Origin of the sequence: Bradyrhizobium barranii subsp. apii, from assembly GCF_011516635.5 — a bacterium.
GTDB classification, from domain to species: domain Bacteria; phylum Pseudomonadota; class Alphaproteobacteria; order Rhizobiales; family Xanthobacteraceae; genus Bradyrhizobium; species Bradyrhizobium barranii.
Map to the genome: position 1 here is coordinate 4,127,580 of NZ_CP096255.1, position 57,671 is coordinate 4,185,250.

46 protein-coding genes and 4 pseudogenes (2 of these 50 cut by a window edge) are annotated in these 57,671 nt (G+C 65.0%); 29 read left to right on the forward strand and 21 right to left on the reverse strand.

The window, feature by feature from the left end; genetic code table 11:
• From HAP41_RS19470 to HAP41_RS19505, 8 genes are all read left to right on the forward strand, one after another.
• Positions 1 to 270, forward strand: partial view of an NAD-dependent succinate-semialdehyde dehydrogenase gene (locus tag HAP41_RS19470; RefSeq protein WP_038934240.1) — the 3' portion only. 1,164 nt of this gene lie to the left of the window's left edge; only the last 270 of its 1,434 coding nucleotides appear in the window; its start codon lies beyond the left edge, outside the window; it ends in the stop codon at positions 268 to 270.
• A gap of 153 nt (positions 271 to 423) precedes the next feature.
• Positions 424 to 1,971, forward strand: a complete 1,548-nt coding sequence (gene pdxR / locus HAP41_RS19475) for a MocR-like pyridoxine biosynthesis transcription factor PdxR (RefSeq protein ID WP_166097841.1) — start codon at positions 424 to 426, stop codon at positions 1,969 to 1,971.
• A 425-nt stretch (positions 1,972 to 2,396) separates the two neighbouring features.
• Positions 2,397 to 4,406, forward strand: a complete 2,010-nt coding sequence (locus tag HAP41_RS19480; protein WP_166097834.1) for a hydantoinase/oxoprolinase family protein — start codon at positions 2,397 to 2,399, stop codon at positions 4,404 to 4,406.
• Complete coding sequence (locus HAP41_RS19485) at positions 4,403 to 5,983, forward strand: hydantoinase B/oxoprolinase family protein (protein ID WP_166097831.1); 1,581 nt, start codon at positions 4,403 to 4,405, stop codon at positions 5,981 to 5,983. Before HAP41_RS19480 ends, HAP41_RS19485 begins: the two co-directional genes overlap by 4 nt.
• Before the next feature lie 10 nt (positions 5,984 to 5,993).
• Complete coding sequence (locus HAP41_RS19490) at positions 5,994 to 7,289, forward strand: class-III pyridoxal-phosphate-dependent aminotransferase (RefSeq protein WP_166097826.1); 1,296 nt, start codon at positions 5,994 to 5,996, stop codon at positions 7,287 to 7,289.
• The gene (locus tag HAP41_RS19495; RefSeq protein ID WP_166097823.1) at positions 7,286 to 8,968 is read left to right on the forward strand and encodes a long-chain-fatty-acid--CoA ligase; all 1,683 of its coding nucleotides are present in this window, start codon (positions 7,286 to 7,288) and stop codon (positions 8,966 to 8,968) included. The genes HAP41_RS19490 and HAP41_RS19495 overlap by 4 nt, the downstream gene beginning before the upstream one ends.
• 106 nt (positions 8,969 to 9,074) lie before the next feature.
• On the forward strand, positions 9,075 to 10,007 hold the full coding sequence (locus tag HAP41_RS19500; protein WP_166097820.1) for an N-carbamoyl-D-amino-acid hydrolase: 933 nt from the start codon (positions 9,075 to 9,077) through the stop codon (positions 10,005 to 10,007).
• 5 nt (positions 10,008 to 10,012) lie between these two features.
• Positions 10,013 to 10,681 carry a flavin reductase family protein gene (locus HAP41_RS19505; RefSeq protein ID WP_175618104.1) on the forward strand — a complete coding sequence of 223 codons (669 nt, stop codon included), beginning with the start codon at positions 10,013 to 10,015 and terminating at the stop codon, positions 10,679 to 10,681.
• Here HAP41_RS19505 and HAP41_RS19510 read toward each other — a convergent pair.
• A complete protein-coding gene (locus HAP41_RS19510) occupies positions 10,678 to 11,340 on the reverse strand; it encodes an aspartate/glutamate racemase family protein (RefSeq protein ID WP_166097812.1) in 663 nt (220 codons plus the stop codon). The genes HAP41_RS19505 and HAP41_RS19510 overlap by 4 nt on opposite strands.
• Positions 11,341 to 11,396: 56 nt before the next feature.
• Between HAP41_RS19510 and hydA the strand changes: the two genes are divergently transcribed.
• From hydA to HAP41_RS19575, 13 genes and pseudogenes are all read left to right on the forward strand, one after another.
• Positions 11,397 to 12,866, forward strand: a complete 1,470-nt coding sequence (hydA, locus tag HAP41_RS19515; RefSeq protein WP_166097808.1) for a dihydropyrimidinase — start codon at positions 11,397 to 11,399, stop codon at positions 12,864 to 12,866.
• A 16-nt stretch (positions 12,867 to 12,882) separates the two neighbouring features.
• Positions 12,883 to 13,857 (forward strand): NAD-dependent epimerase/dehydratase family protein, encoded by a 975-nt coding sequence (locus HAP41_RS19520; protein ID WP_166097805.1) that lies wholly within the window; start codon positions 12,883 to 12,885, stop codon positions 13,855 to 13,857.
• A 1-nt stretch (position 13,858) separates the two neighbouring features.
• Positions 13,859 to 14,608: an SDR family oxidoreductase gene (locus tag HAP41_RS19525; RefSeq protein ID WP_166097797.1), complete on the forward strand. Its 750-nt coding sequence runs from the start codon at positions 13,859 to 13,861 to the stop codon at positions 14,606 to 14,608.
• Positions 14,605 to 16,040 (forward strand): annotated as a pseudogene (locus HAP41_RS19530) (NAD(P)-binding domain-containing protein). The gene HAP41_RS19525 and the pseudogene HAP41_RS19530 overlap by 4 nt, the downstream one beginning before the upstream one ends.
• A gap of 107 nt (positions 16,041 to 16,147) precedes the next feature.
• Complete coding sequence (locus tag HAP41_RS19535) at positions 16,148 to 17,767, forward strand: ABC transporter substrate-binding protein (RefSeq protein ID WP_166097794.1); 1,620 nt, start codon at positions 16,148 to 16,150, stop codon at positions 17,765 to 17,767.
• A gap of 28 nt (positions 17,768 to 17,795) precedes the next feature.
• Positions 17,796 to 18,830, forward strand: coding sequence for an ABC transporter permease (locus tag HAP41_RS19540; protein WP_166097784.1), 1,035 nt, complete (start codon positions 17,796 to 17,798; stop codon positions 18,828 to 18,830).
• On the forward strand, positions 18,827 to 19,675 hold the full coding sequence (locus HAP41_RS19545; protein ID WP_166097782.1) for an ABC transporter permease: 849 nt from the start codon (positions 18,827 to 18,829) through the stop codon (positions 19,673 to 19,675). The genes HAP41_RS19540 and HAP41_RS19545 overlap by 4 nt, the downstream gene beginning before the upstream one ends.
• Entirely contained in the window at positions 19,672 to 21,342 is a 1,671-nt protein-coding gene (nikE, locus tag HAP41_RS19550; protein ID WP_166097779.1) for a nickel ABC transporter ATP-binding protein NikE, read from the forward strand. The genes HAP41_RS19545 and nikE overlap by 4 nt, the downstream gene beginning before the upstream one ends.
• A 141-nt stretch (positions 21,343 to 21,483) precedes the next feature.
• Complete coding sequence (locus HAP41_RS19555; RefSeq protein WP_166097775.1) at positions 21,484 to 23,085, forward strand: ABC transporter substrate-binding protein; 1,602 nt, start codon at positions 21,484 to 21,486, stop codon at positions 23,083 to 23,085.
• Positions 23,086 to 23,102: 17 nt separating this feature from the next.
• Complete coding sequence (locus tag HAP41_RS19560) at positions 23,103 to 24,044, forward strand: ABC transporter permease (RefSeq protein WP_063984403.1); 942 nt, start codon at positions 23,103 to 23,105, stop codon at positions 24,042 to 24,044.
• Entirely contained in the window at positions 24,041 to 24,964 is a 924-nt protein-coding gene (locus HAP41_RS19565) for an ABC transporter permease (RefSeq protein WP_135215851.1), read from the forward strand. The genes HAP41_RS19560 and HAP41_RS19565 overlap by 4 nt, the downstream gene beginning before the upstream one ends.
• A gap of 19 nt (positions 24,965 to 24,983) precedes the next feature.
• A complete protein-coding gene (locus HAP41_RS19570; protein WP_063984401.1) occupies positions 24,984 to 25,973 on the forward strand; it encodes an ABC transporter ATP-binding protein in 990 nt (329 codons plus the stop codon).
• Positions 25,970 to 26,947, forward strand: coding sequence for an ABC transporter ATP-binding protein (locus tag HAP41_RS19575; protein WP_071915428.1), 978 nt, complete (start codon positions 25,970 to 25,972; stop codon positions 26,945 to 26,947). The genes HAP41_RS19570 and HAP41_RS19575 overlap by 4 nt, the downstream gene beginning before the upstream one ends.
• A 5-nt stretch (positions 26,948 to 26,952) precedes the next feature.
• Here HAP41_RS19575 and HAP41_RS19580 read toward each other — a convergent pair whose 3' ends face one another.
• The 11 genes and pseudogenes from HAP41_RS19580 to HAP41_RS50370 form a co-directional block, all read right to left on the reverse strand.
• Positions 26,953 to 27,240, reverse strand: coding sequence for a YciI family protein (locus HAP41_RS19580; protein WP_166097772.1), 288 nt, complete (start codon positions 27,238 to 27,240; stop codon positions 26,953 to 26,955).
• A gap of 88 nt (positions 27,241 to 27,328) precedes the next feature.
• The gene (locus HAP41_RS19585; protein ID WP_166097765.1) at positions 27,329 to 28,303 is read right to left on the reverse strand and encodes a sugar ABC transporter substrate-binding protein; all 975 of its coding nucleotides are present in this window, start codon (positions 28,301 to 28,303) and stop codon (positions 27,329 to 27,331) included.
• 42 nt (positions 28,304 to 28,345) lie between these two features.
• A complete protein-coding gene (locus HAP41_RS19590) occupies positions 28,346 to 29,323 on the reverse strand; it encodes an ABC transporter permease (protein ID WP_014496503.1) in 978 nt (325 codons plus the stop codon).
• Positions 29,320 to 30,270, reverse strand: a complete 951-nt coding sequence (locus tag HAP41_RS19595; RefSeq protein WP_166097760.1) for an ABC transporter permease — start codon at positions 30,268 to 30,270, stop codon at positions 29,320 to 29,322. Before HAP41_RS19595 ends, HAP41_RS19590 begins: the two co-directional genes overlap by 4 nt.
• Entirely contained in the window at positions 30,263 to 31,789 is a 1,527-nt protein-coding gene (locus tag HAP41_RS19600; protein WP_166097757.1) for a sugar ABC transporter ATP-binding protein, read from the reverse strand. Before HAP41_RS19600 ends, HAP41_RS19595 begins: the two co-directional genes overlap by 8 nt.
• Positions 31,786 to 33,180, reverse strand: a complete 1,395-nt coding sequence (locus tag HAP41_RS19605) for an FAD-linked oxidase C-terminal domain-containing protein (RefSeq protein ID WP_166097753.1) — start codon at positions 33,178 to 33,180, stop codon at positions 31,786 to 31,788. The genes HAP41_RS19600 and HAP41_RS19605 overlap by 4 nt, the downstream gene beginning before the upstream one ends.
• A 52-nt stretch (positions 33,181 to 33,232) precedes the next feature.
• Positions 33,233 to 34,117, reverse strand: coding sequence for an intradiol ring-cleavage dioxygenase (locus HAP41_RS19610; RefSeq protein WP_166097750.1), 885 nt, complete (start codon positions 34,115 to 34,117; stop codon positions 33,233 to 33,235).
• A gap of 14 nt (positions 34,118 to 34,131) precedes the next feature.
• Entirely contained in the window at positions 34,132 to 35,034 is a 903-nt protein-coding gene (locus HAP41_RS19615) for an NAD(P)-dependent oxidoreductase (protein WP_166097744.1), read from the reverse strand.
• Between the two features lie 21 nt (positions 35,035 to 35,055).
• Positions 35,056 to 36,429 (reverse strand): amidohydrolase family protein, encoded by a 1,374-nt coding sequence (locus tag HAP41_RS19620; RefSeq protein ID WP_166097741.1) that lies wholly within the window; start codon positions 36,427 to 36,429, stop codon positions 35,056 to 35,058.
• Positions 36,430 to 36,433: 4 nt separating this feature from the next.
• Complete coding sequence (locus HAP41_RS19625; RefSeq protein WP_166097735.1) at positions 36,434 to 37,513, reverse strand: maleylacetate reductase; 1,080 nt, start codon at positions 37,511 to 37,513, stop codon at positions 36,434 to 36,436.
• A pseudogene (locus HAP41_RS50370) lies at positions 37,510 to 37,825 on the reverse strand (Dabb family protein). The gene HAP41_RS19625 and the pseudogene HAP41_RS50370 overlap by 4 nt, the downstream one beginning before the upstream one ends.
• Before the next feature lie 108 nt (positions 37,826 to 37,933).
• On the opposite strand from HAP41_RS50370, the gene HAP41_RS19635 reads away from it, so the two are divergent.
• The 5 genes and pseudogenes from HAP41_RS19635 to HAP41_RS19655 all read left to right on the forward strand — a co-directional run bounded on the left by HAP41_RS19635 (position 37,934) and on the right by HAP41_RS19655 (position 44,047).
• A complete protein-coding gene (locus tag HAP41_RS19635; RefSeq protein WP_166097728.1) occupies positions 37,934 to 38,857 on the forward strand; it encodes a LysR family transcriptional regulator in 924 nt (307 codons plus the stop codon).
• Positions 38,858 to 38,870: 13 nt separating this feature from the next.
• Positions 38,871 to 40,314, forward strand: a pseudogene (gene xylB / locus HAP41_RS19640) (xylulokinase).
• Positions 40,315 to 40,444: 130 nt separating this feature from the next.
• Positions 40,445 to 41,967, forward strand: a pseudogene (locus HAP41_RS19645) (sugar ABC transporter ATP-binding protein).
• Positions 41,960 to 42,997: an ABC transporter permease subunit gene (locus HAP41_RS19650; protein WP_166097707.1), complete on the forward strand. Its 1,038-nt coding sequence runs from the start codon at positions 41,960 to 41,962 to the stop codon at positions 42,995 to 42,997. Before HAP41_RS19645 ends, HAP41_RS19650 begins: the two are co-directional and overlap by 8 nt.
• Before the next feature lie 102 nt (positions 42,998 to 43,099).
• Positions 43,100 to 44,047, forward strand: coding sequence for an ABC transporter substrate-binding protein (locus tag HAP41_RS19655; protein WP_166097704.1), 948 nt, complete (start codon positions 43,100 to 43,102; stop codon positions 44,045 to 44,047).
• Between the two features lie 79 nt (positions 44,048 to 44,126).
• Here the strand turns inward: HAP41_RS19655 and HAP41_RS19660 are convergent, their stop codons facing one another.
• The 3 genes from HAP41_RS19660 to HAP41_RS19670 form a co-directional block, all read right to left on the reverse strand.
• Entirely contained in the window at positions 44,127 to 45,662 is a 1,536-nt protein-coding gene (locus HAP41_RS19660) for a glucosamine inositolphosphorylceramide transferase family protein (RefSeq protein WP_166097694.1), read from the reverse strand.
• A gap of 29 nt (positions 45,663 to 45,691) precedes the next feature.
• Entirely contained in the window at positions 45,692 to 46,867 is a 1,176-nt protein-coding gene (locus HAP41_RS19665) for a glycosyltransferase family 4 protein (RefSeq protein WP_166097691.1), read from the reverse strand.
• A gap of 229 nt (positions 46,868 to 47,096) precedes the next feature.
• On the reverse strand, positions 47,097 to 48,443 hold the full coding sequence (locus HAP41_RS19670; protein ID WP_166097682.1) for a lipopolysaccharide biosynthesis protein: 1,347 nt from the start codon (positions 48,441 to 48,443) through the stop codon (positions 47,097 to 47,099).
• Between the two features lie 472 nt (positions 48,444 to 48,915).
• Here HAP41_RS19670 and HAP41_RS19675 point away from each other — a divergent pair, with 472 nt between their 5' ends.
• Positions 48,916 to 50,139 (forward strand): FAD-dependent oxidoreductase, encoded by a 1,224-nt coding sequence (locus HAP41_RS19675; protein WP_166097678.1) that lies wholly within the window; start codon positions 48,916 to 48,918, stop codon positions 50,137 to 50,139.
• A gap of 28 nt (positions 50,140 to 50,167) precedes the next feature.
• Here the strand turns inward: HAP41_RS19675 and HAP41_RS19680 are convergent, their stop codons facing one another.
• Together HAP41_RS19680 and HAP41_RS50055 are read right to left on the reverse strand one after the other, a co-directional pair.
• Positions 50,168 to 51,304, reverse strand: coding sequence for a GNAT family N-acetyltransferase (locus tag HAP41_RS19680; protein ID WP_166097673.1), 1,137 nt, complete (start codon positions 51,302 to 51,304; stop codon positions 50,168 to 50,170).
• Between the two features lie 215 nt (positions 51,305 to 51,519).
• Positions 51,520 to 51,645 carry a hypothetical protein gene (locus HAP41_RS50055; RefSeq protein WP_256478597.1) on the reverse strand — a complete coding sequence of 42 codons (126 nt, stop codon included), beginning with the start codon at positions 51,643 to 51,645 and terminating at the stop codon, positions 51,520 to 51,522.
• 82 nt (positions 51,646 to 51,727) lie between these two features.
• Here HAP41_RS50055 and HAP41_RS19685 point away from each other — a divergent pair, with 82 nt between their 5' ends.
• Both HAP41_RS19685 and HAP41_RS19690 read left to right on the forward strand, forming a co-directional pair.
• On the forward strand, positions 51,728 to 52,813 hold the full coding sequence (locus HAP41_RS19685) for an O-antigen ligase family protein (protein ID WP_248577214.1): 1,086 nt from the start codon (positions 51,728 to 51,730) through the stop codon (positions 52,811 to 52,813).
• Positions 52,814 to 52,834: 21 nt separating this feature from the next.
• Entirely contained in the window at positions 52,835 to 53,860 is a 1,026-nt protein-coding gene (locus HAP41_RS19690; RefSeq protein WP_166097665.1) for a glycoside hydrolase family 5 protein, read from the forward strand.
• 53 nt (positions 53,861 to 53,913) lie between these two features.
• Here the strand turns inward: HAP41_RS19690 and HAP41_RS19695 are convergent, their stop codons facing one another.
• The 4 genes in view from HAP41_RS19695 to HAP41_RS19710 are tightly spaced (at most 19 nt apart) and all read right to left on the reverse strand, a layout consistent with a single transcriptional unit that may run on beyond the window.
• A complete protein-coding gene (locus HAP41_RS19695; RefSeq protein ID WP_224580800.1) occupies positions 53,914 to 55,278 on the reverse strand; it encodes a four-carbon acid sugar kinase family protein in 1,365 nt (454 codons plus the stop codon).
• The gene (locus tag HAP41_RS19700) at positions 55,275 to 56,483 is read right to left on the reverse strand and encodes a ribulose-bisphosphate carboxylase large subunit family protein (protein WP_166097657.1); all 1,209 of its coding nucleotides are present in this window, start codon (positions 56,481 to 56,483) and stop codon (positions 55,275 to 55,277) included. The genes HAP41_RS19695 and HAP41_RS19700 overlap by 4 nt, the downstream gene beginning before the upstream one ends.
• A 15-nt stretch (positions 56,484 to 56,498) precedes the next feature.
• Entirely contained in the window at positions 56,499 to 57,038 is a 540-nt protein-coding gene (locus HAP41_RS19705; protein ID WP_014496479.1) for a VOC family protein, read from the reverse strand.
• A gap of 19 nt (positions 57,039 to 57,057) precedes the next feature.
• Positions 57,058 to 57,671 carry the 3' end of a TRAP transporter large permease gene (locus HAP41_RS19710; protein WP_206706228.1) on the reverse strand. It continues 1,297 nt past the right edge of the window, so only the last 614 of its 1,911 coding nucleotides appear in the window; the start codon falls outside the window, past its right edge; the stop codon is at positions 57,058 to 57,060.

Below are 57,671 nucleotides of genomic sequence, written 5' to 3' on the forward strand. Positions count from 1 at the left end.
ACCTCCTTCCGCAGCTATGACGAGGTGGTGGCCGAGGCGAACCGTCTGCCTTACGGCCTTGCGGCCTATGCCTACACGACCTCGACCAAGACGATGCAGGCGATCGGCTCCGACATCGAGAGCGGTATGGTGTCGATCAACCACCACGGCCTCGCGCTGCCGGAAGTGCCGTTCGGCGGCATCAAGGATTCCGGTTACGGCTCCGAAGGCGGCCTCGAGGCGATCGAGGGTTATCTGAATACGAAGTTCGTGACCCAGGCGAGCGCTTAAGGAAGAGTCGCGTTGTCATTCCGGGGCGCGCGAAGCGCGAACCCGGAATCCATCGCGCAACACGTGATGCAGACAAATGGATTCCGGGCTCGCGCCAAGTGGCGCGCCCCGGAATGACGGTGGATAGGACCTGCGTTGCCTGACGGGCGAGACATGGACAACAGCCGTCACCCAAGCAAGCGCGTGTCCCTTGCCGGGATGCATATCGACCGGACGTCGGCCGTGCCGCTGCATCTGCAGATCGCGGCGCACATCCGCGACGGCATTTTGCGCGGCGTCTTTTCGGCTGGAACGCAATTTCTGGGATCCCGGGAGATCGCGCGCGAATTGGGCTGCTCGCGCACGGTGGTGTTGACCGCCTGGGATCTGCTCTACGCCGAGGGCTATCTTGAATCGACGCCGCGCGGCAGTGTCATGGTGGCGTCAGTGGCGACCCCACATGCCGCGCCTTCGTCCGCGACGTCGCCTGCGGCCAAGCCCGCCCACATGTCGGAGCGCTGGCGCTCGCTGCTTGCCTTCGACTACGAGACCAACTGGCCGTCGGAATTCAGCCCGGGCGCGCCTGACATCTCGACCTTCCCATTCAAGGAATGGTCGCGCCTGCTGCGCCAGTCCTGGCAAAATCCAAGGGAGCAGGAGTGTCTCGATCTTCCCCCGGAAGGCCACCCGCGCTTGCGGAGCGAGATCGCGAACTTCCTCGGCTCGGTGCGCGGGCTCGTCTGCTCGCCGGAGGAAGTTGTGGTCACCTCCGGCACATCGGGGGCGCTAGTTTTCTGCAGCCGGATGATCCTCGATCCCGGCGACGAGGTCTGGGTCGAGGAGCCCGGCTTCGTCGAGGCGCGCTGGGCGCTCACGGCTGCGGGCGCGAAGCTCGTTCCAATTCCGGTCGATGACAAGGGCCTCGTCGTCTCCGAAGGAATCCGGCGCGCACCGGGCGCAAAACTGATCGTGGTGACGCCGTCGCATCAATATCCGCTCGGCGTCAGCATGGGGCTGGAGCGGCGGCTCGAGCTGCTCGATTGGGCCAACAAGAACGACGTCTGGGTGATCGAGGACGATTACAATTCGGAGTTCAGGCACCAGGACAGCATGATCGCCTCGCTGCGCTCGCTCGATCGCGAGGGGCGGGTGATCTATTTCGGCACCTTCTCGAAGATCATGATGCCGAATTTGCGGCTCGGCTACATCGTCGCCAACAGGCATTTCATCGAGGGCTTTTCCAAGGGCCGCGCGCGCATCGATGTGCACACCTCCGGCATCGGTCAGCTCGCGCTGGCCGAGTTCATGCGGGAAGGGCACCTGCTGCGGCATCTGCGCGGGATGCGGCGGATCTACGCCGCGCGCCGGAAGGCGCTGATCGATGCGATCGCAGCGCTGATGCCTGACGATCTCACCGTATCCTCCGCCGTCACCGGATTGCACCTGGTGGCTCTGTTCACTGACGCGATGCAGGCACGGATGAGCGACCGCCAGGCGGCCGCGGTCCTGAAGCAGGCGGGCATCCACGTCCAGCCGCTCTCGCAAAACTTTCTGGAGCAGCCGACGCGGCAGGGCCTGGTGTTCGGCTACGGACGGCTGCGGGTCGAGGATGCCGCGCCGCTGCTTGCGAGAATCGCGGCTTGCATCGGCAGCGGTCGCCGCAACGCACCATCCGACCCGGCAATATCCTCCCTTACTGTTCGTACAATAAAGAGAAGCTGAGCCGACCGTCGTGCATAGCTCGTAGGCATGCGGCTATCCCGCATCGCCGTTCAATCGCCTGCAAATTAGACAGCCGCTTTTGAGCACTCCGATTGCAGTGCAGCGGGCGTCACGATTTGCGCGGAGAAATCCGTGGTGCGATGCACGTTTGTCGCGTGGAACGGTTCGCGTTCGTGTGCTCTCTGCGCGTGCAGTGCTGCACCAAAACGTGCAGCCGGTGTTGCACCGCGTGATGTCGGTCCTGCGCTGGTCTAGTGGTTTGCGACAACTCTGGCCCTATCCCGAGCCCATCGCTCTGTCGCACGCTCGCAGGCAGTGGCATGACAGGGGATGATGATGAGCGCTCTCGGTTTGGCATTGGACGTTGCGATGGACGGCAAGCACCCGGCGTCCGGTTCGGACGTCATCCGTAACCGACCCCGCACATGAGTTCCTCCGAAAATCACTGGGAAGTCGGCACCGATATTGGCGGCACCTTCACCGACATCATCGCCATCAGGCGCGACTCCGCGGAGGCGCGGATCGCAAAAGTGCCGTCGCGCCCCGACGCGCCGGTTCAGGCGATGCTGGAGGCGATCGAGGCGGTGGGCCTGCGCAAGAGCGAGGTCAAGCGCTTCGTGCACGGCACCACGCGCGTCACCAATGCCATCGTCGAGAACCGGCTGCCGAAGGTCGCGCTGGTCGCGACCGAAGGGTTCGCCGATGTGCTGGAGATCGCGCGCTATCGCCGCCGCGATCTCTATCGTCTCGACATTCCGCCGAAATCGCCGCCGCTGGTGCCGCCCGAACGATGTTTTGGGCTCGCCGAGCGCCTCGATCACGAGGGCCGGGTGTTGAAGGCGCTGGATGAAACCGAGATCGAGCGCCTGGTGGCCTGGCTGAAGCAGACCGGCGTGCAGAGCGTCGCCGTGGCGCTGCTTCACGCCTATGCCAATCCCGTCCACGAAAAAATGCTGGGCGAACGGCTCAAGGGCGTCGTCGCGCACATCTCGCTGTCGCACGAGGTCAATCCCGAGGCGCGTGAATACGAACGGACATCGGCGACCGTGTTCAACGCAGCCGCGATGCCGATCGCGGTGGAATATCTCAGCGAGTTGGAGCAGCGGCTGCCGATCGGCGCCGGCTTGCAGGTGTTTCATTCGGCCGGAGCCATGGTCCCGATCTCGGCCGTGAAGCGGCGGCCGCTGGTGATGGCGATGTCGGGGCCGGCGGCGGGCGTCTCCGCATCGGTCAGCATCGCGCGCCAGCTCGGTACATCGCGCATGCTCACCTTCGACATGGGTGGCACCACGACGGACGTCTGCCTGATCGTCGACGGCCAGGCCGAGATGACCGACGGCCGCATGCTGGGCGACAAGCCGCTGCGTCAGCCGATGCTTGCGGTCCATTCCATCGGGGCCGGCGGCGGATCGATCGTGCGAAACGGTCCCGGCGGCCTGACGGTCGGGCCGGAGAGCGCCGGCTCCGAGCCGGGGCCGGCCTGCTATGGCCGCGGCGGCCTTGAGCCGACCATCACCGACGCCAATGCCGTGCTCGGCTATCTCAATCCCGAGACCAAGCTTGGTGACCGCATCGGCATCGACATCAAGGCCGCGGAACGCGTCATCGACCCGATCGCGCGCGCCCTGGGGCTGAGCCTGACCGAAACCGCGCTCGGCATCATCAAGGTCGCGAACGCGACGATGGCCCGTGCGCTCCGCCGCGTCACGGTCGAGCGCGGTATCGACGGACGCGACTGCACGCTGCTTGCCTTCGGCGGCGGCGGCCCGATGCATGCCGCAGGCCTTGCCGATCTCTACGGGATTGCAGAGGTTGTCGTGCCGAGCGCTTCGAGCGCATTCTCGGCGCTGGGCTGTCTCACCGCCGATTTCAGCTTCCTCCAGCAGCAGACCCTTCGCGCCGCCCTCGACGGTATCGATCTCGCCCGGGTGTCGGAACGGATCGGGACGCTGATGGACGATGCTTCGGCTCCTCAGATCGCCAACGGCGTTGCGCAGGCGGAGATCCAGGTCGAGCTAGTGGCGCTGATGCGCTACGTGGCGCAGAATGATGCCATTCCGGTGCCGTTCACGTTGCCGCTCGACGTGACCAAGCTGAAGAAGGACTTTCTGGCGCGGCATCACGAGCTGTTCGGCTATGCGACCAGCGAGCCCTGCGTCATCGAATCCGTGCGTGTGCAGGCGCGGCGCCCGTCGACGACGGTGGTGAGCCGGCCGGCGACTGCGGTGAGGGCGGTGTCATCAGGCAAGCGGGCCTGCTCATTCGATGGCCTCCACGATATCCCGACCGCGATCATCGATCGCGCCAAATTGACCGATGTCGTCAGCGGCCCCGCGATCATCGAGGACGCATGGTCAACGGTGTTGGTCCCGCCCGGCTGGCAAGCAAAACCCGACGCCGCCGGCAACCTGTTCCTGACGCGGAGGGCGGCATGAAGCTCGATCCGTTCGTCGTCGAGGTTATCAGGCACGGGCTCTCGGCCGCGGCCGAGGAAATGAGCCTGGTGATGACGCGCTCGGCGCGCTCGCCGCTGCTGCGCGAGGCCGGCGACCTGTCGTCGGCGATCACGGATGGCCGCGGCGGCCTGGTCGGGCAGGGCCGCGACATCCCGATCCATCTCGGCGCGATGGCCTACACGATCCCGGAACTCTTGAAGGTCGTGCCGGTCGAGACCCTGAATGACGGCGACGTGCTGATCTACAATGTCGGCGCGCTCGGCGGCAATCACCTCAACGACGTCAAGGTGGTGCGTCCCGTCTTCGTTGACGGCGAGATCGTGGCGTTCGCGGTGAGCCTCGCGCACTGGCCCGACATCGGCGGAACCTGGCCCGGCAGCTATTTTGCCAAGGCGATCGACACTTTCCAGGAGGCGATGCGGATTCCGCCGGTGCTGATCGCCACGTCAGCCGGCGTCAACACGCCGATCGTGCAGCTGCTCAAGGCCAACGTCCGCGATCCCGAGTCCTGCGAGGGCGATCTGCTCGCGCAGATCGCGGCAACGAAAGCTGGCGAGAAGCGCATCGTCGAGCTTTGCCGCGAGCACGGCAAGGCCGTGTTCACGGCGACGCAGTCGCGCCTGCACGACCTCTCCGAAATTGAGATGCGCGAGGCGCTCCGCGATCTGCCTGATGGCGTCTACGAGGGTGAAGACTATCTCGACGACGGCGGCGTCAACAACGCGCCTGCGCGCATCCATGTGAAAATCACCATTCGCGGCGACGAGGCGACCTTTGACCTCTCCGGCAGTTGCGACCGCGTCTCGAACTTCTGCAACACGACGCCGTTCATGGCGCGCTCGGCGGTCGCCTATGCGGAACGCATCATGAGCTGGCGCGACATGCACCAGAATGCGGGTGCGCTCCGGCCCTTGACCATCATCACGCGCCCGGGCTCGATCCTGGAGCCGGGCTGGATGGCGTCCGTTGCCGCCGGCAACCACGAGACGTCCATGCGCATCGTCGATGCGATTTTTCGCGCGATGCAGGACACCATCCCCGAACGACTGTCGGCCGGTGGCGCAACCACTGCGGGCGTGCTGTTCTTCGCCGAGCCGCGGCAGAACGGTTCGTGGAAAATGCTCTACGAGGTTCACGGCGGTGGTGAGGGCGCGCGGCATGATCGGGCCGGCATGTCGGCGACGCGCGTGCATCTGTCCAACACGTCGAACACGCCGGTCGAGGTGATCGAGGCGAGCTACGCGATCCGCCTGGAGCAGCAGGCCATTCGCCGGCAGTCCGGCGGCGCGGGCGCGCATCGCGGCGGTGACGGCTCCGTCCGCACCTATCGCATCCTCGCACCCTCGATGCACTTGACCACCTGCATCGAGCGCATGGTGATTGCACCGTTCGGCATGCAGGGCGGCGAATCCGGCAAGGCTTGCCGTATCTCGCTGGTCAGGCAGGGCGCGAACGTCGCGATCGACGGAAAATCGAACCTGGTGTTGCAGCAAGACGATCTCGTCACGATCGAGATGTGCGGCGGCGGCGGCTATGGCGCCGTGGCCGCGGAGTGAGGGGATTGCGATGAGCAAATTGTTGCGAACCGGGTTGAATGCAGGCGAAGCCGCGCCGATGGCCGTCGTCGGCGGCGAGGGCGTCTATTTTCACTTGTCCGATGGCCGCAAGCTGATCGACGGCAGCAACACCGGCGGCGGACTCGGCCATCGTCACCCGGCGATGGTGGAGGCGATCCGCCGCGCGGCCGATACGCCCGTCGTGAACGAAGGCTGGACCTGGGTCGGCCGCGAGCAGGCAGCCGACGATCTGATGGCTACGGCGTTCAAGGGCGAAGAGGACTGGGTCGGCGCGGTGCGCTTCTGCATCAGTGGCAGCGAGGCCAACGACATGGCGCTGTCGCTCTGCCAGGCGCTGACGCAGCGGTCGGCGCTGGCGACGCGCGAGCGCGCCTACCACGGCATCACCGGCCTGTCGCGCAGCATGACAGTGCAGCCGCAATGGCACGGCGGCCTCGCGGTGCATTCAGGCGGCTCGAAGCTGCCGGCGCCGATGGCACCGGTGCGGATTCTCCCGGCGCCGGATGGCGCGATCTATGGCGCGCCGGCCAACAACACGCCGCCCAGCGAATATCTGGCTGATGCCACGCGCCTGCTCTCGGACACGGCGGCGACCATCATCGACTACACCCAGGGCGGGATCTACTACGACGGTGCTTATCAGGACGAGGTGGCCCGCTGCGCGCGGCAGGCAGGTTCCTACTGGATCGCGGATGAGGTCGTCACCGGCGCTGGCCGCGCAGGCCGCTGGTTCGCCTTCCAGGGCGCGGAAAGCCGCCCCGATATCGTGACGCTCGGAAAATCGCTCGGCGGCGGTGCGGCGGCAGTCGCGGCGGTCGTGGTGTCGAAAGACATCGTCGAGCGGCTCAAGGGCACGAGCTGGCAGAACTACGGCACGCTGCGCGGCCATCCCATCAGCATGGCCGCCGTCAGCGCGTACCTGAAAGTCGTCAGCGACGACAAGATTCTGGAGCACGTCCAGAAGCTCGAAAAGCTGTTCATCCGGCGCCTGCTCGCGATCGCCCAGAAACATCCGAGCGTGCAGCGGGTGGCGGGGCAGGGGCTGCACTGGACGGTGGAGCTGCACGGCCCGGATTGGCGCTCCTGGCATGCCGACACCACCGTGGTCCCGATCGCCTCGCGCGTGGCGGAGCGGGCGCTGGAGGCCGGCGCGGTGATCGGCACCAGCGGCGAGCAGACCTCGCTGTTCCTGGCGCCGCCGCTGGTCATCTCCGAGCATGAGGCCGAATTGCTTCTGGATGCGCTCGACCACGGCCTCGATATCGCAGACGAGGAGCACGGGTGAGCGCAGACCCCGCAACACCTCATCGCTCGCCGGCCTGGCCGGCGGGCGAGCCCTGGCATCTCGCGATGCCGAAGGGGACGCTTTACGACGCGCTGGCACGCGCGGCGAAGGATCGGCCGTCGCACCCGGCGACGGTGTTTTATGGTGCGAGCCTGAGCTATGCCGAGCTACGCGAGCAGGTCGATGCCTTAGCTGGCTTCCTGCGGAACGCTTGCGGCGTGAAGCGCGGCGACCGCGTCATGATCGCGCTGCAGAACTCGCCGCAATATGTCATCGCCTACTACGCGGTGATGCGGGCGGACGCCGTGATCGTGCCCGTCAATCCGATGAACAAGACGGCCGAGATCGATTATCTCGCCGAAGACAGCGGCGCCAAGGTCGCGATCATCGGAAGCGAACTGAGCGAAATATTCGCGCCGCTGGTGGGCGAAGCCATCTCCCATACGATCGTCGCACAATATCGCGACGAAGTGCCGGCCGCCACGCCATATACGCTGCCTTCATGCATCACCGAGGCGCCGTCGAAGATACCGCCGTCGCCAGGCTGGCATTCCTGGTCATCTGCGATCGCGCAAGGTTTGCAGCCAGGCGCAATGACCGCGGGGCCGGATGATCTCATGATCCTGCCCTATACGTCGGGGACGACAGGCAAGCCCAAGGCCTGCCTGCATACCCATCGCAGCGCGCTGTTCACCGCCGTCCTGCAGGCACGCTGGTACGGACTCGACGGCAGCGACGTGATGACCGGCTTCATGCCGCTGTTCCATGTCGCGGGCATGCAGGGCTCGATGAATGCCGCGGTGGTGACAGGCGCCACGCTGCTGTTGATGGCGCGCTGGGACAAGGATCTGCTACCGGATCTGTTCGAGACCTACGGCGTCACGTTCTGGAACGCCGCGCCGACCATGATCGTGGACGTGCTCGCAAGCGTCCGGTTCCGCGATCGGTGCTTTGCAAAACTCAAGGTACTGACCGGAGGTGGTGCGGCAATGCCGACCGCGGTGGCCGAACGGCTCAAAGGCCGCTTCGGCCTCGATTTCGTCGAGGGCTACGGCATGACCGAGACGATGTCGCCGACCCATCTCAATCCGATCGCTGCGCCGAAGCGCCAGTGTCTCGGCATTGCCGTGCACGAGACTGATGCGCGCGTCGTCGATCCCGAAAGCCTGATCGAGCTCGACGACAATGTCGTCGGCGAGATTGTCGTGCACGGGCCACAAGTGCTGCAAGGCTACTGGAACAGGCCGCAGGCCGATGCCGAGTCCTTCATAGAACTGTCCGGCAAGCGGTTCCTGCGCACGGGCGATCTCGGCTATCGCGATGCCCAAGGCTATTTCTTCGCTGTTGACCGCCTGAAGCGGATGATCAATGTCAGCGGCTTCAGGGTGTGGCCGGCCGAGGTCGAGGCCGCGATGTACCAGAACCGCGCCATCCGGGAATGCTGCATCGTCTCGACCCCCGACGACTACCGCGGTGAGACCGTCAAGGCGCTGGTGGTGCTGGACGAAGCCGCGCGCGCGACGATTTCGGCGGACGACATCGTCGGTTGGGCTCGCGGCGCGATGGCCAGCTACAAGGCGCCACGCGCCGTCGTCTTCGTCGATGAGCTGCCGCGCACCGCCAGCAACAAGATCAACTGGCGGCTTTTGCAGGATGCCGAATGGGGGCGGACGGCATGAAAGCTGCTTGGCTGGAAAAATGGCGCAAGACCGCGTTATGCTACGCGCGCGGACACGCCCCTCAAGCTACGATCCCCAGCCTCACCAAGAAATCAGGAACTCGCTGATGCGTATCGTCACCGTTGCCGCCGCCCAGATGGGCCCGATCCAGAAGGCCGACAGCCGCGAGGCCGTGGTCAAGCGCATGATCGCGCTGATGGACGAAGCGAAAGCAAAAGGCGCCGATCTGATCGTCTATCCGGAACGGGCGCTGACGACGTTCTTCCCGCGCTGGTATTCGGAGGACCGGGCGGAGGCCGACATCTGGTTCGAGCGCGAGATGCCGAATGCGGCGACCAAGCCGCTGTTCGAGCGTGCGGCGCAGCATCAGATGGCGATGAACTTCGGCTATGCCGAGCTGACGCCGGACGGGCATCACTTCAACACCGCAATCCTGACCGACAAGTCCGGCAAGATCGTCGGCAAATATCGCAAGGTCCATCTGCCAGGGCATGTGGACTACGACACTAAGCGGTCGCACCAGCATCTGGAGAAGCGCTATTTCGAGCCCGGCGATCTCGGCTTCAATGTCTGGCGCGAGCTGGGCGGCATCATCGGCATGGCCATCTGCAACGACCGGCGCTGGCCCGAGACCTATCGCGTCATGGGCTTGCAGGGCGTCGAGATGGTGCTGATCGGCTACAACACGCCGTCGGTGAATGCCGAGAAAAGCGAGGAGGGTGTCGAGAAGCGGCTGTTTCACAACCGTCTCTCCGTGCAGGCCGGCGCCTATCAGAACGCGACCTGGGTCGTCGCGGTGGCCAAGGCGGGTGTCGAGGACGGCCATCCGCTGTTCGGCGGCAGCCTGATCGTCGATCCCGATGGCGAGATCGTCGCCGAGGCCAAGACGGAGGGCGACGAAGTCCTGGTTCACGCCTGCGATCTCGACGCCACGACGTTCGGCAAGACCACGATCTTCAATTTTGCCCAGCATCGCCGCATCGAGCATTACGGCCTGATCACCAGCCAGACCGGCGCGGTGCCGCCGCCGGAGAAGTGACGCCGATGGCGGACAAGGGCACATCCGGCATTTCCTTGCGCGAGCTCGATCCGCGCGACCGCTACAAGCTGCTTTGCGGCGTGGTCGTGCCGCGGCCGATCGCGCTGGTAACGACGCTGGACGCGAACGGAGCGGTGAATGCCGCGCCCTTCAGCTTCTTCAATGTCTTCTCCGAAAGCCCCGCGCTGATCGTGCTCGGGCTCCAGCACAAGCCGGATCACAGTCCGAAGGATACGACACGCAACATCCATCGTGACGGCGAGTTCGTGGTTCACATGGTGGATGAGGCACTGTCTGCCGCGATGAATGATTGCGCGGTCGATTTTCCCTCTGGCGACAGCGAGGTCGCGGCGACCGGGCTTGCGACGCTTCCCTCAGTTGACGTGAAAGTTCCGCGCGTGGCCGCTGCACCCTTTGCGCTGGAATGCCGGCGTCATGTCGTGCTGAATTTCTCGCCCGATCGCGAACTGCTGGTCGGTGAGGTGCTCAGGGTTCATGCCCGGGAGGGCCTCGTCGACGAGGCCAACATGTATGTCGATCTCGACGCCTACCGGCCGATCGGCCGCATGTTCGGCAATCTCTATACGACGCAGCGGGATACGTTTTCCCTGACGCGCGAGAGCCATGCGCAATGGCTCGCGCGGCAGGACGCCAAAGAGCTGAAGGACGCCTAGTGACGCGAGAACTGCACCGTACCGAGCGCCATGGTGACGGCCGCCTGTGTCGGGTCGATCACGGCAATGCCGAGCGCGTCTTCCAGCGGGCGGCGGTGGCGCGCCATGCCGGCGCAGCCCATCACGATGGCGCGGGCGCCGTCCTCGTCGCGCAGCGCGCGGCCGACATCGATCATCTTCGCCAGCGTGCCTTCACCCGACGCGGTTTCGGCAACGCTCATGTTGAGCGGCCGTTCGCCTGCAAGGCGGTCGGTCAGGCCCATCTGCCTGAGATAGCGCATGTGGCGCGGGATCGAGCGCTGGGCAATGGCGATGACGCCGAAGGTTTCGGCGCGGGCCAGCGCCGTCAGCACGCCGCACTCGGCGATGCCGAACACCGGCCGGTCGGTGCCTTCGCGGCAGACCTGAAGCCCGGGATCGCTGTAGCAGGCGATGACAAACGCAGCCGAGCTGTTGTCGCCTTCGACCAGCCGGCGCAGCGGCATCGCAACGCCGTCGACATCGGCCTGGCTTTCAATGCCGAACGGACCCTCAGCCAGCGACTGGCAGACCAGTTCCGGCCCACCCTCGAAACCGAGCGGCTTCAACGCATCCTCCAGCCCTCGCGTGACCGCAGGGTTGGAGTTCGGATTGATGACGAGAATGCGCGGCCGGGGCATGTTGGTCTTCCCTTGAAATGGCGATCACGCAGCTCAGGCATATCATGGAGTGCCTCATGACTGAACCCACATACGACCTGATCATCCGCGGCGGACGCGTCGCCACCACGACCGACGTGTTCGAGGCCGATGTCGCGATCTCCGGTGAGACCATCGCGGCGATCGGCCGCGGGCTTCCGGCGGCGAAACGGGAGATCGATGCGCGCGGCAAGCTGGTGCTGCCGGGCGGCGTCGACAGCCACGCGCATATCGAGCAGTTGTCCGCGGCCGGCATCATGAATGCCGACACCTTCGAGAGCGCGACCGTCTCTGCCGCGTTCGGCGGCACCACCACGGTGATCCCGTTCGCTGCCCAGCATGTCGGCATGAAGCTGCCGCAGGTGGTCGAGGATTATCACGCGCTGGCGAAGAAGGGCGCCGTGATCGACTACGCCTTTCACATGATCATCGCGGATGCGACCAAGGAGACGGTCGAGGAGCACATTCCGGCGCTGGTGAAGCAGGGCCATGGCTCGATCAAGATCTTCATGACCTATGACCGGCTCAAGGTCGACGACGAGCCGTTGCTCGATATCCTCTTGGCCGCGCGCCAGTCCGGCGCGATGTTGTGCGCCCATGCCGAAAATCACGGCATCATCGCCTGGATGGTGAAGCGCCTGCTTGCGCGCGGCTACACCATGCCGAAATACCACGCCGTCAGCCATGCCCGCGTCTCGGAAGCGGAAGCCTTTACGCGACTGATCGGCATGGCGGCGCTGATCGACCAGCCCATCATGATCTTCCATGTGTCCACGGCCGAAGGCGCGAAGGTCATCCGCGATTCGCGCGGGCAGGGGTTGAAGGTTTTTGCCGAGACCTGTCCGCAATATCTGTTCCTCACGGCAAACGATCTCGACAAGCCGGGCGCCGAGGGCGCCAAGTGGATGTGCAGCCCGCCGCCGCGTGCGCATGCGGATCAGGAGGCGCTGTGGCAGGCGCTGTCGCTCGGCGATCTCCAGACCATCTCGTCCGATCATGCGCCGTATCGCTACGACGAGACCGGCAAGCTGCGCGCCGGCCCCAATCCAAACTTCAAGCAGGTGGCCAACGGCCTGCCGGGCCTGGAGCTGCGGCTGCCGCTGCTGTTCGACGCGATGGTGTCGAAGGGCCGGCTCGGTCTTGAAAAGTTCGTGGAATTGACCGCGACGGCGCCGGCCAAGATCTACAATCTGCATCCGCGCAAGGGCTCGATCGCGGTCGGCGCCGATGCCGATATCGCGATCTGGGATCCCAATCGCGAGACCGTGATCGTCGACGAGATGATGCACGATCTCGCCGGCTACACGCCGTTCGCGGGCCGCAAGCTGAAGGGCTGGCCGGTGTCGGTGCTCTCGCGCGGCCGCGTCATCATCGACGGCAACAAGTGTCTTGCGGACGCCGGCAGCGGAAAATTCCTGGCGCGCGGCGGCGGCGAGGCGGCAAAGCCGACGGGGCGGCTCGTTGCCGACATGGATCCCGAGCGGAATTTCGGGGCGAAGCTGCTGTGATGGTGGATCGCGCGCGATGAAGATCGTCATCTTCGGCGGCACCGGCTTTGTCGGCCTCAACCTCGCCGAGGTGCTGCTCGCGCGCGGGCATGACGTCACGCTGTATGACCGTAAGCAACTGCCGGCGGGCGCGGAGCGATTCTTTGCCGACTACCGGGATCGGCTCACGGTTGTTCAGGGCGAGATGACGGACGTCGAGAGGATCGACGCGCTTGTCAAGCAGGGCCTTGATGCGATCGTCCTTGGCGCCGCCATAACTGCCGGCGACCAGCTCGAACGGTCCGTCACCTCGAGCATCCTCGAAATCAACGTGATGGCTCAGATTCCTATTCTGAGCGCGGCGATCCGCCGTGGTGTTCGGCGCGTGATTAATCTCTCGTCCGCTTCCGCCTATGGTGCTGCGGGGCAGCGCTATCCGGTATTGGACGAGGAGACGCCTTGCGATCCTGTGTCCTTCTACGCGATCAGCAAGTTCACCTCCGAACGATCGGTGGCACGGCTGGCCGAGCTGTGGGGCGGCGACTTTCTCAGTGTGCGTTTGAGCGCGGTGTTCGGTCCATGGGAGCGGATCGGAAAAGTGCGCGATACGCCAAGCCTGCAGTTCCAGATACTCGCCGAGTTCGCCCGCGGTGAACCGGCCCTTATGCCCGAGACGGGCATCAAGGATTGGATCTACGCGCCAGACGCCGCCGAGGCAGTGGCGGTGCTGATCGAAGCTGAGCGGCCGCGCCATCGGCTCTACAACATCTCCACTGGCGCGCCCTGGTCGGCGCTGCAATGGGGTGAGGCCTTTGCGGCGTTGCATCCCGGCCTGCAATGCCGGCTCGCGGCACCCGGAGAGAAGACTTTCATCGAATTGCATGGGCCGGATCGCGCCCCGCTTTCGGTCGCGCGGATGGCTGATGAATTTGGCTGGCGTGCACGGTTCGGCTGCAACGAGTCCGCCGCCGCGATGAGCGCCTGGTGGATGCAGCACAAGGAGGCGATCTGACATGCGGCTCCAGGGACGTACGGCCATCATCACGGGAGCAGCTTCGGGCATCGGCCGCGCCAGCGCAAAGTTGTTCGCGGAGGAAGGCGCCCAGCTTGCTTTGGTCGATCGCGATGCCGCCGGCCTCCAGGAGACGCTGAGTCTGGTCGGCGAAGCCACGACGCATGTCGGCGACGTCGGCGATGCCGGTTTCGCGGAGACCGTTGTCAGCGATGTCGTGGCGCGGCTCGGCCGCCTCGATATCCTTATGACCGCGGCCGGCTTCTCCTGCGGCGGTACGGTGCTGACGACGAGCCCGGACGACTGGGACGCGGTGTTCCGCGCCAATGTCGGCGGCACCTGGTTGTGGGCGCGCGCGGCGGTACCGCAGATGCAGCAGCAGAAGAGCGGCTCGATCATCACACTGGCGTCGCAGCTTGCGATCGCCGGCGGCAAGGGCAACAGTGCCTATATCGCCGCCAAGGGCGCGATCGTCAGCCTGACGCGCACCATGGCGGTCGATTTCGCGACCGACGGCATTCGTGTCAACGCGATTGCGCCCGGCGCAATCGACACGCCGATGCTGCGCCGCAGCTTTGCCCGCCACGCCAATTCGGACGAGGTGCGCGAAGCCTCCCGCAACCGCCACGCCATGAAGCGCTTCGGTCAGGCGGAAGAAATCGCTCAGACCGCGCTGCATCTCGCCAGTGATGCGTCTTCGTTCACGACCGGCACCGTGATGGTCGTCGACGGAGGCTGGCTCGCGGCATGAGCGACGCGCTGGCAAAGCTTAAAGCGACCGTGCGCGCCGATCTCGCGATGATCGCGCATCCCGGCGCCGCGTGGCTCGAGCCGAAGACGGGACCGGATGGCAAGCCGGCGCTCGATGTCCTCATTGTCGGCGCCGGCCAGTCGGGCATCGCGATCGGCTTCGGCCTGATGCGCTCGCGCGTCAGCAACATCCTGCTGCTCGACAAAGCGGAGGAGGGGAAGGAGGGCCCGTGGCTCACCTATGCCCGCATGCCGACGCTGCGCAGCCCGAAGGACTATACGGGACCTGACCTCGATATCCCGAGCCTGACCTATCAGTCCTGGCACGAAGCCCGTTTCGGCAAGGAGAGCTGGCAGGAGCTGAATCTGATCCTGAGAGAGCATTGGGCGGACTATCTGCTCTGGCTGCGACGCACGATCGGTCTGCCCGTGCGCAACGGCTGCGAGCTTCTGGAGATTGCGCCTGCGTCAGACGGTCTGCTCGCCGCGCGTGTGAAACGGGCCGATGCCATCGAGACGCTCTACGCACGCAAGATCGTGCTGGCGACGGGGCAGGAGGGCATGGGCGACTGGATGATCCCCGAGCCCCTGCGCGATCTGCCGGCAGGTTCGGTCGCAACCGTCGCCGACGACATCGATTTCGAAAGCCTGCGCGGCAAGCGCGTCGCGGTGATCGGCGCCGGCGCCTCCGCCTTCGACAATGCGGCAACTGCATTGGAGGCGGGGCCGCCGAAGTGCATCTGCTTTGCCGCCGCGCTCAGATCCAGGTGATCCAGCCCTACCGCTGGCTGACCTTCCGCGGCTTTCTGCGCCATCTCAGCGATCTCGACGATGCCTGGCGCTGGCGCTTCATGCGCAAAATCCTCGAAATGCGCGAGGGATTTCCGCAGCCGACTTACGACCGCTGCGCGCGTCACGCCAATTTCACACTGCACGAAGGCGCGCCGGTCGAGGGCACCAGGCAAACCGATGGCGGTGTCGAATTGCACACGCCACGCGGCGCCATCACCGCGGATTTCGTCATTTGCGGCACCGGCATCGACATGAACTTCGCCGGCCGCGGCGAGCTCGCCAAAATTGCCGGCAATATCGCGACCTGGGCCGATCGCTACCAGCCGCCTTCGAGCGAGCGCAACGCGCGGCTCGGTCGCTTTCCCTATCTCGCCGACGATTACGCCTTCACCGAGCGCGTGCCGGGCGAGACGCCGTGGATCTCGGACGTCCATCTCTTCGCCATCGCCTCCACCATGAGCTTTGGTCCGTCAGGATCGTCGATCAATGCGATGACGACGGCCGTTCCGAAGCTGGTGAATGGCCTGACGCGCGGCCTGTTTCGCGCCGATGTTGAACGCCACTGGGCTTCGCTCAGCGCCTATGACGTGCCGCAGGCCGTGGTTGCGCGGACCGCGCGAACAATGGAGGAATCGCGATGATCATCCATGCACCGCCGCGACGAAGCGCCTCTGCGGGATTGGCGCGCAACTTGCTTCTTTCTTGACCTGCCTTGCTGGCGTTCTTGCCGAAATTTTGGGGAAAACGAATGCGTTTTGTGTCTTTCAGGCCCGCGGCCTCAGTCCTCGCCACCACTGCGCTGTTGCTCATTGCCGCCGCGCCTTCGCAGGCACAGACCAGGGCGGAGACGTTGCGCTATGTCACCGGCTCGGCCGTCAACACGCTCGATCCCAACATCCCCGGATCGACGCGCGAATCCTTCGCGCTGAGCATGAGCACATACGATCGGCTGGTGGCGTTCGGCCGCAAGCAGCTCAACGGCAAATGGGTGTTCGACCTCGACACGATCACCGGCGAGCTCGCCGAATCCTACGACGTCAGCCCCGATGGCCTGAAGCTGACCTTCCGCCTGCGCAAGGACGCCAAGTTCCAGGATGGTTCGCCTGTCACGGCCGAGGACGTGAAATGGTCGCTCGATCGCTGCGTCACGGCGCCGATCCTCGGCAAGGCCCAGCTGCTGACGGGATCGTTGACGTCGGCCGACCAGTTCAAGGTGATCGATCCCCTCACCATCGAGGTGACGCTGCCGAAGCCCGACAAGCTCGCGCTGCCCAATCTCGCCACCGTCTATCCCCTGATCATCAACTCGAAGGTGGCAAAGGAGCACGCGACGCCGGATGATCCCTGGGCCACCGCATGGCTGAAGGAGCACACCGCCGGCAGCGGTGCTTACGTGGTCGAGACCTTCAAGCCGGGCGAGCAGGTCATCCTCAAGCGCGACGAGACCTGGAACCGCGGTTCGGCCAACAAGCCCGCATTCTTCAAGCGCGTGATTATTCAGTCCGTGCCGGAGCCGGCGACCCGCGCCAACCTGGTCGAGCGCGGCGATGCCGACCTCGTCGTCGATCTCCAGGCCAGCGACGTGCAGTCGCTCGAGGCCAAGGGCAAGCTCAAGGTGGTCTCGACCCCGCAGTACAATGCGATCACCTATGTCTCGATGAACAACCAGATGCCGCCGTTCGACAACGTCAATGTCCGCCGCGCCATCGCTTACGCGTTGCCCTATGACGACATGTTCAAGGCCGCCCTGTTCGGCCGCGGCGCGCCGCTGTTCGGCGCGACCTGGCCGGACGGCAAGCCGCTGAACGGCATCTATCCGTTCCAGCAGCCCGTGAAGCTCGACCTCGACAAGGCCAGGGAATATCTCAAGGCTGCCGGGCTCCCGGAGGGCTTCTCAACCACCTTCAGCTTCAACGTCGGCCAGTCCTCGACCGCGGAGCCGATGGCGGCGCTGGTGAAGGAATCGCTCGGCAAGATCGGGATCAAGGTCGACATCCAGAAGCTGCCGGATGCGCAGATGTCCACGCAGATCAACGAGAAGAAGCTTCCCTTCTACACCGAGGGCATCGTAGCGTGGTTGCCGTCGACCGATTACTTCTACCGCAACTTCTACACCGGCAATCAGCGCTGGAATTACAGCTCGATCAACAACCCGGATCTTGCCGCAATCGCGCAGGAGGCGCGTTTCGAGCCGGACAAGGCGAAGTATGGGGAAGCCGGCCGCAAGCTCAACGCGATGCATGTCGATCTGATGCCGCAGATCATGCTGTGGCAGCCGAACCAGGATGCGGTGATGGCGTCGTCGGTCGAAGGCTACACTTACGAGTTCCACCGCCAGGTCGACTATCGCGACGTCAGCCGCAAGTGACATCGGACAACGAGAGGAGCTCTCAGAGGTGACGACCGGTCTTGGTGCAACCATGGTGCGGGCGGGCAGGCGGCTTCTGTCGTCGCTGCCGGCGCTGTTCGGTGTGCTGGTGTTCACCTTTCTGCTGATGCGCGTGCTGCCCGGCGACCCCGCGGTGTTCTTCGCCTCGGGGCCCAATGCCGGCAAGGAGGAGATCGAGCAGATCCGCAAGCAGATGGGGCTCGACAGGTCGGTGCCGGAGCAGCTCGTGTTCTATTTGTCCGACATCGGCCACGGCAATCTCGGCCGCTCCATGATGACGGGGCAGCCGGTGCTTAAGGACCTGCGCGAGCGGCTGCCGGCTTCGCTGGAGCTCACCTTCACGGCGCTCCTGATCGCGATGATCGCGGCGGTACCGCTTGGCGTTGTCGCAGCCTTGAAGCCTGGCTCGGTCGTCGATCACGGCGTGCGGCTGTTCTGCGCGCTCGGCGTCTGCGTGCCGACTTTCGTCTCGGGCCTGCTGCTGATCTATGTCTTCTACTATCTGCTCGGGCTGGCGCCTGATCCGACCGGGCGGATCGATGTGTTCACTTCGCTGCCGCCGCAACGGACCGGGTTCCTGTCGATCGATTTCCTGCTTGCGGGAGATATCGAGGGCTGGTGGGCGGCCTGCAAGCAGTTGATCCTGCCGGCGGTGAGCATGGCCCTGTTCGTGATCGCGCCGCTGGCGCGGATCACGCGGGCCTCGATGCTGGTTTCGCTCGGCAGCGATTTCGTGCGCACTGCGCGCTCGGTCGGATTGTCCTGGCACAAGGTGGTCGTCACTTATGCGCTGCGGAACGCGATCCTGCCCGTCATCACCATTGCCGGCATCGTGTTCTCGACCATGCTGGGCGCCAATGTCCTGGTGGAGAAGGTGTTCTCCTGGCCGGGCGTCGCTTCCTACGCGCTCGATGCGCTCCTATCCTCCGACTATGCGCCGGTGCAGGGTTTCGTGCTGCTGATGGCCAGCCTGTTCGTGCTGGTCAATCTCGTGGTCGACATCTGCTACGGCATCGCCGATCCCAGGGTGTCGATCGAATGACCAGCGCAACTCTCCGCCATTCGGTCTGGATCCTGCGCGGCAATCCGCTCACCGCCGTTGCCGCGGCCGGCGTTGCGCTGTTCGTCCTGATTGCGATCTTCGGGCCGTGGATCGTGCCCTATGATCCCGTGGTCTCCAATGTCTCGGAGGCTCTTTTGCCGCCGAGCGCGGCCCATTTGGCCGGCACCGACCAGCTCGGACGCGATGTGTTCAGCCGCCTCATCATCGCCGCGCGCCTCGATCTTGCCATTGCGGTTTCCGCGGTCGGCATCTCCTTCGTGATCGGCGCCGTCGTCGGCGCGTTCTGCGGCTATGCCGGCGGCAAGCTCGATCGCGGTGTCGGCCGTTTCGTCGATGTGATGATGGCCTTTCCGCTGTTCGTGCTGGCGATGGCGATGGTTGCCGCCCTGGGCAACCGGATTGAGAACATCGTGATCGCGACTGCGATCATCAATCTTCCGTTCTACATCCGCTTCGCACGCGCCGAGGTCAACGTCCGCCGCAATGTCGGCTGGGTGGAGGCCGCGCGTTCCTGCGGGGAGAGCCATTTCTCGGTGGTGCTGCGCTTCCTGCTGCCGAATATCCTGCCAGCGATGGCGGTGCAGATCTCGCTCAATCTCGGCTGGGCCATTCTCAACGCGGCCGGCCTGTCCTTCATCGGCCTCGGCGTCAAGCCGCCGACGCCGGAATGGGGCATCATGGTCGCGGAAGGGGCGCGCTTCATCTCAACCGGGCGATGGTGGCTGGTGGCCTTTCCGGGGCTTGCGCTGATGATGGCCGTGCTGTGCTTCAATCTCCTCGGTGACGGGATGCGGGACATTCTCGACCCGCGGATGCGCACATGAGCGAGGAGCTGCTAGGGATCAACGACCTCCACGTCTCGTTCTCGACGCGGCGTGGCATGGTCGAGGCCGTGCGCGGCGTGACGCTCTCGGTCGAGAAAGGCGAGATGCTCGGCCTCGTCGGCGAGAGCGGCTCGGGCAAATCGGTCACCGGCTTTGCGACCACGCGGCTGCTCGATGCGGCCGGGCGCGTCACCGGCGGCAAGATCCTGTTTCGCGGGCAGGACGTCACAAAACTCAGGGGCGATGACCTCCGTCAGCTCCAGGGCGCCGCGATGTCGATGATCTTCCAGAATCCGCGGGCCGCGCTCAACCCGATCCGCGCTATCGGCCTGCAGATCGCGGATGCGATCCTCACGCATAAGAAGATATCGAAGGACGCCGCGCGCGCCGAGGCGCTGGAGCTGCTGCGCGCGGTCCAGATCCGCGACCCCGAGACGCGGATGAACGCCTATCCGCACGAGCTCTCCGGCGGCATGTGCCAGCGCGTGATGATCGCGATCGCGATTTCCTGCAATCCTGCACTGCTGATCGCCGACGAGCCGACCACCGGCCTCGACGTCACGACCCAGAAGGTGGTGATGGATCTGCTCGCAGACATTGCCGCCGCGCGTGGCATGACGACGATCCTGATCACGCACGATCTCGGTCTCGCCGCACGCTATTGCCGCCGCATCGCCGTGATGGAGCGCGGACGCATCGTCGAGGAGGCGAGCCCTAAAAGGCTCTTCAGCGCACCGCAACACGCCTATACCCGCCGCCTCGTTGCGGCATCGCCGACCGCGACGTCGCGGATCGAGGATCTCGTGACGGAGGAGGAGCGGGAGCGGCACGCGACGATCGTCAGCAAGCCGAGGCAACAGCTCCCGCACGGGACGCCGCCGCTCCTTGAGGTGCGAAAGCTCGCCAAGCGTTTTGACCAGGGCTCCGCGGCGGTCGCGGATTTCTCGATGACGATGGCCGGCGGCGAGAGCGTCGGGCTCGTTGGCGAGTCCGGCTCCGGCAAGAGCACGACGTCGCGGATGATCTGCCGTCTTATCGATCCGAGCGAGGGCGATATCGTGTTCGACGGCCAGTCGATCGGCCATGTCGCCTCGCGTGACTTCCATCGCTCGCCGCTGCGCAAAGACATCCAGATGGTCTTCCAGGACCCGAACGAGAGCCTCAACCCACGCTTCACGGCGTTCGACTGCATTGCGCATCCCCTGATGCGGCTCGACGGCATGCGTGCGGGTGATACACTGCGCAAGCGGGTGGAAGAGTGCGCCGAGCGGGTGGGCTTGCCGCTCGATCTGCTGCCGCGTTTTCCGCACCAGCTCTCCGGCGGCCAGAAGGCGCGCGTCGGCATTGCCCGCGCCATCGCCTGCCGGCCGCGGCTGCTGGTGCTGGACGAGCCGACCGCCGCGCTCGACGTCTCGGTGCAGGCGGTGGTGCTGCAACTGCTCGACCGTCTCAGGCGCGAGAACGACATCGCGCTGCTGTTCGTCAGCCACGACCTCAATGTCGTGCGCATGCTCTGCGACCGCACCATCGTGCTGCGCAACGGCGGCATCGTGGAGCAGGGGGAGAGCCGGGCGCTGTTCGATAATCCCAAGACCGACTACACGCGCAAGCTGGTCGAGGCGATTCCGCATATCGAGACCGGACCGGTGCTGGCGGCCGCGCTTTGATGCCTGAACCGGTCGTAATCCCGATGAGATCCCGCTGGCGAAGGCCCGGTTAGTGGCATACCATTTGCACGCCAATGGGTTCTGGTTTCACCTGCTCTTGGCCAACGATGGCCGGCATCACGGCACTACTGGGAGGATTTTATGGATCGCAGGACCGTTTTGAAGGGACTGGCCGGCGCGGGCGGTCTGGCATTGACCGGCCTCTCGGCCCCGGCGATCGCACAAGGCGCCTCTGCGCGCACCCTGCGCTTCGTGCCGCAAGCCAACCTCGCCAATTTCGATCCGATCTGGGGCACGCAATATGTCGTGCGCAACGCGGCGGCGCTGGTCTGGGACACGCTCTACGGCGTCGATGCCAAGCTCCAACCGCAGCGTCAGATGGTCGAGTCCGAGGAGACCACCGACGACGGCAAGACCTGGACCTTCAAGCTGCGCCCGGGTCTCAAGTTCCATGACGGCGAGCCGGTGCTGAGCAAGGATGTCGTCGCGAGCCTGTCGCGCTGGGCCGCGCGCGATCCAATGGGTCTGATGATCCTCGCTATCCAGCAGGAATTGACTCCGGTCGACGACCGCACCTTCAAATGGGTCCTGAAGCAGCCTTTCCCGAAAATGCTGTACGCGCTGGCCAAGAACAACGCGCCGTGCTCCTTCATCATGCCCGAGCGCATCGCGAAGACGGATCCGTTTAAGCAGATCACCGAATATGTCGGCTCGGGTCCGATGAAGTTCGCCAAGAGCGAATGGGTGCCCGGCGCCAAGTCGGTGTTCGAGAAGTTCACCGATTACGTGCCGCGACAGGAGAAGGCGTCGTGGCTTGCCGGCGGCAAGAACATCCTGGTCGATCGCGTCGAGTGGCTGGTGATGCCGGATCCGGCCACCGCTGCGGCCGCCTTACAGAACGGGGAGGTCGACTGGTGGGAGAACCCGATCTCCGATCTCGTACCCGTGCTGAAGAAGAACAAGAACATCAGCGTCGATATCGGCGATCCCCTCGGCAATATCGGCTCCTTCCGCATGAACCATCTGCACCCGCCGTTCAACAATGTGAAGGCGAGGCGCGCGGTGCTGATGGCGTTGAGCCAGGAAGACTATATGCGTGCGCTGGTCGGCGACGACGATACGTTGTGGAAGCCGCTGCCCGGCTTTTTTACGCCGGACACACCGCTCTACACCGAGTTGGGCGGCGAGATCCTGAAAGGAAAGCGCGATTTCGATGCGGCCAAGAAGCTGCTCGCCGAGAGCGGCTATTCCGGCCAGCCGGTCACATGCGTGGTCGCGCAGGACCAGTCGATCACGAAGGCGCAGGGCGACGTCACCGCGGATCTGCTCAAGAAGCTCGGCATGAATGTCGATTTCGTCGCGACCGATTGGGGCACGGTGGGCGCGCGCCGCGCGATGAAGACACCGCCGGGGCAGGGCGGCTGGAATATGTTCCACAGCTGGCACGCCGGCGCCGATTGCATCAATCCGGCCGCCTACACCGCCATCCGCGCCAATGGCGACAAGGCCTGGTTCGGCTGGCCCAACAGCCCGAACACCGAGAAGGAGATCACGGCCTGGTTCGACGCCAAGAATCTCGAGGAGGAGAAGGCCGCGATCGGGCTGGTCAACAAGGCGGCGCTCGAGGATGTCGTCTACGCGCCGACCGGCTTCTTCCTGACCTACACGGCATGGCGCAAGAACGTCTCCGGCATCACCAAGGGGCCGCTGCCGTTCTTCTGGAACGTGTCGAAATCCGCATGATGGTACGCTGAAGCCAGATGCTCTCTTACATCCTCCGTCGCATCGTCTCGACCTTGCCGGTGATGGCAATCGTCGCGCTGTTCGTGTTCAGCCTGCTCTACATCGCGCCGGGTGACCCCGCCGTGGTGATCGCGGGCGACCAGGCGAGCCCGGAGGATGTGGAGCGCATTCGACAGAGTCTGGGTCTCGACCGTCCTTTCCTGATCCAGTTCGGAAGCTGGGTCTGGCGCATTCTGCACGGCGATCTCGGCACCTCGATCTTCACCAACCTTCCGGTCTCGACGATGATCGGACAGCGTCTCGGGCCGACACTGTCGCTGATGATGGTCACGCTGCTACTCACCATCGTGGTCGCGGTGCCGCTTGGCGTCGTGGCCGCGTGGAAGGCGGGGAGCCTGATCGACCGCGTCATCATGGCATTCGCCGTGTTCGGCTTCTCGCTGCCCGTCTTCGTCGTCGGCTATATCCTCGCCTATGTCTTCGCACTCGAGCTCGAATGGCTTCCGGTGCAGGGCTATACGCCGCTCACGGAAGGCTTCTGGCCGTGGCTGCAAAACCTGATCCTGCCATCGATCGCGCTCGGCTGCGTCTACATCGCGCTGATCGCGCGCATCACGCGTGCCACCATGCTTGAAGTCTTGCAGCAGGACTATATCCGCACCGCGCGGGCCAAGGGCCTCGGGCAAGGCGGCATCCTCTTCGTTCATGCGCTGAAGAACGCCGCGGTGCCGATCGTCACGGTGATCGGGATCGGCATCGCACTCCTGATCGGCGGCGCTGTCGTCACGGAAAGCGTGTTCGCGATCCCCGGCCTCGGCCGGCTCACGATCGATGCCATCCTGCGCCGCGACTATCCCGTCATCCAGGGCATCGTGCTTCTGTTCAGCTTCGTCTACGTCCTCGTCAATCTGATGATCGACGTCATCTATACGCTCGTTGACCCGAGGATCCGCTATTGACCGATACGACCGTCAATCCGCAAGCGCTGCCGGCCGGCTTCGTTCTCGCGCCGCAACTGCCTGAAATCCTGCGGCCGGTTAGGATCCGGCGCGGCTTCATCGGCCTCTTGCGCGGCCATCCCACCGTTGCGATCGGCGGTGCGCTGCTGCTGACGCTGGTTCTGATCGCGATCTTCGCACCCTATCTCGGGACGGTCGATCCGACCGCGCTCGCGCCGGCCAAACGCACGCGTGCGCCGTCGGCAGCCTTCTGGTTCGGCTCCGATGTGCTCGGCCGCGATATCTATTCGCGCGTGCTGTTTGGCGCGCGGGTTTCGCTCACGGTCGGCCTGTCGGTTGCGATCCTCGCATCCGCGGCGGGCCTCGCCATCGGCATCGTCTCCGGCTTCATCCGCTGGGCGGACGGCATCTTGATGCGCTTCATGGACGGATTGATGTCGATTCCGCCGATCCTGCTCGCAATCGCGCTGATGGCGCTGACGCGCGGCAGTGTCGGCAACGTCATCCTGGCCATCACCATCGCCGAGATCCCGCGGGTTTCCCGTCTTGTCCGTAGCGTGGTGCTGTCGCTGCGCGAGCAGCCCTATGTGGACGCCGCGGTCGCCTGCGGCACGCGCACGCCGATGATCATCCTGCGCCACATTCTGCCCAACACGCTGGCGCCGATGCTGGTTCAGGCGACCTACATCTGCGCCAGCGCCATGATCACGGAGGCGATCCTGTCCTTCATCGGGGCGGGCACGCCGCCCACCATTCCGTCCTGGGGCAACATCATGGCCGAGGGCCGTGCGCTGTGGCAGGTCAAGCCCTACATCGTGTTCTTCCCGGCGGCGTTCCTCTCTGTCACCGTGCTCGCCGTGAACCTGCTCGGCGACGGCCTTCGCGATGCGCTCGATCCGCGCATGGCCAAGAGCCTGTGATGTCGAGGGGTTGATCGCGATGGCCTTGCTCGAAGTCGAGAACCTCCAGACCCACTTTCGCACGCCCGGCGGCATCAACCGTGCGGTCGACGGCGTGTCCTTTCATGTCAACGAAGGCGAGACGCTCGCCATCGTCGGCGAATCCGGCTGCGGCAAGTCGGTGACCTCGATGTCGCTGATGCGGCTGATTCCGGAGCCGCCGGGCAGGATCGCAGGCGCTGTCCGCTTTGCGGGCAGGGACCTGCTGCAACTGTCGGATCGCGAGATGCGCGCCATCCGCGGCAACGACATCTCGATGATCTTTCAGGAGCCGATGACGAGCCTCAACCCGGTTCTGACGGTCGGCCGCCAGATCCGCGAGACGCTGATGATCCATCAGGGCCTCGACAAGCAGGCAGCCGAGGCGCATGCGATCGAGATGCTGACGCTGGTCGGCATTCCCGAGCCGAAGCGGCGCGTGCGCGAATATCCGCACCAGCTCTCCGGCGGCATGCGCCAGCGCGTGATGATCGCGATCGCGCTGGCCTGCAATCCAAAGCTCCTGATCGCGGACGAACCGACCACCGCGCTCGACGTGACCATCCAGGCGCAGATTCTGAAGCTGATGCTTGATCTCAAGCGCCGGGTGGGCGCGGCGATCATCCTGATCACCCACGACCTCGGTGTGGTCGCCGAGATCGCCGAGCGCGTCATGGTGATGTATGCCGGCCGCAAGGTCGAGGAGGCGCCCGTGGCCGAGTTGTTCCGCTCGCCCCGTCATCCCTATACGCAGGGCCTGCTCGGCGCGGTGCCGCGGCTCGGCTCGTCACTAACAGGCACCGCGCGGCGGCTGGCCGAAATCCCGGGGCAGGTGCCTGATCTGCGCAAGCCCATCATCGGCTGCGTCTTCGCCGGCCGCTGCGCGCTCGCGACCGATCTTTGCCGCCAATATGCGCCGGGGCTCGAAGAGAAGGCGCCTCGCCACGTTGCCGCCTGCCACTATTCCGCCAAGGGGGCCATCGCGGCATGAGTCCTCCGCTGCTCCAGGTCAACGACCTCAAGAAGCATTTTCCGGTCAAAAAGGGCCTGTTCGGCCGCAAGTCCGAATATGTCTATGCCGTCGACGGTGTCTCGTTCGAAATCGCGAAGGGCGAGACGCTGTCGCTGGTCGGCGAGTCCGGTTGCGGCAAGTCGACGGTCGGCCGCGCCATCCTGCGGCTGTTCGACATCACCGCGGGCCAGGTGATCCTCGACGGCCAGCGCATCGACGACGCGCATCCGAGCACGATGCGCCAGATGCGCCGCCGCGTGCAGGTGGTGTTCCAGGATCCGTTCTCGAGTCTCAATCCGCGCATGCGCGTGCGCGATATCCTGGCGGAGCCGATCCGCAATTTCGGCCTCGCCAAATCCGCCATCGATCTCGAAACCCGCGTGACGGCGCTGATGGACACCGTGCGGCTGCCGCGCGAGGCGCTCAATCGCAGGCCGCACGAATTCTCCGGCGGCCAGCGTCAGCGCATCGGCATTGCGCGGGCGCTCGCAGCCGAGCCCGAGCTGATCGTCTGCGACGAGGCGGTCTCGGCGCTCGACGTCTCGGTCAAGGCGCAGATCGTCAATCTCCTGCAGGATCTTCAGCGCGAGTTCGGCCTGGCGCTGCTGTTCATCAGCCATGACCTCGCAATCGTCGAGCACATGACCCATCGTGTCGCGGTGATGTATCTCGGCAAGATCGTCGAGGTGGCGCCGCGCCGCGAGATCTTTGCCGCGCCAAGGCATCCCTATACCAAGGCGCTGCTCTCCGCAGTCCCGCTGCCCGAGCCCGGCGCCCAGCGCAATCCGATCATCCTCAAGGGGGACGTGCCGAGCCCGATCAACCCGCCGAGCGGGTGCCGCTTCCACACCCGTTGCCCCTACGTCTTCGATCGCTGCCGGACGGAAGAGCCGACGCTGCGTTCGACCGGACCCGAGCAATGGGTGGCCTGTCACCTCGAAGAGGCGCCGTAGGCCCTTCAGCCCTGGCGGCGCAGGAAAACTGTGATCGTGACTTTCTCCCAGATGCCGGCTGCCGCAAACGGATCGGCGCGGTTGAAGGCTTCGACCTCGGCGCGGCCGGGCGCCTCGATCAGGAACAGGCTGCCGATCATGTTGGCGCCGTCGTCGGAGACGAGCGGCCCCGACATCACGATCTTGACGCCGAAGCGCGAGGTGTCGCTCAGGAAGGCCTTGTGGGCGTCGTAATTGGCGAGCCGGGTCGGCAACGCGCCGGTGCGGTCGAGGGCGTGAATGGCGAACAGCATGATGTCTCCGCTGACGTGTCGGTTTTCTTGGGACGTTTCTTGGGACGGCCGCGAAGGCGGCCGTCCGTGCTTGTGATGAGCGGTTGGGCTACTTGGCGCCGAGCTTGCCGGCGTCCTCGAAGGTCGGGCAGGTCCGCTGCTCCAGCGGCACGTCGAACGGCTGGTAATTGTCCTTGGTGATGACGGTCGGCTTCAGCACGATCTCGGCAATGACCGGCTGGTTGCGCAAGCTGCGGATCGCCATCATGGTGCCGAGGCACCCTTGCGCAAATCCGTTGTAGTCGCCGCTGGCAAGCAGCTTGCCGGACTTGATCGCGTCGATCGCCTCCTTGGTGCCGTTGATGCCGATCACCTGGGCCTTGCGGTTGGCGCCGTCGAGCGCCTCGATCGCGCCGACCGCCATGGCGTCGTTGGCCGCCAGCACGCCGTCGATCTGCGGGTTCGACTGCATCAAATTCTCCATGACCTGGAGCGCCTGGAGCCGCTGGTAGTTGCCGGGCTGCGAGGCCAGCAGCTTGGCGCCCGAATTCTCCTTCAGCGCGTCGTTGAAGCCGCGGACGCGATCGACATTGGTCAGCGAGCCCTTGACGCCCTCGATGATGACGATGTTGCCCTTGCCACCCAGCGTCTTGAGCAGGAAGCGCGCGGTTTCGAGGCCAAGGCTGTAATCGTCGGCACCGACGAAGGAGAGGAACTTGCCGCCGGCGGAGCGGTCGGTGATGTTGACGACGGGGATTTTTGCCTCGTTGATCTTCTCGACGCCCGGCACCATCGCCTTGTAGTCGACCGGCGTGAAGACGATCGCGCTCGGCTTCTTCACCACGACGTCCTCGATCTGGCTGAGCTGCTCGGGGATCGAGTCCGGCTTGGTCGGGATGTACTGCAGCGTCTTCGCGTTCAGCGCTTTCGCCATGTTGTCGGCACCAACCCGCACCGTCTGGAAGAACGGATTGGTCTGGTTCTTGGTAAACACGGCGATGGTCTCGCCGTCGGCGCGCGCTTGCGTATTGAACGCGGCCGCCATCAGCAGCGGCAGCGCCAGATAACCCAGTGTCTGTTTCATGTAGCCTCCATCCCTCATTTTGCTTGTTGGATTTCTAAGAGCTCATTGCGCGCGGCGGCGGGTCTTCATGTCGAGCCAGACCGCGAGAATGACGATGATGCCGGTGACGAGCGGCTGCCAGTTGGCGCTGACCGACAACAGGTTCATGCCGTTCAGCACCAGCGTCAGGATCAGCGCGCCGATGAAGGTGCCGAACACGGTGCCGACACCGCCGAACAGCGAGGTGCCGCCGATCAGCACGGCCGCGATCGCGGGCAGCGTCAGGCTTTCGCCGATGTCGGCTTCGGCGGAATTGAGTCGCGACAGGAAGATGATCGAGGCCAGTCCCGCCATGGTGCCGGATACCGCATAGACCAGCAGCAGGCGGCGCGCGACCGGGATGCCGGAGAGGCGGGCGGCGACCGGATTGGCGCCGATCGCATAGATCTCCTGGCCCCAGATCGTGCGCTGCGCAAACAGCGTTCCGATCCCGAGGAACACCAGCAGCAGGTAGACCGGGATCGGCAGGCCGAACAGATAGCCGCTGCCGATCTGGCGGAAGCCCGCCGGGAAGCCGTGCAGGGTTTCGCCCGCCATGTACCAGTAGGTGAGGCCGTTCAGCACCCAGAGCATGCCATAGGTGGCGATGAAGGAGGGGATGCGCAGCGCGGTGACCATGATGCCGTTGAGCAGGCCAACGATGCCGCCGCAGGCGAGCCCGGTGAGAATGCCGAGCGCCGGCGAACCGGTCTTGTGGATCACGGTGCCGGCGATACAGGCGGACAGCGCGACATTGGCGCCGACGGAGAGATCGAGCCCGGCGGTGAGCACCACCAGCGTCAGGCCCGACGCGATGAAGAAGGTCAGGCTCGCTTGTCTCAGCACGTTGAGGATATTTCCGAGGCTCAGGAAGGAGTCGCTGAGCACGGCGAGCACCGCGCAGATCAGCAGAGCTGCGAGCAGGCGATAGAACACCTGGATCGCGTCCTGCGACAGGAACGAGCGGGGCGGCGAGAGGGCCTCTTTGGAGATGTCGGTCATGCGCGGCTCCGGAGGCCGTCGAGGAACAGGGCAACGATGACGAGGACGCCGACGCTTGCGACCTGCACCGAAGAGGGCATCGAGATCAGGTTGAGCCCATTGCGAAGCACGCCGACCGCGATCACGCCGAGCAACGTGCCGAGCAGCCAGCCATTGCCGCGCTCGAACGAGGTGCCGCCGACCGCGACCGCGGCGATGGCGTCGAATTCGAGACCAAGGCCCGCGGTCGGGTGGCCGGAATTCATGCGCGCGGTCATCAGCAGGCCGGCAATGCCGGCCATGGCGCCGCCGATCGCGTAGACCGCGATCAGCAGCTTGTTCGGCGAGAGGCCGGCATAGCGCAGCGCTTCGCGGTTGCCGCCAAGCGCGAAGATGTAGGTGCCGAAGCGGGTGTGGTAGAGCAGTCCGTGGAAGGCCGCATAGGTCACCAGTGCCATCACGATGGGCACAGGCACGCGGAGAAGCGTTGCCGAATAGATGTCGCGCACGCTGTGGGGGATGCCGACCACGCTCTGGCCGTCGCTGACGATCAGCGACAGGCCCTGCGCCATGCCGAGCGTGCCCAGCGTCGCGACGAAGGGCGGAATTCCGACGATGGCGACCAGCCAGCCGTTGGCGAAGCCGAAGGCTGCGCCGACCAGAAGCCCGGCGCCGAGGCCCAGCAACATCGACTTGGTCGCGAGCGACACGATCGCGACGCAGAGCGAGGTCAGCGTCAGCACCGCGCCCATCGACAAATCCAGTCCCTCGGTCATGATGATCAAGGTCATCGGCAGCGCCAGCATGGTCAGGATGGTCGACTGCACCAGCACGTTGGAGAGGTTGGCGACCGACAGGAAGCCGGGCGCGATGGCGCTGAACAGGGCGATCAGCAGCACCAGCACGATGGCAACGCCGGGAATGCGTTGCAGCGGATTGGGTTGTGAGACGACCGCGGCTTCACGCATGATGCATCCCCAGTCGCACGATGTTCTCCTCGGTCAGTTCGTTGCGGGTCAGGTGTCCGGCGATGCGACCCTCGCGCATCACATAGGCGCGGTCGCAGACATGGCAGATCTCGACCTGTTCGGACGAGATCATCAAGGCCGCCGCGCCTTCGGCGACCAGCCGGTCGATCAGCGCAAAGATCTCGGACTTGGCGCCGATGTCGATGCCGCGCGTCGGCTCGTCGAAGATGAAGAGCTTTGAGCCGGCCGCCAGCCACTTGCCGATCACGACCTTCTGCTGGTTGCCGCCCGAGAGCAGGCCGACAATCTGGCGCGCGCTTGGCGTTGCGATGCGCAGCTGCCGGATCAGACCGTCGGAGGTGCGCTGCGCGCTGCGCTGGTCGAACAGGCCGCTCGGAAACAGCTTTCGCAGCGCCGATACCACCAGATTGTCGCTCACGGACCGCAGCAAGGCGAGGCCCTCGCTCTTGCGGCTCTCCGGGATCAGCGCGATGCCGCGGCGGGCGGCAAGGTCAGGCTCGCCGGAGATGGCCTTGCCGTCGAAAATGATCTCGCCTGACGTCACGGCATCGGCGCCGAAGATGGCACGGGCGACCTCGCTGCGGCCGGAACCGACCAGGCCGCACAGGCCGACGATCTCGCCCCGGCGCACCTCGATGTTGATATCGGAGATGCCGCTCGATGCGCTCAGGCCCTTGACCTCGAGCAGCAGCTCGCCGGGCTTGTCCGCGAAGTTGCGCGGGTAGGTCATGTCGACGTTGCGGCCGACCATCATGCGGACGAGCTGGTCCGGCGTGACGTCGGCGGGACGAACGCCGTCGATGCGGCGGCCGTCGCGCAGCACCGTGATGCGATCGCCGAGCGCGAACACCTCAGCCATGCGGTGGGAGATATAGACGATCGACACGCCGTCGGCCTTCAGCCGCGCGATCAGGGCGAACAGCAGCTCGGTCTCACGGTCGGACAGCGCCGCCGTCGGCTCGTCCATCACCAGGATGCGCGCGTTCTGGCTGATCGCCTTCGCGATCTCGACCATCTGCTGCTGCGCCACCCCTAACTTGTCGACGGTGGTGGAGGGATCGATGTCGAACCCGATCGTGCCGAGCACGCGCCTGGCGTCGGCCAGGATCTTGCGGCGGTCGATGGTGCCGGGAATGCGGCCCTTCGGCTCGCGGCCGAGGAAGATGTTCTGGGCGATATCGAGATGGGGGACCAGCGAGAATTCCTGGAAGATCACGGCGATGCCGAGCTTCTGCGCATCCGCGGTCGAGGAGATCGCGACCTTGTCGCCCTTGTAGTAGAACTCGCCGGCATCGGCGCGGTAGGCGCCGCACAGCACCTTCATCAGGCTCGACTTGCCGGCGCCGTTCTCCCCCAACAGCATATGGACTTCGCCGGGGAAGACGGCAAAGGAAACATCATCCAGCGCCTTGACGCCGGGAAACTCCTTGCTGATGCCGCGCAGCTCCAGCAGAGGCGCGGGTGAGGCGGGCTCGATAGCCAATGCGGCGCTGCTCATGCGTGCACTCCGCTCGCGAAGATCTTTCCGGGATTCATCAGTCCATCAGGATCGAGCGCGGTCTTGATCGACCGCATCACATCGACGGCTTCGCCGAGCTCGTCGGTGAGATAATCGATCTTGCCGAGCCCGATACCATGCTCGCCGGTGCAGGTGCCGTCCATCGCGATGGCCCGGGCGACCATGCGGGCCTGAAGCGCCTTGGCGCCCTCGGCCTCATCCGGCTTGGCCGGGTCGATCAGGATCAGCATGTGGAAATTGCCGTCGCCGACATGGCCGACGATCGGGGCGGTAAAACCGTGCTCGTCCGCGTCGCGCCTGGTCTCGGTCAGGCATTCGGCCAGCCGAGAGATCGGCACGCAGACATCGGTGATCACGGCGCGTGCGCCGGGCCGCAAGCCCAGGCCCGCATAAAGCGTGTTGTCGCGGGCGTGCCAGAGCCGGCTGCGGTCCTCCTGCGCCTTCGCCCAGGCAAAACCATGGCCGCCATGGTCGGCCGCGATCGCCTGCGCGGCTTCGGCCTGCTCGGCAACGGAACTCTCGGAGCCGTGGAATTCGAAGAACAGGGTGGGAGCTTCGCGGTAGCCGAGCTTGGCGTAGGCGTTGATGCCGCGCATCATGACGTCGTCGAGCAGCTCGATGCGTGCCACGGGGATCGCGGACTGGATCACGGAGATCGCAGTGTCCACGGCATCGTGCAGGGTGTCGAAGCTGCAGACGGCGGCCGAGATCGCCTGCGGAACGGGATGCACCTTCAAAGTGACTTCGGTGATGACGCCAAGCGTGCCTTCCGCGCCGACGAACATCCGCGTCAGGTCATAGCCGGCGGCCGATTTGCGTGCGCGCCTTGCGGTCCGGATCACGCGGCCGTCGGCCAGCACCACCTCCAGCGCCATGACGTTGTCCTTCATGGTGCCGTAGCGCACCGCCATGGTGCCGGAGGCACGCGTGGACGTCATGCCGCCGATCGAAGCGTCGGCGCCGGGGTCGATCGGAAAGAAAAGTCCGGTGCCGCGCAGCTCGGCATTGAGCTGTTTGCGCGTGATGCCGGGCTGCACGACGACATCCATGTCGCTGTCATGCACCGTCAGCACCTTGTTCATCCGGGCGAAGTCGAAGCAGACGCCGCCGGCGACCGCGGCCGCATTGCCTTCGAGCGAGGTGCCCGCGCCGAACGGAACGATCGGCATGCCTGCGCTGGCGCAGAGCTTCACGATTTCCGCGACCTCCTGCGTGGTTTCAGGGAAGACCACGATGTCGGGCGGCAAATTGCGATAATGCGATTCGCTCTGTCCGTGCTGATCGAGCACGCCGCGCGCAACGCTCGCGCGCGGGCCGATCATGCCGGTGAGGCGATCGGCCAATATGCTCGTGCTGACCCGCGGTCCCATCCTTAGCTCCCGTCTGCTCCCTTGTCGGACTCTTGTTGGTCCTTCGTTTAGCCTAGGCGGCTCTCGCGTTGCTCGCGACCTGCTTCAGGCCGAAATCGTAATTGAGGTGGAAATAGTCGCGCTCCACCATGCGACCATCCGGCGCACGGCCGGCAGGGTGGCCAGTGAATTCGCGGATCAGGCTGTCCTTGACGCCGAACACCACGTCAGAGTCGAGATATTTGTCACCGGCGACGAACACATGGGTCACCAGCTGCTCGAAACCGGGCGCCGAGATCATGAAATGCACATGCGCCGGACGCCAGGGATGGCGGCCCTGCACCTCCAGCATCTCGCCGACAGGGCCGTCATGCGGGATCGGATAGGCGGCCGGCTTGATCGACCAGAAATGGAAACGGCCATTGGCGTCGGTATGAAAGCGCGCGCGCATCGCGAGATCGCCGATGTCGTCGAGCTGCTGCACATCGTAATAGCCGTCGTCGTCGGAATGCCAGACATCGACGATGGCGCCCGCAAGCGGTTGTCCGTCGACGGTCGAGACCGAGCCTGTGACCAGCATCGGATCGCCTTCCATCGGGCCGGAGATATGGGCGCCGCTGTCCTTCTCCGGCGCGGCCTGGACGAAGAACGGGCCGAGCACCGTCGTCTCGGTCGCGCCTTCCGGCACGGGATGGTTGATCGCGTCGACCAGCATGGAGACGCCGAGCGTGTCGGACAGCAGGATGAACTCCTGGCGCTTGTCGTCGCACATGTGCCCGGTGCGGGTCAGGAAATCGATGCCGTATTCCCATTCCTTCTGGGTCGGCCGGACCTCGCGGACGAAGGCATGCAGGTGGCGCACCAGCGCCTCGCTGACTTCCTTGATGCGCGGATCGGTTGCGTCCTTGATCCGCTCCAGCACCGCGTCCGTGATCGTGGTCTCGTTGAAGTTACGCATAGGTGTCTCCGCGATCAGAGTTTGGGTTCGCCAAGCCCGGACAGACGTTCCAGGTGCTTGACGGTCGCGATGAAGTCGGTGTCGCCGTCGCCTTGCGCGACCAGTGAGCCATAGGTTTCGCGCACCTGCGCGGCGAGCTGCAGCGGCACGCCTACGGCGTGGCCGGCGCCGAGGATGAGATCGAGATCCTTGGCCATCTGCTTGCAGGAGAAGGTGGACTCGAAATCGCGCGTCCGCAGCGGCGCGGTCTTGTACTTCACCATCGGCGAGGCCACCGCGCTATCGTCGAGCACCTTCAAAATGTCTTGCCAGGCGATGCCGCCCTTGCGCGCCAGCGCAAGGCTCTCGGCCATCATCGCGGCCGAGACAGCAATCATCAGATTGACCGAGAGCTTTGCGTAGCGCGCTTCCTCGGCCGGCCCGAGATATGTCTGGGCGCGGGTGAAGGCGGCGAACAGAGGCTTGGCGTTGTCGAAGGCATCCTTCGGCCCGGAGACGAAGCAGGTCAGCGCACCCGTATGAACGATGCTGGCATTGCCGGAAACCGGCGAACGCAGATAGGCAATGCCGCGCGCTTGTGCGGCGGTCGCAACTTCAGTTGAGGCCTCGACGCTCACGGTGCTGGTCTCGATCAGAACCGATCCAGCAGCCATCGCGGCGATCAGGCCGGCGGGGCCGAGCAACGCGCCGCGCAAGGCGGCGTCATCGGGCAGGGACGTGATGATCGCGGCCTTGCCGCTCGCGGCGTCGACCGGCGAAGCGGCAATCGAAATGCCTTGCGCACGCGCCTCGTTGATCCGGGCTGCGCTCTGATCGAATGCGGTCACGGCGTAGCCGGCCTTGGCGACGAGCGCCGACATCGGCAGGCCCATCTTGCCGATACCGATGAAAGCGACATTCCTTGAAGCGTCGGTCATTGATCTCATCCATTGGCGCCTTCAGGCGGCGCGTCCCTGTCGTTCGATATCCTGCACCAGCCGCCGGCCGGATTGGGCCAGCAGGTCCTTCTTCGTCGCCAGCCCCTCGACCAGCAGCCGGCCGTCCCGCTTCTTCCAGGTACCGCCGATCATGACGGCCTCGATATTGGCAAGGCTCGTCTGCATCACGATGGTTGCGACGGGATCGTGCACCGGGACAAGGTTGAGATCGGATGCGTTGATGATGACGAGGTCAGCGAGCTTGCCCGGCGTCAGCGAGCCGATCTGGCCCTCGCGGCCGAGCATGCGGGCGCCTTCGGTCGTGATCCAGCGCAGCGCCTCGCGGACGGGGATCGTGGTGGTCGCCGGAATGGTGCCGCTCACTTGACGCGACTCCGCATTGTCGAGCGCCCGCTGCATCGACAGCGCGACGCGGGCGACGGAGAAGAGATCGCCGGCCAGCACGGATTCCAGGTCGATCCCGATGGTCGGGCGCACGCCGCGCTTGAGCAGCCGTCCGGTGATCGGAAAACCGTGGCCCTGGATCATCTCGTTCTCGGGCGTCACCGAGAAGGAGACGCCGAGATCGACCATCTTGTCGAGGAGATCGTCGGGCAGGTCGTTGCCATGGACGATGTTGATGCCGGCGCCGACGAGGCCGGCCTCGATCAGCTTCTCCCAGCCGCCGGGCGTCTTGGCCGGACCGCCGCCCTGATGCATCGAGGCGATCAGCTTGAGCTCGCGCGCCAGGCGGAAATCGTGCATGACGACGTCGAGCGTCGAATAATGCGGACCCAGAATGGCAAGCCCGAGCGTGACGAGGCCGTCGCGATCGGCGAGGGGACCTGCCAGCAGCCGCTCGACTTCGCTGCGCGGATGCGGAATCTCGGAGAAATGCGGCTCGCCCGGTTTCGGCTCGGGCTTCGGCGAGCCATGGAAGAAGGCGGCGCGGATGCCGCTTTCGATCAGCCCGCGCACGGCAGCGTCGGTATGGTCAGGCGTCGGATTGTTGTGGCACCAATCGACCAGCGTGGTGGTGCCGCAATTGATCTGGTTCAGCGCTCCGACGAGGGTCGCAATGTGGATGTCGTCGGGCCGGAACACGGTCGCGAGCCCGGCATGCATGCGGCGGAAATATTCCAGCAGCGTCCAATTGGTGGCATAGCCGCGCAACGCGGTCTGCCAGGTGTGCATGTGCGCGTTGATCAGGCCGGGGATGACGATGCGCCCGGTGCCGTCCACGATCTCGGTCTCGGAAGCGCCGCTGCCGAGGTCGATCGATGGGCGCACGTCGACGATGCGGCTGCCCTCGACCAGCACATCGCCGGTGCTGAGGTCGCCAATCGCCTCATCCATGCTGATGATGACAGCTGATTTGATCAGCGTGCGCCGCATCGCTTCAGGCCGCCGCTTTGATGGTAACAGGCGGCTCGCCGGCCCAGGCGCGGGCGATCAGCTCGCGGATGGCATCGCGCTCGAGCGGGCGCGGGTTCCAGTAGGCGTTGGTGACGGCGAGATCGGCGGCCTTGTCGATGCCGCTCTCGGGCATGCCGATGTCGCGCAACGCCAGCTTCGCGCCCAGCCGCTTCGCGAGGTCGTAGAGCCCCTGGGACGCATCGGCCGCGCCGATCGCGCGCGAGATCCGCGCCGTGGCATCGGGCACCGCCGGTGCGTTGTAAGCCAGCGCATGCGGCAGCACGATGGTGTGGGTTTCGGCGTGCGGCAGATCGAAGGTGCCCCCCAGCGTGTGGCAGAGCTTGTGATGCAGCGCCATGCCGACGGTGCCGAGGCAGACGCCGCACAGCCAGGCGCCGTAGAGTGCCTCGGTGCGAGCCTCGCGGTCATCGCTTTTGGCGGCGATGGCGGGCAGGGCGCGGGCCAGCGCGCGGATGCCCTCTTCCGCCATCAGCGATGTCACGGGATTGGTGTCGCGCGCATAGAGCGCTTCCACCGCATGCGCGATCGCGTTGATGCCGGATGTCGCAGCTAAGCTCGCCGGCAGCGTCAGGGTGAGGTCGACATCGTAGATCACGGTCTCCGGCAGCACGGCGGCGTCGCGCACCGTGGTCTTCAGGCCGTTCTCGGTCTGGCCGACAATCGGCGTCATCTCCGAGCCGGCATAGGTGGTGGGAATGCAGAGCTGGTTGACGCCGGTGCGCAAGGCCAGCGCCTTGCCAAGGCCGGTGGTCGAGCCGCCGCCGAGCGAGACAACGCAATCGGCCTCGCATGCCTTCATCGCCGCGAGCGCGCGCTCCGTGACCTCGACCGGCGTATGCATGGTCGCGCCGGGAAAGATGCCGGCGTTGAGCGGGCCGAGGGCGGCCCCCAAGCTCTTGCCTTGCGCCTCCTGCTGCGGCGTCGTCAGCACCAGCGCGCGCTTGCCGCCGAGCCGCTCGATCTCGGCCTTGGCCGAGGCCAGCGTTCCGCTGCCGAACACGACGCGGCAGGGCAGGTTTTCAAAGGTGAACGAACCGATCATGCGCCGGTCTCTTTGATGGGATAATCGACCTGGAAGCGTCCGATCCGCAAGTCGCCCAGCGCCTCGCGGACGCGCAAATGTTCGGGGTGGGTGGCCGAGTGCGGCCTGGTTGGTGAATTCGGAGAACAGCACCACGTCGCAGGCGTAGTCGACATCGCTGACGTCGACGCCCACCTCGATGTGGGTGAGGCCGTCGATCCGGCCCCGCAGTCCCTCGAACAGGGTCTTGACCTTGGAACGGGCCGCGGAACGCTCCGCGGGGGTCTCCCCGCGTAGCCGCCACATCACGATGTGCCTGATCGGGCCCGACATTTCCCAGTTTCCTCGCCTGCTATCTTGCTCGTGTTCTGGCCATTTTGACTTGCGGGATGTGGAAATAAAGGTCAATATTTGTAAGTCTCTTTTTCTAAAAGTGGAAAAATGGATCGCCTGCTGCAATTGGAGGTGTTCTCCAAGACGGCCGAGCTCGGCAGCCTGTCAAAAGCCGCCGAGGCCTTGCGCATGTCGAATGCGGCGGCGAGCCGCCATCTCAGCGCGCTCGAGGAGCGCCTTGCGGTCAGGCTGATCGAGCGCAACACACGCAGGCTGTGGTTGACGGAGGCGGGGCAGGAGCTGCTGGAGCGCTCCAGCCGGGTGCTGAGCGAACTGGCGGAGGCCGAGGACATCGTCAGCGATCGCGCGCTGTCGCCGCAGGGCACGCTGCGGGTCACGAGCTCGCTGTCTTTTGCGGTGATCTATCTGGCGCCGATGCTGCCTTCCTTCCGCGCGCGCTATCCGAAGCTCAACATGCAGATCACGACCGCCAACCGCTATCCCGATTTCATCGAGGCCGGCATCGACGTCGCGATCCGGACGCGCGAGCAGGAGCCGGATTCGAACATCATCGTCCGCCGCATCGGCCAGATGCGGCGCGTGCTCGCCGCCGCGCCCTCCTATCTCGCAAGCGCCGGCGAGCCGGAGCAGCCCGCCGATCTCGCGCGCCACAACATGCTGGTCTACAATCTCGCGAACGATCCCTATTCGTTGCGCCTGCGCAAAAGCCATGGCGCGCAGACCGTCCGCATCACGCCGACGCTCGACAGCAATGACGGCCAGGTCATTCGCGGCGCGGCGCTGGCAGGGCTCGGCATCCTCATCCAGCCGCTCTACATCGTTCAAAGCGATATCGCGGCGGGCCGTCTCGTCCCGGTGCTGGTGGATTGGGAGCCGCCACTGCTCACCATGAACATCGCCTACCAGAACCGCGCCGGGCTGCCCGCCAAGATCAGGGCTTTTTCCGACTTCCTCGTCACCCACATCCGCGAGCATTCGGAGCCGGGCATCTGGATGGACGCGGCGAAGTGAGCGGGTAGCAGCCATGTATCTCGGCATCGATCTCGGCACTTCGGCGGTCAAGACCGTTCTCGTCGACGGTGCCCAGCGCGTGATTGCGAGCGAGAGCCGGCCGTTGACGACCGCCTCGCCGCTATCAGGCTATTTCGAGCAGGATCCCGCGCAGTGGATCGATGCAACCTTCGCCACGCTGGATGCCTTGAAGGCGACGCATGCCGGCGCGTTGGCGGCCGTCGAAGGCATTGGACTGTCCGGGCAGATGCATGGCGCCACGCTGCTCGATGCGAGCTCGAGACCGTTGCGGCCCTGCATCCTCTGGAACGACGGACGCTCCGCCGCCGAGTGTCGTGTCCTGGAACGACGCTGGCCCGCCTTGCGTGCGACGTCGGGCAACAAGGCGATGCCGGGATTCACCGCGCCGAAGCTGCTCTGGATCGCGACGCACGAGCCCGAAATCTTTGCGGCGACGAAACTCGTTCTGCTGCCAAAGGCCTATCTGCGCCTGGTGCTGAGCGGCGAGGCCATCGAGGACGTCTCGGATGCCGGGATCACTGTGGCTCGACGCCGCGCGCCGGGACTGGTCGGACGCAGCACTGGCAGCGACCGGCCTGTCGCGCGATCACATGCCGCGTCTGGTCGAGGGATGCGCGCCCGCGACCACGCTGCGCGGCGAGCTGGCGCGGCGTTGGGGCATGACCGGACAGCCGGTGATCGCAGGCGGTGCCGGCGACAATCCGGCAGGCGCTGTCGGCATCGGCGCGATCAGGCCGGGAACCGCGTTCGTGTCGCTGGGAACCTCGGGGGCCTTGCTGGCACCGACCAGCAGAATCGCCGCCAACCCGGACCGCGCGGTGCATACGTTCTGCCACGCCATTCCCGACATGTGGATTCAGGCCGGCGCGATCCTCTCGGCCGCCTCCTGCCTGGCCTGGATCGCGCGCCTCTTCGGCGCCACCGAGGCCGAGTTGCTGGCGCCGCTTGGATTGCGTCCGCAGGCGCCGTCGCCTGTGAGCTTCCTGCCTTATCTGGCGGGTGAGCGGACACCGCACGACGATCCCGCCGTGCGCGGCATGCTGGATGGTTTGAGCCACGGCACCGATCGCGGGTCGATCGTGCAGGCGGTGCTCGAGGGCGTTGCCTTCGCGCTTGCCGATTGCCGCGACGCGCTCGCGGATGCCGGCATTGCGATGACGGAAGCCGACGCCATTGGCGGTGGTTCACGGTCCCGGTTCTGGCTCTCGGTGCTGGCAAACGTGCTGAATGTTCCGGTCCATCGTTTTGCCGGAGGCGAGACCGGCGCGGCGTTCGGTGCGGCGAGATTGGGGCGGCTTGCTGTCACCGGTGAGGCGATCGCCGCCGTATGCACGCGGCCGCAGCGCATCGAGACGTTCGAACCCGACGCAAGACTGGTCGATGCCTATGCCGAGCGGCTTCCCGCGTGGCGTGAACTGTATCGGCCGCGCCACTAGCATCGCCTTGACGTTGCATTCCCGTGTGTTCGGTATTGCTCTGCGCCGCGGCCTTTTGTTTAATGCGTGAGCCGCGCTGACAAGATCATCGAGACGCGGGTAGGAAACGCATTGTGCGTCGGGAGGCACGATGAACGATCCGATCCTGGAGATGCGTGGGGTCTCAAAATCCTTCTTTGGCATCAAGGCGCTGCGTTCCGTCGATCTCACCGTCTATGCCGGCGAAATTCATGCCCTGATGGGTGAGAACGGTGCCGGAAAGTCGACCTTGATGAAGATCTTGTCCGGCGCCTACAGGCCCGATCCCGGCGGCGAGATCCGCATCGAAGGAAGCCCGGTACGGATCGAAGGTCCGCTCGGCGGCCGCGCGGCGGGCATCTCCATCATCTACCAGGAGCTGTCGCTGGCTCCCAATCTCAGTGTTGCCGAGAATATCTATCTCGGCCGGGAGCTATCGCGAGCAGGCTTGCTGGCACGCGGCGCCATGCGCGAGGGCGTCGGCCCCATCCTGAAACGGCTGGGCGCGGACTTCCTGCCGTCGACGCTGGTGGCGCACCTCTCCATGGGCCAGCGGCAACTGGTCGAGATCGCGCGTGCGCTGCACGTCAGATCAAAAATCCTGATCATGGATGAGCCGACCACGGCGTTGTCGGCCGGCGAGAGCGCGCGGCTGTTCGCGCTGATCCGCCAGCTTCGCGCCGAGGGGCTTGCCATCATCTACATCTCGCATCGCATGGACGAGGTCTACGCGCTCGGCGACCGCGTCACCGTGCTGCGCGACGGCCGGCTGGTCGGGGCGCTCGACAGGCAGGACATCCGCGCCGACACCATCGTTCGGCTGATGGTCGGGCGTGACGTCTCCTCGTTCTACAAGAAGGATCATGATCCGGAGGCGGGGCGGGGGCATCCCGTGCTCGCAGCGATCGACATGGCCGATGGCCGGCGCGTCAAGGGCTGCTCGCTGACCGTGCATGCGGGCGAGGTGGTCGGCCTCGCCGGCCTGATCGGCGCGGGTCGCACTGAGCTTGCGCATCTCATCATTGGCGCGGCGCCAGGACCTCCGGCCGTGTCGAGCTGGAAGGACGCCCGGTCGATATCCGCACGCCGGGTGAGGCGCTCGACATCGGCGTCGCCTATCTGACCGAGGACCGCAAGGCGCTCGGCCTGTTCCTGGACATGTCGTGCCTGGACAACATCAACCTCGCGGTGCTCGGCCGGGATGCCCGGATCGGTTACATCCTCGATCGTGACAAGGCCCGCGACCGCGCCAACAGGGCGTTCGCGGCGCTCGGCATTCGTGCCGCCGATATCAACGTTACCGTCGGCGCATTGTCCGGCGGCAACCAGCAGAAGGTGCTGCTGTCGCGCCTGCTTGCGACCACGCCAAAGGTCCTGATCCTCGATGAGCCGACGCGCGGCGTGGATGTTGGCGCCAAGTCCGAGATCTATTCGATCATCGACAATCTTGCCAAATCCGGCACCGCGATCCTCGTCATCTCGTCCGATCTGCCCGAGATCATCGGCATCTGCGACCGCGTCGTCGTCATGCGGGCGGGGCATATCGCCGGTGAAATCGAGCGTGGCGCGACCTCGCCCCTGAACCAGGAAGACATCATGGCGCTCGCCACGGGGATGGAGCAACTCGATGCATGACGGCTCTCCAAAGACGGACACCGCCGCCGCCGCGGGCCTCGCGGCCGCGCAAGAGACGAAGCGTCAGCGCGTAAGGCTTCTGATCCGCGCCGCCGGCATGCTGCCGGTGTTGTTGATCTTGTGCGGCGGCTTCCATTTTCTGTCGGAGGGCCGCTTCTTCACCGGACAAAATCTCGGCATCGTGTTGCAGCAGGCCGCAGTGAACACCGTGCTCGCCGCAGGCATGACCTTCGTCATCCTCACCGGCGGCATCGACCTCTCGGTTGGCTCGATCCTGGCGGCGTCCGCGATGGCCGGGTTGACACTCTCCAAGCTGCCGGAACTCGGGATGCTGTGGCTGCCGGCCGCGCTGCTCACCGGCCTCGGCTTCGGCGTCATCAACGGCGCGCTGATTGCGCTCCTCCGCCTGCCGCCTTTCATCGTCACGCTCGGCTCTCTCACCGCCGTACGCGGCCTGGCGCGACTGCTCGGGGCCGATACCACCGTCTTCAATCCTTCCATTCCCTATGCCTTCATCGGCAACGGCTCGCTGACGCTCGTTCCCGGCGTCGCGTCGATCCCGTGGCTCTCGGTGATCGCCTTGCTCGTCATCCTCGTCTCGTGGCTGGTGCTGCGCCGGACCGTGCTCGGCGTGCACATCTATGCGGTGGGCGGCAATGAAAGCGCGGCGCGGCTTGCCGGCATCAAGGTCTGGGCCGTGCTGATCTTCGTCTACGGCATCTCGGGACTCTTCGCCGGGCTCGGCGGCGCCATGCAGGCGGCGCGGCTCTATGCGGCCAACGGTCTCCAGCTCGGTCAGTCCTACGAGCTCGATGCGATCACCGCCGTGATCCTCGGCGGCACGTCGTTCGTCGGCGGCATCGGCTCGATCTGGGGCACGCTGGTCGGCGCGCTGATCATCGCCGTTCTGTCGAACGGCCTGATCCTCGTCGGCGTCTCGGACATCTGGCAATATGTGATCAAGGGCCTGGTGATCATCGGCGCCGTGGCGCTGGACCGCTACCGGCTGCAGGGCTCCGCCAGAACCTGAAAGGGTTCGGCGCGCACCTGAGTGCACATGGTGTGATGCGAGGTTCCGTTGCGGCAACTGGTCTGCCGTGCCGGATAAGAATACAGACCAGGGAGGAAGCCAATGTTGAAGACGATCACGCTCGCCGGCGCCGCGATGGCGCTTGCCCTAAGCACCGCGCCATCCTTCGCCAAGGAACTCAAGTCGATCGGCGTCTCGCTGGGTTCGATGGGTAATCCGTTCTTCGTCGCGCTGTCGAAGGGCGCCGAGTTCGAGGCCAGGAAGACCAATCCCAATGTGAAGATCACGACGGTCGGCTTCGAATACGACCTCGGCAAGCAGGTCACCCAGATCGACAATTTCATTGCCGCCGGCGTCGACCTGATCCTGTTGAACCCCGGCGATCCCAAGGCGATCGGGCCGGCGATCAAGAAGGCGCAGGCGGCGGGCATCGTGGTCGTCGCGGTCGACACCGCGGCCGAAAGCGCCGACGCCACCATAACCACGAACAACGTGCAGGCCGGCGAGATCTCATGCCAGTACATCGTCGACAAGCTGGGGGGCAAGGGCGACGTCATCATCGAGAACGGGCCGCAGGTCTCGGCCGTGATCGATCGCGTCGTCGGCTGCAAGAACGTTCTCTCGAAGAATCCCGGGATCAAGGTGTTGTCCAGCGACCAGGACGGCAAAGGCTCGCGTGAAGGCGGTCTCACCATCGCGCAGGGCTATCTGACGCGCTTTTCCAAGATCGACGCCATCTTCGCCATCAACGATCCGCAGGCGATCGGCACCGATCTCGCGGCGCGCCAGCAAGGCCGCAGCGGCATTGTCATCACCGCGGTCGATGGCGCGCCCGACATCGAGGCGGCACTGAAGGATCCGGCAGCGCCGCAGGTCCAGGCTTCCGCTTCGCAGGACCCGTTCTTCATGGCGCGGCGCGCGGTGGAGGTGGGCGTCGGCATTCTCAATGGCCAGAAGCCGGCCTCGACCGTCGAGCTCCTGCCCTCGAAGCTCGTGACCAGGGACAACGTCGCCGAGTACAAGGGCTGGACCTCGGATCGTTCTCAGTAGAAGGCCGCCTCCCGCGGGAGCGGTCGAAGCACGAGATGACGGGCGGCGTTGTGATCCACGCCGTCCGTCGTGCCACGCGCTAGCAGGCGGTGTGGGGACTGGTTCGCGGGGACAAGACGACCGATGGAAATTTGCTTGCGAAGGCCCGGGTCTTGGGTTGAACACGCGATCCGTCGATCACCTCGAGCCGGCCGCAGCGGTTCAGCGTGTGCAGCTTTCTGCCGGGCCATGCCGGTCCGGGCCTGAGGGAGTGGCGGACGACCTGCTTGAATGTCGTCGGAGACAGTTCAATCACTTCCGCGAGGCCGAGCGCGGCGCCATATCCGTCGGCGCAATCCTGCACCGGCCGCCACAATTTGCCATCGATGGTGACGAAATTCCCCGCGGGTCGCGCACTTGCGCGATCGATCAGGACCGGGTTGCTGGCATGGGGCAACCAGGGGCCGAGCAGGTGCTCGGCGTAATAGATCGCAAGCGAATCCGAATAGCCGCCGGTTCCGTCTCGCCAGGCTCCGAACAGGTAGTTCAGACCGTTGTGCTGCGTGATGGTCACATCGGCGAGTTCGAGGCCTGAGAGCAGCGTGGCGTGTCGCTCCCATTTGTCCGGAAACCGAATGCATTTGTAGAGCGCGACGTCCCCGTGGAGCGAGCTCTCCGGGATCATCCACAACTCGCCATTGTCCTCGATCAGGAACGGATAGGACAGGTGCCAGGGCTCCTCCAGCACGGGTACGACCTCGCCGACCGGGCCGGCGTCGCCGAACTCGACTGCCGAAATGATGCCTTTTCCAACCCGATGATCGAGATCTTCGAAGTAGACGAATGTTCGTCCCTGCCATGTGATCGGGAAGGGATCGGCGTAGAAATGATTTCCGGGATCGGCGAGGACGTTCCAGCCAGGCCCGGAGAGATCTCCCGTCTGCCAGACACCCGCGCCATCATTGAAGCGCCATCCGACATGCCAATGCGGGGCATAGCAGCAGAGGCGGTAGATCTCCTTGGCGATCGACACGGCGAGGCCGCGCACGACATAGGCCGCAGGCCGCCGGCCGTTGCCGGCTCGGGCCTGGCGTGCCAGCTGCGGCACGATACGCGGCCGTCCCGACAGGATGGCCGCCACCATGGTCAGGGTTCGCGCCATGATCGTTTCGAGCCCACCGCTCAAACCGGCCGCGATTTCTGCGGAGGGATGGCCGCGATCGAGCACCGCGCCGTCGACCTCGTTGACGATCTCGATGACGGGCAGGTCGCCGGCGAGAATCGCCGCGAGTGCCGCGTTTTCACCTGCAGTTCCGTTGAACAACGGGCGGAGATACAGCCGGGCCGAGCAGTTCGGATCGCGCGCGGCGCTCGTGAAATCGACGACCACGTCGGCCGTGCCGGTGCGAGCCTGCGTCCGTTCCGGATCGATCTTCAGCCCGTCGGCGCCGCTGTGCCTGCCTTTACGCAGCACCACGCGCTCGAGCTCGAACAGGGCGTCGAGCCCCGCGGGCCGTGGCTCCGCCGTTGCAGTCAACGCGATTTGAACCGGAACGTCCCGGCCGTCGATCGACAGCGTCTGGCGGTGCATCCACCGCCGCGCATGGTCACGTTCGCAGCGAAACTCGATGATCATGTCGAGCCAACCTATTCCAACGCATCGGCTCAGACGACCCGGTTGAGGATTTGAACGTATTCCTCAACCATCGCATCGACCGAATAGCGCAACCTCAGGCCTTTGGCGTTCTCTTGCAGTTCGTCGCTCAGTGCTTGGTCGGTCAGAAGTCTGGAGACGGCAGCCGACAGCTTCGCTTGATCTGAAGCATCGACAAAGAGGGCAGTGGGCTTTCCTTCGAAGGACAGCACCTCGCGCAGCACGGGGAGATCGGTGACGACCGAGGGAACGCCGGCGTTGGCGGCTTCGACGGCGGCAAGGCCGAAGGTCTCGGCCTGCGTCGGAAACACGAATATGTCGAGACAGGCGAGGAAATCCGCGATCTGGCGTGGCGCGATTTCGCCTAGCAGATGCAAGCGGTCCGAGACCTTCAAATCGTCCGCAAGCTGCCGTAGTCGCGCTTCGTCGGCGCCCTGGCCGGCGAGTGCAAGGTGCCACGACGGCTCGTCCGGCAGCAGGCGTATCGCTGCATCGAGCCGCTTGTGCGGATGCAGCCTCGCCGCACAGCCGAGCAGGACGCGGTCCGGCGGCAGGTTGAATTTCTGTCGTGCGGCGCCCTTCGGTAGGATGAGGGCCTTGTCCTCGAAGCCGTGCGGGACATGCACCATGCGCGACCGGTAGGCCTGCGGGTAGCGCGAATACTCGCGCTCCATGTCCTTCGAGTTCAGCGTGATGCGGTCGAAGAAGCCGACGCTGCCCATGACGATGTCGGCCGTGCGGATCGGCCAGCTCATCGACAGCGCGGATGAAACCTGGTTGGCGACGACAGGGGCGCGGCTGACGAGGCGCGTCACGCCCGCGCCGATGACGTTGCCGAAATGCTGGAAGGTCAGGACGGCGTCGGGGCGCGTGGCTCTGATCTGACCGCCAAGCGTCCACAGCATCCGCAGCAGCGCAACCGGATTGCCTGGCCGGCTCGATGCGCAATAGAACGTCTCGGGCGGCTCGTCGAACGAATCCGATTTGCGGAAGAAAAACAGGTTGGAGACGCGATGGCCGCGCGCGGAGAGCCCGGCGCCGAGAAGCCTGGAGATCTCCTGCGCGCCCGCGTTCTCGGCCTGGGTCTGTACGAGAAGGACGTGCAGCTTTCGTTCGCTGCCGTTCAGCCGCGCCAGTTCTGTCGCGGTCGTCTCGCCCAATTCCTTGTTCGGCTGGTAGTGGAGCACGGATCCCGACCGCTAAAGAAACGAAATCTTCACCTTCTTAACCCCGTACCTATCATGCAGGCATCGGGCAGACACCGACTAGCAACAAACGGAGTTAATGCGCGAGCCGCCTATTGCCGCGTTCTCGCGGGAATTCTGCTGGTTCCCGGATCGTGCGCGGCGAGCGCGTTAACCAACGGGACGAGCGCGCGCCGTCGCGGATCAACCAGGCCGATCGTACGGTTGACGCCTATTCGGCGGAGTCGGCGCCGCGCACCGCATAGCGGCCGCGTCGCCACGCCGAGAAGCGCAACAGCACGAGAACCGAGGGATCGACCCCGGTTCGCCGGCGACACAAGATATTGAGCGCGATGGTCGTGAGCGCCAGCGACACGGTGGCCGCAATCGCCGCGCCAAGCACGCCGAGCCAGGGGATCAGGACGAGGAATCCGGCCAGTCTCAATGCGACATTTGCGGCGACGACGGGGACGTAGATGCGTTCATGGCCGGTCAACTGCAGGATCGCCGCCGACGGACCGCCCGCGGCCTGGATGGCCGTTCCGATCGCCAGCACGATCAGCACCGAGTGCTGCTCGGTGAAATGAGGCCCGAACAGGTTGAGGAGATAGGGGCCGCCGATCCAGATCATCGCAAGGCCTGCGACCACGCAAAGCGCGGTCACTTCCGCCATGAGCTGCAGCGTCCGCTCGAATTCCTGGTGATTTTTGCTGAAGTAGAGCGAAGGAAGCCGGCGCGCGCCGAACGAGTACAGCGCGGCGGAGAGCATGGCGAAGATGTTGGCGAGGCGTGACGCCGCGAAGTAGATGCCGGCGGTCGCCGGATCCAGCATCCAGTAGACCAGAATGACGTCGAAATACTGGTTCGCGACTTCAAGGATGGACGCAAGCCAGAAATGCAGCGCGCTCGATCGCCAGCGCGATACTTCGGAATTCGCTGCGGTCGCGCGCAAATCCGGCAGCGCCCGTACGATCGCAATGATCTGCGCGACGAGGCCTACCGACATCGCAATCGTCATTGCGGCGATCAGCTCGGCGGGATCGAGCTGCCGATGCCCGAACAGCATGGCGAGCAGAAACAGGACGACGAAAACCCGCCAGAAGAACTCGCGGTTGCCTTCGCCCATGATAATGCTGACCAGCGAGCGCGCGATCTGGCTGCCGAGCATCAATCCGGCACTCACGGCGGTGTAGGCCGAGACGGCGAGGATCAGCAGCCACAAATCCCCTCTGAAGTGCGCAACCAACGCAACTGCGGCGATCGCGATCAGCATCGCGATGGCGGAAATCCTGAAGCTGGAGAGCAGGAGGCCCTTGGTGAGGTCGGGCCTGTCGCCGACCTCATACTCGTTCAGGAAGCGCACCAGCAATGCTTCCTGACCGACCAGTCCTACGACTGCGGCGATCTGCGCAACCGAAAGCCAGGTCGCAAAGATACCGAATCCGTCGGGTGTCATCGTTCGCGCGGCCAACGAGAACAATGCAAACGCGAGCGCGCCGCTGCCAACCTTCAGGAGGATGGTCCCGACGACACCGCGCGTGACGTCACGCCGCAGAAATTGAACAATGGAATCGATCATCGAAGATGCGGAGCGTTCCCCGAGGATGGGCGTTGCAAGTACGGCGAGAGCCTAGCATGCCGGAAAAATGCGAGTGTTAATGCGCGGTCTTCAGGTCCCGTCGTCTGTCGTCGACGAAGGTCGTACGCCGCTGCCTCACTGCGGAACAGCCACGTTCCTGATGTGCCAGATTGAGCGGGAACCGGCTCGATCGAAAAGCGGCGTGATGTCGCGCCGCTGCAAGATGCGGAGCGAAGCCGGCCGGCCTGCGGCTGTTCGAGCATTGGAATGGCCTCTCTGGAACGAATTCGGACGCTTGGTCTGACGAGACCGCGGCATTTCGAGGTCGTTCTGAGCAAGGCGCGTGCCGGGACGGATGGGTCCGGCGACCCGTTAACCTCAATCGCCGGAAATGATCGCGTTTGGCTCTGCGATACGACATCAGGCGAGGGAATTGCACATGGAACCACCGTTAACCGTGGAGCCCTAAACCATGACGACGGATAGACCCGTGACCGAGCCGAGCGCTGCAGCTGCGCCTGCGGCCATCGTCGCAGACATCGCGATCGTCGGTGGCGGCCTTGCGGGATCGCTCGCCGCGTCCGTGCTTGCGCGGGCGGGGCATCGCGTCGCACTCGTCGACAAGCGCGCGGTGCATCCGGACGAATTCCGGGTCGAGAAGCTCGGTGGCCAGCAGCTCGAGATGTTCCGCAAGCTGGGTTTCCTCCACGCGCTCGAGAACGTCGCCTGCCGGTATGACCGGGTGCTCAATATCCGGGAAGGCAAGGTCGTCGATGTCAGCGTCGGCCAGGCTTACGGGTTTTCCTATGCCGGCCTCGTTGCCATGGCGCGCAGCCAGCTGCCTGATCCGTCCAATCTGATCATCGACGAAGTCACCGCAATCAACCCCAGCAATGATGTCCAGCATATCGAGCTTGCGTCCGGACGACGCCTTGAGGCGCGGCTCGTCGTGCTCGCCACAGGCATGGCGGGAGCCCTCGGCTACAAGCTCGGCATCAAGCGGCGCGTGCTGGCCGAGCGCCATTCGGTGTCGTTCGGCTTTACGATCGCCCGCCGCGATGGCACGCCATTCGATTTCGAGGCGCTGACCTGTTACGGCGAGCGCACCGCTGACGGCATCGACTATCTCAGCCTGTTCCCGGTGCCATCAGGCATGCGGGCCAATCTGTTCATGTTCCGCGACCCGACCGATCCGATCATGCGCGAGCTGCGCCGCGAACCGGAAGCGACCGTCCTGCGTCTGCTGCCGGGACTGCGGCCTTACCTCGGCGATTTCCACGTGACCGACAAGGTGCAGAACTGGGTGATGGATCTGACCGTGGTGGAGGGACACCTTCAGCCCGGAATCGTCCTCATCGGCGATGCGTTCCAGACCAATTGTCCCGCCGCCGGCACGGGCGTCGCCCGCCTCCTGGTGGACGTCGATCGCCTTTGCACGGAGTACGCGCCGCGCTGGCTCGCAAGCGCCGGCATGGGCACGGAGAAGATCTCGCAGTTCTATTCCGATCCCGACAAGCTCGCGGCAGACCAGCGGTCGCTGAAAATGGCGCGCTTCCGTCAGGCCCTGACGTCCCGCAACGATATCGAATGGGATGTGCGGCGCCGGTTGCACTTCCTGCGGCGCAGTCTCACGCATCGTGTCGATCAGATGCATCCGGGCTGGCTCGGACGCGTCCGCGGCGCGCTCCGCGCCTGAGCTCTGCGCTCCCTCGCTTGCGCTTCGGTTAGCGCGTAGGCGTCGGGGTACGGGCCGGCAGGAGCCTGAAATCCGACAGCCGCTTGGCCGCCAGCTTGAGCCAGGGAGCCTGCTTCAGCGCGAACAGGCTGATGGCGCCCGCGGTGCTGCCGGCCTGCGTGACCATCCACATCGGCGAAGGCTGGCCGCCGAACAATTTCTTGTACGGCTCGTCGCCGATCGTGAAGTCGAGCATCTGATCGCCGCGCTCGATGCAATCCCGAGCCACTTGCTCGAACATCAGAGAGCCCAGGGATTGGCTCTTGTAGCCGTCGATATCGAAGGCGCTCATGATGACGAGGAAGCTGCCGCGATGGCGCAGTCCGAGCACGGCGGCGATCACGCCGCCGTCCATCTTCATGGCGTAGAGTCGGACGAACGAGCCGAGACCGCGGGCCGCCACGTCAGAATAGAAGCTGTAATATTCGGGGCGCTGGAGCAGGTCGCCGTCGCCCTGGGCGTGAAAGCGCGGGCCGCGATATTGCTTCATCGCGTCCATCGCCTCGGAGATCGAGGCGCTGTCGTCGCAGCATGAGAAGCTCAATGCTCCCTTCTTCTGGAGCTGGCGATATTTCTTGGCGAGCTCCTTCTGATAGGAGCGATCCAGCGCGCTGGCACGCCATTGCTCGAACGGGGCGACGAGAACGGTCGCGTAGGCGTTCGTCTCCATCGAGACCCGGCGTGGCGCGCCGAGGAGGCTCTCGATCGGAAGCCGTCCGTCGGGCAGCTTGGTCATGCGGAGCAGGTCGAACGGGCGGACGAGGCGCCTGATCTCCGCGCAGGCCGCTTCGTCCTCCAGCAGGCTGGAAAACACCTCGGGACTGCAGACCGGCGCCAGATAGTCGGATACGCGCAGATCGGCGAATTCGATGGTGCGGACCGGGCCGCGGCGGATTCGGAGCAGGGGCAGCACCATCGCCAGTGCCCCCGTCGTACGGCGGCGGACCACGACGACCAGCGGCGTCGCGCCTGCATGGGATGCGAGCCTGGCGTAGAGGCTGTCCAGCCAGAGCGGATGCTGAAACGCGGTCGCGGCGGAGCTGTCGAACAGCGCCGCGTATTCCGGAGACAGGAAGTCGAACGCCTGCTCGATGGCGATATCGAATGTATTGCTGGGCTTATTCATGCGTGACCACGGAAACCAGATAACCCGGAGAAGTCGATCGAGCCGGATCCTGCGCTTGTATAGCAGGGTCGTGACGGCCGAGGCACCAGCGGGGTGCGATTTGCATTAACGCATCGAGCAGGCGCCGTATCGTTATCAATCCCCGAAGTTTCGAGATTTCGAGGCCCGGGAGATCAACCCGCAGTAGTAGATAATTAACCAAGCTTAAGGGAAAGTCACCGCATGGCCATCCTGCAGACCGAGAGAGACTCCGAGGCACTCACGAGCGCGATCTGGAAGACGCGCAGTGCCGGCGTCGAGAAGATCGCCAGGCTCGTCATCTGCGTATCGATCACCGTCAATGTCGTCGCGTCGATGGGGACATTCAATACGGCGATACTGCCGGCGGGACTGACTTATCTGCAACAGGCGGTCGCTCTGCTGATGTGGAGCGTCCTGATCTACGCAAGCGCATTCGTGCGCCCGCGCCTGCAACTGGCGTTCAACCCCGATCTGATCGCGCTCCTCGCATTCTACACGTTGGCGGTCGTCTCGGTGTTGTGGACCACTCTGAATGCCGCAGCCATCATGAAGAGCGCCGCTCTTGCAATGACGACGTTTGGCGCGTTCTGTATGATCACGCGGATCGATATCGACGATGTCGTGAAGGCGACATCCTCCGGGCTCTTCATATTGGTCGCCGCATCGGCGCTTTGCGCACTCGCCGTGCCCGATATCGGGATAGATCATAGCTGGATGCACAATGGTCAATGGCAGGGCGTCTATGAATCGAAGCAGACGCTCGGCTTTGTCGGTGCGTATCTGATGTTCTTCTCCTGCTACCGGAAGATGACGGGGCAGGGGTGGCTGGCGTTCCTCGTCGCGTTCCTGCTGGCGTCGACCTGTGTCCTCGCGTCGGAATCGCGCGGCGCTGGTGCTGTCGCCCTGGCGGCTTGTGCGCTGCTCGTGACGTCGATGTGGTCGGTCGGCTGCATGAGGATCTATGCGATCCTGCCGTTCGTCATGTGCGTTATGGCCGGCCTCCTGATCGTCTATTTTTACGCGACGGGATACGACGCCATCCACATTGGCGATGCGACCGTCAATTTCACCGAGCGGACCTTCATCTGGCACTACGCGATAAGCCATTTCGACGATGCGCCGCTGCTCGGCTTCGGAATCAACGGCTTCTGGACGATCCCGTCGATCTACGATTATTTCGAGCAGAACCACGGTTGGGTGCTCGACAACTATCATAGCGGCTATATCGCGATTCTGATGGAAACAGGGTTTCTGGGCTACCTGCTTTTCGCCGCGAGCGTTCTTCTGTTCTCGAACAAGGTTCTCTATTTGATTTCGGCACGATCGATCCACCGAGCGCACTGTGCCCTCATCATCGGATTTGTCGCCCTCAGCTTTCAGACCAACTTCACCGAGACGACGTTCCTTCGCTCGACCATGTTCACGTCGGTGCTGCTGGTGGCGTTCCTCCTTGCAACGTGCAGGCCGGTGCCGGAGACCGATTTCTAACCCTTACGGAATGGAAGCAGGATGACCGCCCACCGCGCTCGCTGGTCGAGAAGCTTCAATCTTGCCGCAGCGGCTTTCGTCTTCGCATCGCTCTGCTCCGACGCCCATGGCGCCGGGCAGGTCGTGCCTCGCGATGCGGCAAGGTTGGGACGCGGGATCAACATTCTCGGTTACGACGGAATCTGGGAGGGCGGTCAGAACGCGCCGTTCCGTCTGGACAATTTGACGGCGATCAGAAAGGCCGGATTCGCGCACGTCAGGATCAATTTCTTCGGCTTCAAGTTCATGGATCGCGGGAATGTGCTGGATGAGGCCGTGCTGAGAAGGCTTGATGCCGTCATCGAGGAAATCCTCGCCAGGAACCTCGTTCCCATCGTCGACGAGCACGACACGCATGTCTGTCAGCGTGATGTATCCGAATGCGGCGAGAAGCTCAGGGCATTCTGGCGGCAGATCGCGGAGCGCTATGCCGGAAGATATCCCAGGCTCGTCTTCGAGGTCTTGAACGAGCCGGGGGGACAGATGACGTCCGCCAGCTGGAATTCGCTCCTCAACGACTGTATCGGCATCATCCGCCGCACCAACCCTGAGCGGCGGGTCATTGCTGCGGTTCTCAACACGGACGAGATTCCCATCGACGATCTGGCTCTCCCCGCCGACGACAGGAACCTCATCGTCACCTTTCATTATTACGCGCCGATACGCTTCACGCATCAGGGGGCGCCATGGTCCGAGACGTTCGCGCGCATCGGGCCGCTGGATTGGGGCAGTCCGGACGACGAAGCCAAGGCGGCCGCTGATTTCGAGAAGGTCAGCCGGTGGTCGGAGCGAGAGAAGCGCCCGATTTATCTCGGCGAGTTCGGGGTCTACGAACGAGCTCCATCCGAGAGTCGCCAGAGATACCTGTCGTTCGTGGCGCGAAGCGCCGACAGACGTGGCTGGGCATGGGCCTATTGGCAGTTCGACCATGATTTCGCGGCCTTTGACAGCGCCCGTCAGGCCTGGAAGCCCGACATCCTGCGCGCCCTGATCCCGCCGGCCCGTTGAGGCCGCGGTTCACGGCCAGTATCGGCCAGATCACGATCGCCTAGCGGTGACGGCTAACCGCCGTCTCTGGCGCGGCAGAACAGATCGATCCCGCCGACCTGTCCGCCCTTGAGCGCGATCTCGATGTTCGCATGCGCGCGATCCGATGATGCGCGGTTGAGTGGCGCGCCTTCCGCGAGAGGGGCGATCGCGGTCAGCGCATAGATGCCCATCGCCTGCAGCGCATGTCCGGACGTGTCGCCGCCGGCGACCACGGCGCGAGGGAGCCGCGCGGTTTCCAGAATGGAGTCCAGTGCCTGGCCGAGCCCCGCGCCGATGCGCTCGTTCACCCCACTCGCTGTTGCGCCGCTCGCCTCGATGGCCGCGTTGAGCGCACCGATGGCGGGATCGTCGGGCCCACTTGCGGTGATCAGGAGCGCATCGCGCCCCGACGCGAGTGCGGCGAGCGCACGTTCGGCAGCGCGGCCGATCTCCCTGGTCCATTCAACCGCGTCGACGGCGCGGGTCGCATCGAGCCGTTCGATATCGAAGCCATTGTCCGCGGCATGCGCGATCTGCGCGGCGGTGACGGGCGAGCAGGAGCCTGAGACGCAGGCGATGCGCTCGACGCCGGCAAGGGGCAGATCGGGCTTGCTGTCGGCAATCAGGCCCGCCGACCGCCAATAGGCGACCAGGGCCTGCTCGACACCTTGCGAGCCGGCGACAAAGAGGCGTTCGCCGCGATATTCCCAGATCAGGCGGCCGGCTTCGATCAGGGATGGCTGATCGAGCACGTCGAGCGAGATGATCTCGGTGCCGGCGCCCCTCGCGCGCATCAGCGCCAGATCCGCGCCGCCATTGGCCATGGTGACGAAGTCGATCAGTCCGATCGATCGCGCCGTCTGTTTTGCAAGATGTCGGCCGAGATCGGACTCGTCCATCGGCGTCACCGGATGACGCGACATGGTCGGGTGCCGGTCGAGTCGATGGCCGACGCCATTCAGGGCCGCGAACAGATGGCCGAACATCTGATAGCGGCCCATCGCCGGCGATCCCACGAGGAGCGGATGCCAGGCGCCGCCGAGCTGCGGCACCGCGAGGTCGATCGCCCGCCCGATCGAGCCGATCTGCGGCGAGGAGTCGAAGGTCGAGCACACCTTGTAGTGTGCGATCGGCGCGCCGATACCTGCGAGCACCGCGAAAGCCGGTGGAAGGTTTTGCTCCATCCAGGCCGGATCCTTCGCGCGCGCCGTGCCGGCGATGCCGATGCCGCGGAACTGGCTCGCGGACGCGAGACGTTCGGGCGTTGGAGGTTCGAGGAACAGGATGGTCGGCAGGCCCGCGAAGGTGAGGGCCTCCATCGCCGCGGACGAGCCGGTGTAATCGTCGCCGTAGAAAGCAACGAGTGGACCGTCGGGCAGGGCGGACGCGCCGCTCACGGCTGTGGACTCGCCATCGCGGCGTCCCATGCTGCGCGCAAATCGGCAACGCCGGCGGCCGGTCCGTCGGGATGGGCGAGAATGCCGCCGCCTGCTGCGAAGATCAGATCTGTCGAGCCGAGCGCGCGCCAGGTCGGCGCGGCCTGGGCCGGCGTCTGGCCCGAGGAGAACACGGGCATCGCGATGCACGGCTTGTGTGCGAACATCGGCGTCAGCGCCGCCTTTGCGGATGTGACCACGCTGTCATCGGTCTCGCTGAACTTGTTGCCGATGCCGTTGACGTGCATGTGGTCGGCGCCGGCCAGCCGCCAGATCTTGTGCCACGCCGTATAGTCCCAGCCGAGTGCCGGATGACGGTTCAGCGCGCCCCAGCCGTTGCGATGCGCATGAACGGGAAGCCGCGTGTGGCGGCCGAGCTCGACCATGCCTGTGAGCCCGACCGAGTTGATGCTCGCCATCACGCAGGTGCCACCCTCGCTGAGCACCAGATCATGCCGGCGGCGCATCTGGTCGATCTCGCCGGTGAGGTTGAAGGCGATCATGACCTTCTTGCCGGTTCGATCAGCGTGGTCGTTGACGACGCGCATCACGGCGCGCACGCGCGCGTCGAACGGACAATAGGCGCCGTCCGATTGCAGCTCGTCGTCCTTGATGAAGTCGATGCCGGCCTCGCACAGCGTGGCGACCAGATTGGCCGTCTCGGCCGGGCTGAGCCCGATGCTCGGCTTGATGATGGTGCCGATCAGCGGGCGACCGCTGACACCGGTCAGCTCGCGCGTGCCGGCGACGCCGAACTTCGGTCCGGGATACGCGGCGGCAAACGCGAGCGGCAGGCGCAGGTCGAGCAGCCGCAGGCCGGTCAGCTGGCGCAACTCCCAGAGATTGCCGGCGATCGCCGTGACGAGATTGGGCAGTGACGCGCCGGTATTGTCGAGCGGCCATGACAACGTCACGCGCGCGCGATTCCAGGGGCCATCGGGGTTGATCGGGCGGGCAACCGGGAGCGACGGCGCGGAGATTGCATCAAGCAACGCGATGCTCTCGACTCGCGCGGCCGCACGCGCTTTCAGCTCCGGCGTTTCGCCGGGCACCGCGACGAACGTGCCGCTCGACTGCTCGCCCGCCATGGTTTCCGCGGCAAGACGCGGATCTTCAGGCGTTTCGATCAGATAGTCGGCTTCGATGCGAACGGGGTTTTGCGTCACGGGAGCGCAGACAATCTAGAGCTTGGTAAGATCGGGGAACGGCCGCACGGGGTCGCGTCCGTCCCAGCCTTTGGCGGCTGCGCGGATGAGATCGAACATCTTGCCCTTGGGTCCCGAGACCTCAGACAGTTCGATCACCGTTCCCGGATGATACTCCGTGTCGAAATAGACGAAACGACCGCGCGCGCCGACTTCGCCGCTCATGACCGGCTTGAAACCCTCGGCTTCGAGACGGGAGAGATCGGCGTCGTAGTCTTCGGTCCAGTAGGCGACGTGCTGCAGGCCCTTATGTCCGGCTTTCAGGAAGTCGGCATACATCGACGGCGCATCGTTGCGGATCTGGATCAGCTCCATCTGCAGCGGACCGGAATTGGCCAGCGCCACCGAATTGTGCGGCTCATAGGCCTTGCCGCGATAGTGGTAGTTCACGATTGGAACCCGCGGATTATAGAACCACGGCCCGATGCCGAGCTCGCGGCTCCAATAATCCATGGCCTTCTCGATGTCGTCAACGACGTAGCCGGCTTGCCGGATCTCACCAAAAAAACGGCTCATTGCATGATTCCCATGATCTTCAGAATTTGAGGAAGCCGGTCGACAGCCACGGCACGGCCGCGACGATGGCGAGGCCGACGAAGAGCGCCGCGACATAGCCCCAGATGTGCTTGAGGCCTTCCTCCGGCGATATCTTGCTGATCGCGCAGGCGCCGTAATAGCCGACGCCGAACGGCGGCGCGAACAGGCCGATGCCCATCGCGAGGATCACGACCATCGCATAGTGCACTTCATGCACGCCGGCCTGCTTGGCGATCGGAAACAGCAATGGGCCGAACAGCACGATGGCCGGAATGCCTTCGAGCACGCTGCCGAGCACGACGAAGGCCACGATCGAGATCGCGAGGAAGCCGTAGGCGCCGCCGGGGATCGCCGCCATCGCCTTCGCCAGCTGTTGCGAGAAGCCCGATTGCGTCAGTCCCCAGGCCATCGCCGTGGCGCAGCCGATGATGAAGATGATCGCGCCCGTCAGCGAGGCCGTCTCGACCAGCATGGATCTCAGCCGCCGCCAGGGAAACTGGCGGTAGACCACAAGGCCCATCAGCACGGCGTAGGCGATGCCGATGGTCGAGACCTCCGTGGCAGTGGCAACACCTTCGACCACGGCAGTGCGGATCACGAAGGGCAGCAGGA

What these genes read in the sequence shown, in the direction of transcription:
- pdxR (WP_166097841.1), top strand. Translation starts at nt 424, where the DNA reads ATGGACAACAGCCGTCACCCAAGCAAGCGCGTGTCCCTTGCCGGGATG.
- HAP41_RS19480 (WP_166097834.1), top strand. Translation starts at nt 2,397, where the DNA reads ATGAGTTCCTCCGAAAATCACTGGGAAGTCGGCACCGATATTGGCGGC.
- HAP41_RS19485 (WP_166097831.1), top strand. Translation starts at nt 4,403, where the DNA reads ATGAAGCTCGATCCGTTCGTCGTCGAGGTTATCAGGCACGGGCTCTCG.
- HAP41_RS19490 (WP_166097826.1), top strand. Translation starts at nt 5,994, where the DNA reads ATGAGCAAATTGTTGCGAACCGGGTTGAATGCAGGCGAAGCCGCGCCG.
- HAP41_RS19500 (WP_166097820.1), top strand. Translation starts at nt 9,075, where the DNA reads ATGCGTATCGTCACCGTTGCCGCCGCCCAGATGGGCCCGATCCAGAAG.
- HAP41_RS19505 (WP_175618104.1), top strand. Translation starts at nt 10,013, where the DNA reads ATGGCGGACAAGGGCACATCCGGCATTTCCTTGCGCGAGCTCGATCCG.
- HAP41_RS19510 (WP_166097812.1), bottom strand. Translation starts at nt 11,340, where the DNA reads ATGCCCCGGCCGCGCATTCTCGTCATCAATCCGAACTCCAACCCTGCG.
- hydA (WP_166097808.1), top strand. Translation starts at nt 11,397, where the DNA reads ATGACTGAACCCACATACGACCTGATCATCCGCGGCGGACGCGTCGCC.
- HAP41_RS19520 (WP_166097805.1), top strand. Translation starts at nt 12,883, where the DNA reads ATGAAGATCGTCATCTTCGGCGGCACCGGCTTTGTCGGCCTCAACCTC.
- HAP41_RS19525 (WP_166097797.1), top strand. Translation starts at nt 13,859, where the DNA reads ATGCGGCTCCAGGGACGTACGGCCATCATCACGGGAGCAGCTTCGGGC.
- HAP41_RS19535 (WP_166097794.1), top strand. Translation starts at nt 16,148, where the DNA reads ATGCGTTTTGTGTCTTTCAGGCCCGCGGCCTCAGTCCTCGCCACCACT.
- HAP41_RS19545 (WP_166097782.1), top strand. Translation starts at nt 18,827, where the DNA reads ATGACCAGCGCAACTCTCCGCCATTCGGTCTGGATCCTGCGCGGCAAT.
- nikE (WP_166097779.1), top strand. Translation starts at nt 19,672, where the DNA reads ATGAGCGAGGAGCTGCTAGGGATCAACGACCTCCACGTCTCGTTCTCG.
- HAP41_RS19555 (WP_166097775.1), top strand. Translation starts at nt 21,484, where the DNA reads ATGGATCGCAGGACCGTTTTGAAGGGACTGGCCGGCGCGGGCGGTCTG.
- HAP41_RS19560 (WP_063984403.1), top strand. Translation starts at nt 23,103, where the DNA reads ATGCTCTCTTACATCCTCCGTCGCATCGTCTCGACCTTGCCGGTGATG.
- HAP41_RS19570 (WP_063984401.1), top strand. Translation starts at nt 24,984, where the DNA reads ATGGCCTTGCTCGAAGTCGAGAACCTCCAGACCCACTTTCGCACGCCC.
- HAP41_RS19575 (WP_071915428.1), top strand. Translation starts at nt 25,970, where the DNA reads ATGAGTCCTCCGCTGCTCCAGGTCAACGACCTCAAGAAGCATTTTCCG.
- HAP41_RS19580 (WP_166097772.1), bottom strand. Translation starts at nt 27,240, where the DNA reads ATGCTGTTCGCCATTCACGCCCTCGACCGCACCGGCGCGTTGCCGACC.
- HAP41_RS19585 (WP_166097765.1), bottom strand. Translation starts at nt 28,303, where the DNA reads ATGAAACAGACACTGGGTTATCTGGCGCTGCCGCTGCTGATGGCGGCC.
- HAP41_RS19590 (WP_014496503.1), bottom strand. Translation starts at nt 29,323, where the DNA reads ATGACCGACATCTCCAAAGAGGCCCTCTCGCCGCCCCGCTCGTTCCTG.
- HAP41_RS19595 (WP_166097760.1), bottom strand. Translation starts at nt 30,270, where the DNA reads ATGCGTGAAGCCGCGGTCGTCTCACAACCCAATCCGCTGCAACGCATT.
- HAP41_RS19600 (WP_166097757.1), bottom strand. Translation starts at nt 31,789, where the DNA reads ATGAGCAGCGCCGCATTGGCTATCGAGCCCGCCTCACCCGCGCCTCTG.
- HAP41_RS19605 (WP_166097753.1), bottom strand. Translation starts at nt 33,180, where the DNA reads ATGGGACCGCGGGTCAGCACGAGCATATTGGCCGATCGCCTCACCGGC.
- HAP41_RS19610 (WP_166097750.1), bottom strand. Translation starts at nt 34,117, where the DNA reads ATGCGTAACTTCAACGAGACCACGATCACGGACGCGGTGCTGGAGCGG.
- HAP41_RS19615 (WP_166097744.1), bottom strand. Translation starts at nt 35,034, where the DNA reads ATGACCGACGCTTCAAGGAATGTCGCTTTCATCGGTATCGGCAAGATG.
- HAP41_RS19620 (WP_166097741.1), bottom strand. Translation starts at nt 36,429, where the DNA reads ATGCGGCGCACGCTGATCAAATCAGCTGTCATCATCAGCATGGATGAG.
- HAP41_RS19625 (WP_166097735.1), bottom strand. Translation starts at nt 37,513, where the DNA reads ATGATCGGTTCGTTCACCTTTGAAAACCTGCCCTGCCGCGTCGTGTTC.
- HAP41_RS19635 (WP_166097728.1), top strand. Translation starts at nt 37,934, where the DNA reads ATGGATCGCCTGCTGCAATTGGAGGTGTTCTCCAAGACGGCCGAGCTC.
- HAP41_RS19650 (WP_166097707.1), top strand. Translation starts at nt 41,960, where the DNA reads ATGCATGACGGCTCTCCAAAGACGGACACCGCCGCCGCCGCGGGCCTC.
- HAP41_RS19655 (WP_166097704.1), top strand. Translation starts at nt 43,100, where the DNA reads ATGTTGAAGACGATCACGCTCGCCGGCGCCGCGATGGCGCTTGCCCTA.
- HAP41_RS19660 (WP_166097694.1), bottom strand. Translation starts at nt 45,662, where the DNA reads ATGATCATCGAGTTTCGCTGCGAACGTGACCATGCGCGGCGGTGGATG.
- HAP41_RS19670 (WP_166097682.1), bottom strand. Translation starts at nt 48,443, where the DNA reads ATGATCGATTCCATTGTTCAATTTCTGCGGCGTGACGTCACGCGCGGT.
- HAP41_RS19675 (WP_166097678.1), top strand. Translation starts at nt 48,916, where the DNA reads ATGACGACGGATAGACCCGTGACCGAGCCGAGCGCTGCAGCTGCGCCT.
- HAP41_RS19680 (WP_166097673.1), bottom strand. Translation starts at nt 51,304, where the DNA reads ATGAATAAGCCCAGCAATACATTCGATATCGCCATCGAGCAGGCGTTC.
- HAP41_RS19685 (WP_248577214.1), top strand. Translation starts at nt 51,728, where the DNA reads ATGTGGAGCGTCCTGATCTACGCAAGCGCATTCGTGCGCCCGCGCCTG.
- HAP41_RS19690 (WP_166097665.1), top strand. Translation starts at nt 52,835, where the DNA reads ATGACCGCCCACCGCGCTCGCTGGTCGAGAAGCTTCAATCTTGCCGCA.
- HAP41_RS19705 (WP_014496479.1), bottom strand. Translation starts at nt 57,038, where the DNA reads ATGAGCCGTTTTTTTGGTGAGATCCGGCAAGCCGGCTACGTCGTTGAC.